Source organism: Desulfomicrobium aestuarii, from assembly GCF_055385525.1.
Genome location: NZ_AP042427.1, coordinates 1,182,626 through 1,240,296 on the forward strand (window position 1 = coordinate 1,182,626; position 57,671 = coordinate 1,240,296).

The following is a 57,671-nucleotide window of genomic DNA, read 5'->3' on the forward strand; positions in this document are numbered from 1 at the left end:
AGTGGTAATGGCCGAGCGCTTCCTGGGCTGCTGGCTGTGGGACGTCATCACGCCAGACACGTTCCGGCGCACCACCACGACATTCTTCTAACCCCCTTCGCGCACCCATGAAGAAACACGACATCTCGCGCAACATCGGCATCATCGCCCACATCGACGCCGGCAAGACGACCCTGACCGAGCGGCTGCTTTTCTATTCGCACAAGATCCACAAGCTCGGCGAGGTCCACGACGGCGCCGCCACCATGGACTACCTCGAAGAGGAGCAGAAGCGCGGCATCACCATCACCTCGGCCTGCACGACCATCCAGTGGCACGGCACGCGCATCAACATCATCGACACGCCGGGCCACGTGGACTTCAACGTCGAGGTGGAGCGGGCCCTGCGCGTCTGCGACGGGGCGGTGGTGGTCTTCTGCGGCGTGAACGGCATCGAGTCCCAGAGCGAGACGGTCTGGCGGCAGGCGCGCAAGTACGGGCTGCCGCGGCTCGTTTTCATCAACAAGACGGACCGGCCCGGCGCGGACTACTGGCGCGTGGTCGGCGACATCGGCGACAGGCTTGCCGTGCGGCCCGTGCCCGTGACGGTGCCGTCCCTGGCAGTGGAGGGCGGGGTGCTGCACCTGCTGCGCGGTGCGGTGCTGACCTTCGACCCGGCTGATCAGGGTTCGACGGTGCACGAGCATGAGCCGCAGGGGGCGGACGCGGAGCAGCTGGAGACCCGGCGGCGAGAGTTCGTCGAGATCCTGGCCGACCTCGACGATGCCGTGATGGAAAAGTACCTCGGCGAGGAGAACCTGACAGACGACGAGCTCCGCGCGGCCCTGCGCCGGGCGACGCTCTCGGGCCAGGCCGTTCCGGTCTACTGCGGCAGCGCGCTGAAGAACATCGGCGTGCAGCCGCTGATGAACGGCGTGACGCATTTCCTGCCCTCTCCCGAGGAGTCGCAGTCCCATGCGCGGGTGCTTTCCCGCATGGAGGAGGCCGGGGTCAAGGGCGACCAGTTCGTGGGCTTCGTCTTCAAGGTCCTGTTCGAGGGCGCGCACAAGAAGATTTTCCTGCGCGTCTACAACGGCCGCGTGGCCGAGAACAGCGCGGTCTGGAACTCGCGTCTGGAGCGCTTCGAGAAGATCCACAAGCTGTACACGGTGCACGCCAACCGCCATGAACCCATCCCCGAGGCGCGCGACGGCGAGATCGTGCTGGCCACGGGCCTCAAGGAATGCGTGACGGGCGACACGCTGTTCACGGGCAAGTCGGACCTGCGGCTGGAGAACATCGACGTCCTGCAGCCGGTGCTGAACGTGGCCCTGGTGCCGGGCAGCGCCAGCGACACGGAAAAACTTCAGGCGCTGCTTGAGAGATATTGCATCGAGGACCCGACCCTGCGTTCCTTCACGGACGAGGACACGGACCAACTCATCGTGGCCGGCCTGGGCGAGCTGCACCTGGAGGTGGTGCTGGAGCGGCTGCGCAAGGAGAGCGGGGTGGCCTTCCGCTACGGCAACCCGCAGGTCATCTTCCGCGAGACCGTCGAGGCCGCGGCCGAGGCCGAAGGCACGTGCCGCAAGCTCATCGCCGACAACCTGCATCGCGCCCTGGTGCGCGTGTCGGTGCAGCCGCGGGAACGCGGCGCGGGCAATGCGGTGGTCTCGGACGTCCCGGCGGGCAACCTGGCGAACATCGCCCTCAAGGCCATGGAGGACGCCCTGCAGGCCGGGGCGGCCCACGGCTGCGTGGTGGCCGACGCCGAGGCCCGGCTCCTGGCCGTGTCGCCCTTCGAGGACGGCCTGACGGAGCTGGGCGTGCGCATGGCCGCCCTGGAGGCCATGAAGACGGCCCTCTCCCAGGCCTCGCCGGTCCTGCTTGAGCCCATCATGAGCGTGGAGCTGCGCATGCCCCCGGAGTACGTCGGCGACTGCGTCAACCTCCTGGGCGCCAAGAACGCGCGCATCCTGGACGTGCGCACGGGCGATTTCGACTCGGGCATCACGGCCATGGCGCCCATGCGCCAGCTCTTCGGCTTCTCGACGGAGCTGCGTTCGCGCACCAAGGGCAAGGCCTTCTATTCGCTGCTTTTCAGCAGGTATGACGTGGTGGGATGACCTTCGGCACCCGCCGGAAATAAAGAGCCCCCGATCCGCGAGGACCGGGGGCTCTTTATTCTCACGTCGACCGGAGTCCGGTCGAACGGGCGTGTACATGGCTACTTCACTTCTTCCGCGGGAAATCCCGCTCCCTTCCAGGCGAAGATGCCGCCGGGGAAGCGGTAGACGTTCTTGTAGCCGAGCTTTTTCGCCCACACGGCGCCGTTGTGGCTGCGCGTGCACTTCACGAAGCCGCAGTAGACGACGATGGGCTTGTCCTTGTCGGGGCCTAGCAGGGCCTCGAAGTCGGCCTGGGTCTTGCCTGAGGTCTCCTTGGCGTCCCACTCCTTCATGTCCGGGATGGGGAAGAGGAACTGCTTGGCTCCGGGCACGTGTTCCTTCTTGTAGCTGTCCTCGTAGGGCATGGTGTCCACGATGATCATGTCCTTGCCTTCGTCGATCATCTTCTTGAGTTCCGCGGCCGTGAGCAGCCCGTAGCCGCCGGCGGCCGAGTCGCGCGCCAACTTCACGGCTTCGGTTTCCTTGGTGGCTTCAGCCTCGAACTTGGAGTCGAAGAGGGCGAAGGACGGATTGGCGAGGAGCACGGCGAGCAGGACAACCACGGGGACGAGAACTTTTTTCATGCGCTTTCTTCCTTCCAGATAAGAGTTTTGAGGGACTGATATTTCGTGGCGAAGGAAGCCGGGCGCATGCCCAGAAACCACCGCCATGCATACAGCGCGGCCGCGCAGGCCAGCATGAGGAGATCGCGGCGCAGGGCGCTGCGGATTCCGGAGAAGGCTTCGGCCTCCGGGTCGCCGGGGCCGTAGCAGCCGCAGTCGATGTCCAGGCCCATGTGCTGGCCCCAGGCGAGCACGGCGATGAACACGAGAAGCATGAGGGTGATGAGGCCCAGGCTCCCGCGGATGTCGAAGAGCAGCGCCGCGGCGCCGAGAATCTCGAGCACAGGCAGGACGAAGGCCGTGGGCAGGACCAGGGGGCCTGGCAGGATGCCGAAGGCGTCGACGGTGGCGGCGAAGGTCATGGGATTCTGGATCTTGATGATGCCGGCCGCCAGAAAGGCCAGGGCCAGGGCCGTGCGGACGGCGGCGTAGACGGAGGAGTTCCATGACAGGGAGATCATGGAACAACTCTCTGGCCTTTGGGCGTCCCGAGGTCAAATCGTTCTTTTGGATAGAAACGGGCCGGAATTATTGCCTGTCGTGATGCGTTTCCGGGCGAGGGTCGGGCGGGGACAGGGGAACGGGTGCGATGCCCGGCGCGAAGGCGCAGGGCGCGTGAAACACGGTCCACTGGCCGCTGAAGGGGTGGAAGAGGCCCAGCTGGCTGGCGTGGAGCAGGAGCCCGGAGGGGTCGGCGTCCGCGTCCGGGCCGTAGAGGTTGTCGCCGACGATGGGGTGGCCGAGGCTGGCCATGTGCACCCGCAGCTGGTGCGAGCGCCCGGTGTGCGGCAAAAGCAGGACCAGGGTGGTGCGCCCGTCGCGTTCGAGCACGCGGTATTCCGTCAGGGCCGGCTTGCCGGTCGCACGGCAGACCATCTGCCGCGGGCGGTTTGGCCAGTCGCAGACCAGCGGCAGGTCCACCACGCCCTCGTCCTGGTCTACGGAGCCCTCGACCCGCGCCAGGTAGACCTTGCGCGTCAGACGCTCCTGGAACTGCCGCCGCAGTTCGGACTCGGCCTTGCGCCGCGTGGCCACGACGAGGACGCCGGAGGTGCCCAGGTCCAGGCGGTGCACGGCCTGGGCACCTGGGTGCGTTTCGCGCACCCGGGTCAGGGCCGAGTCGAGGAGCTCCGGGGTGCGGCCGGGCACGGACAGCAGGCCGCCGGGCTTGTTGAGGACCACCATGTCGCGGTCCTCGTGGATGATGACCAGCCGCGGCTGTGTCGGCGGGTCGTAGCGCAGGGGGGCGAGGGTCATGGTCAGGGCTTGGGGTTGAGCAGGGCGCCCTGGTCGGTCAGGTCGGCGATGGCTGCGTCGATGCGCTCACGGGCGCTTTCAGGCACGGCCTCGCTGAAGATCAGATAGCGCAGGTCGCCGGCCGGGATGTCCTCCATGGCCAGGACAGTGAAACGATTGGCGTCGACCTCGGCCAGCCGCAGCAGGGTCGGGACTTCCTCGGGGGCCACGATCATGTAGCTGGCGCGTCCCTGCAGGATCAGCTTCGGCAGGACTTTCTGGGAGGAAGAGACGGTCAGGCTGCGGACCAGGATCTCCTTCTGCAAGCGGTCGATGGTCTCGCCGTAGGAGAACGAGGCCACCTGGGCCATGACCAGGGAGGGGGCGGCGAAGACTTCCCGCAGGGTCTTGTGGCGGCTGAACAGGTGCGCCTTGTCGGTTGTGGTCAGCAGAACCGGGGGCTGGTCGCGGTAGATGGGCAGGCTGAACCTGGCGAAGGTTTCGCGTTCGGGCGTCTTGAACCAGCCGATGGAGCACGTGGGTTCCCGGTCGCTGCGGATCTCTTCCATGATCCGGTTCGGGGGGTGCTGGCTGAAGGACGCCGGAATCCCGGCCCGGTCGAGGATTTGCCTGGTCAGGCCGAGCAGGAAGCCGCGGGGATGGCCGTTCTCGGTCCAGTAGTAGGGCGGGCGTTCGAGATAGACCACGTGCAGTTCGGTGGAATTGTCGGCCGCGACCGTGGTCGGGAGGAGGCTGCCCAACAGGGCGAAGAGGGCGAGGAGCGCCGTCCGCCGGGTCATTGCAGGCCCTCCGGCGGTTCGTGCACCCCGAACTGGTCCAGCTGCCAGCCCACGTCCTTGCCGATCATGCTCCGCTTGCGCACCGTGATCCACCACAACCCCTTCCACTGCCAGCCCGGGATGGACCGGACGTAACGCGCCTGCCGTTCCAGGGCGGCGCAGATGAGTTCCATGGTCTCCTCGGGCCTGTTCTGGGGTTCGAGGCCCGTGCGGCGTTCCAGCGTCGCGCGCCCCGTGTGGTGGGCCTCCAGGAGCTGCGGCAGCGTCAAACCCGGGAAGGCCTGCACGAAGGCGCCGGGCACCGTGGGCAGGGTGTGGGCGTCGGGGGCGTTGGTCGTGGTCACGCCGGTCTTGTCGTCGTAGATGGTCACCAGTTCGAGGAAATGCTTGCCCAGGCCGTGGTAGAAGACCAGATAGGTCTTTTCGGCGGCGTTTTTCCAGGTCTTGCAGAACAGGGACTGGTCCCTGTCGGCGATGCGGAAGTCGAACATGACGTCCTCGGCGAAGCCATTGTCCGCGGCCCAGTCCGATGCCTCGCGCAGGGGCTGGCGCATGTCCTGATCGGCCGGGACATGGGAGCGGGGAACCATGCGTTCCTTGGGGGAGGCCAGGGCGTCGACGGTGACTTTCATGATTTTTGTGGAAAGATACCACATTCCGGCCAGGATCGCCAGCAGCAGGAAGGGAAACGCCGTCATATCCGCGGCCCTCCGTCATGGGGTGAGGACGGCGTTTTCATGACGCCTTCTCCAGCGCGTCCAGCTCTTCGAGGACCAGCGGCAGGATGCCTTCGACGATGCGCGCCACGCCGGCGGCGTTGGGGTGCAGGCCGTCGTCCAGGACCAGGGACGGGTCGCGGACCACGCCTTCCAGGAAGAACGGGTAGAGGGTCAGGTCGTGTTCGTCGGCCAGTTCGGGGAAAACGTCGTCGAACCGGTTGCGATATTCGAGTCCCCAATTGACCGGAGCGCGCATCCCGGCCAGAATGACCCTGGCCCCGGCCTCCAGGCACTGCCGGATCATGGCGTCGAGGTTGTCGCGCATGCGTACGGGGTCCAGGCCGCGCAATCCGTCGTTGGCCCCGAGTTCAAGCACCACGAGGTGGGGTTTGTCCTCCAGAGACCAGGCCAGCCGCGCCAGGCCGCCGGCCGTGGTGTCGCCGGACACGCCCGCGTTGGTCACGCGCACGTCGCGGCCCATGTCGCGCAGGCGCCGTTCCAGCTGGGCGGCAAAGGATTGGTCGGCGGGCAGGCCGTAGCCCGCCGTGAGGCTGTCGCCGAAGGCGAGAATGTGCATTGTCGTATCTCCGTGAACGAACCCGGCCGGGCAGGCGAGCAGCAGCGCGGCCATGAGGATATGTCGAATGAGTTTGGATGGCATGAATGTTCCCTCGGTTGTGCTTGAGGATGTCCACCTGACGCTAACCGCCGGCTCGGGGCCGGTCAACATCCTGAACGGGGTCAGCCTGACAGTGGGGCAGGGCGAGACCCTGGCCGTGGTCGGGCCGTCGGGTTCGGGCAAGACGACCATGCTCATGCTCATGGCCGGCCTGGAGCGGCCGTCCTCGGGCGCGGTGCGCATGGCCGGGAAGGACCTCACGGCCATGGGCGAGGACGAGCTGGCGCGCTTCCGGCGCGAGAACCTGGGCATCGTCTTTCAGGCCTTCCATCTCATCCCGACCATGACGGCCCTGGAGAACGCGGCCCTGCCCCTGGAGTTCGCCCACCACCCCGAGGCCAGGCGGCTGGCCCTGGAGGCCCTGGAGCAGGTGGGCCTTGGGCACCGCGCCGGGCACTACCCCTCCCAGCTCTCGGGCGGCGAGCAGCAGCGCGTGGCCCTGGCCCGGGCCTTCGCGCCGCGGCCGCGCATCATCCTGGCCGACGAGCCCACGGGCAACCTGGACGAGGGCACGGGCGCGCGGGTCATGGAGCTTCTTTTCAGGATGCAGGCCGAGGAAAAGGCCACCCTGGTGCTGGTGACCCACGACCGGAACCTGGCCGGGCGCTGCGGCCGCACGGCGTCGATGCACTCGGGCCGCATGGAGGAGCGATGAGCGGCCGCGACTGGCTCGTGGCCCTGAACCTCTGCCGCCGCGAACTGCGCGGGGGGCTGCGGGGCTTCGGGGTGTTCCTGGGCTGTCTGTTCCTGGGCGTGCTGGCCATCAGCGCCGTGGGTTCCCTGGGCCGGGCCCTGGAGGCAGGTCTGGCGGGCGACGCCAAGGCCATCCTCGGTGGGGACGTGAGCGTCAGCCTGACCTCCCGCGACCTGAGCCCGGCCGAGGCCGGCTACCTGCGCGGCTTCGGGGACCTGGCCCGCACCCTGTCCACGCGGACCATGGCCCGCGCGGGCGACAAATCCGTGCTGGTGGAGCTCAAGGGCGTCGACGCCCTCTATCCCCTGTACGGGCGCGTGGACATCGAGGGCGGTGCCGAGCTGCAGGACCTCCTGGCCGAGGACGGCGGGCTGCCCGGAGCCGTGGCCGACCGGGACCTCCTGGCGCGGCTGGGGCTGGCCGTGGGCGACGAGGTGTCCGTGGGCGAGGCCCGCTTCCAGGTCCGCGGCGTGATCCTGCGCGAGCCGGACCGGGTCATGGAGTTCTTTTCCCTGGGCCCGCGCCTCATGGTAGGCACCGATGGCTTCGCGGCTACGGGCCTGGCCGGGGCCGGCAGCCTCTTCCGCACCGAGTACCTGCTGCGGCTCCCGGGCCGCGACGCCGTGCAGTCGGCCGAGGCCATCCGCGCCGCGTACCCCGAGTCCGGCTGGCGGGTGCGCGACTTCAACCGCGCCGCGCCGCGCATCAGCACGGTGCTGGAGCGCCTGCGCGTGGACCTGACCCTGGTCGGCCTGGGCGCGCTGCTGGTCGGCGGCCTGGGCATCGCCGGAGGCGTGCGCGGCTATCTGGGTGGGCGCCTGTCGCACATGGCGGCCATGAAGTGCATGGGCGGGCCGGTCCGCGTGCTCTTCGCCTCGTACCTCATGCAGGTCCTTTTCCTGGGGGTCGTGGGAGCCCTGGCCGGCATGGCCGGCGGGAGCCTCGTTCCGTGGCTCGGCGCCCGGTTCTTCGCCGACATCCTGCCCATCCAAGCGCGCGGCGGCCTGTACGCGGCCCCGCTGATCCAGGCCGCGCTCTTCGGCCTGGTCACGACCCTGGCCTTTTCCATGCCGCCGCTCTTTCGCGCCGTCATGGTCAGCCCCTCGGGCATCTTCCGCGGCTATCTCTCGGCCGACATGGAACGCATGCCGAAGGCGGCGATCCTGCCCACGGCCGCGGCCTTCGCGGTGCTTGCGGCCATGGTCTTCCAGTTCGCCGGCGACACCAGGCTCGCGGGCTGGTTCGTGGGCGGCACGGTCGCCGCGTGGCTCCTGTTCAAGGGCCTGGCCCGGGCCATCCGCTGGCTGGCGGGCAAGGCCCCGCGCCTGCCGTGGGCGAGCTGGCGCATCGGCGTGGCCAACATCCACCGGCCCGGGTCGCCTGGCGTGAGCCTGGTCTTCGCCCTGGGCTTCGGCCTCACGGCCCTGGTGGCCGTGGTCATGGTCAACGTCAGCCTGACGCGGGCGCTGACGGCCGAACTGGCCGAGGAAGCCCCGGCCTTCTTCTTCATGGACATCCGCCCCGAGCAGATCGGGGATTTCCGCGCCATGGTCGAGGGCACGCCCGGCGTGACCAGGCTCGACCTGCGGCCCATGATCCGCGGCCGCATCGTGCGCATCGCAGGCACCCCCGTGGAGAACGCCACTGTGTCCGAGGAGGTGGCCTGGGCCGTGCGCGGGGACCGCGGGCTGTCCTGGAGCGAGGAGTTCCCGGCAGGCAGCACGCTCCTGCGCGGGAAGTGGTGGGACAAGGGTTACGACGGCCCGCCGCTCATCTCCCTGACCTCGGACCTGGCCGAGGGCTTCGGCGTGGACCTGGGCGACACCCTGACGGTCAACGTCCTGGGCCGCAACATCACGGGCACCATAGCGAGCATCCGCGAGGTCAACTGGCGGACCCTGGCCATGCAGTTCGCCATCGTCTTCTCGCCCGGCACCCTGGACCGGGCCCCGCAGACGTGGCTCGGCGCGGCCTACGGCCATGGCGGCGAGGACGGGCTGTTCGCCCGCGTCACGTCGGCCTACCCCGAGGTGGCCGTGGTCACCATCCGCGAGGTCCTGGACAACGCGGCCATGCTCATGCGCCGCACGGCGAGCATCTTCCAGGTCATGGCCGCAGTGGCGCTGCTGGTGGGCTTCCTGGTCCTGGCCGGGGCCTTCTCGGCCGACCAGCACCGCCGCATCTACGACAGCGTCATCTACAAGGTCTGCGGCGCCACCCGCCGCGACATCCTGGCCATCCTCGTGGCCGAGTTCTCCCTGGCCGGCTTCTTCACGGGCCTGGGCAGCCTGATCCTGGGCACGGTCACGGCCTGGGGCGTGGTCCAGGGGTTGCTGAAGATGCAGTTCACCCCGGACCTGCCCACGGGCCTTTTGACCGTGCTGGCCGGCGTGGCCATCTCCCTGGCCATGGGCCTCCTGGGCACCTGGCGGGTGCTGGGAAAGAAGGCCGCGCCGTTTTTGCGCAACGAGTGATGGTTTTTCGGCCGGGGTTGCTGGGAGGCTGGCACAGGGAATTAAGCCTTTCAGTGAAACCGAAAAGCTGCGAGCCGGCCGGATGATTGGGCATCCTGCTCGGAAGACGGGTTTATGAAGAAGGCAGTTCGCGTTTCAGAATGGTTTCGCTGAATCGCAGAAAATCGTCGAGATGCTTCGTGATGACCTTGATGGTCATGGGCAGGTGCAAGGTCTGGTAGTCGTGGACGGCGATGTTGCGGAAGCCGACCATGCGCATCAGCGAATCGGCCAGGTCCGCGTCGATCCGGCCTGCCGAGGCCAGAAGTCTGAACACGTCACGGGCGCTTTGCGGTAGCCCGAGTCCGTCACGGCGGATGAGGTGGTGGCCGATGTCCAGAGCGGCTTCGCAGGCACGCTGAATGTTCAGGATGGCCGCGTCCTGGCGGGTGAAGTCTCGGTCGAAGGTGTCGGGATCTCGGTCGTATTCCTCCCTGGCCCTTGCAACGCAACGCTCGATGGTCGTCGCCTTGTTCAGGAGCACGTCATCAACCATAGATTCTCCCCCGAGTAATGATGTCTTGCAGTAGCCCCGCCCTTGCTTCGTCCAGGGCCGTCTTTTCGCTCAACACGTAGCATTCGAAGAGGTCGGCCTCGGGCTGTTTCGCCATGAGCCTTCGGCCTGTCATGAGGATCTGGTGCTGCATGACCGTGGAAGCCGCACGCATGTCGAGCAGGTCCACCTCGCATCCAACGATGGAAACCAGCGCTTCCGACAGATTCCAGAGTTTGGTCGGATCGGCGTAGCCGGGCAGGAGGATGGCCAGATCGAGGTCGCTGCGCTCGTCCGCGTGGCCGGTGACGCGACTTCCAAAAGCATGGATGGCCAGGCATTCCGGGAACTCATCCAAGACTGCCCCAACGATGGGGTCCGCGTCGAGGAGCAGGGAGCGGGAAGCGGTTTCCAACTGGTTGGTCATGATGCGCTGCCATTTCGTGTTACGTTTCGCATTTCGTGAGTTTGCGTCAAAACGCGGAAAAAGGAAACAGGCAGAGGCGGCTAATCGGCGCACCTAGAAACACGTGCTCAAAATATACCAGAAGAAGCGCACGTCATCCCCGACACTGCTTTCCTGTTGTTCGGAACGTCAGCATGGCCCCTCCCGGCCCAGCCCGGCTAGGTTCGGGCAGGACGCCCGGTAGGCCGGGTCGGCGTCGAAACGTTGCCAGGCTTCGGGGGCCACGGCGGTGTTGTCGTGGGCGGGTTCGATGGGGCGGACGTATTCGGGCACGAGCCTGTAGAGGCCCGTGCGGGAATCGACCAGCCTGCCGTTCCAGGCCGGGCGGATGTCGAGGCCCAGGCGGTTCAGGGGAGAGAGGTCGAACTCCAGCCCGCATTCGCCGGCCCGCGCCATCATCCACTCCAGGGCGATGTCCGAGAGGCCCGTGTCGCGGTAGCCGCCGCCGATGTTGGAGTGCACGCCCGCAAACCAGACCTGCTCCAGACGCTGGCAGCAGACCCCGTCCTGCTTCCTCCACACGCAGGGCTCGAAGGCCCGGCGGCGCCCGTCGATGGCCAGGGCCTGGAAAGCGTTGTCCACGCGGCTGCTCAGGTCCACGTCGTGAAACTCGATGTTCAGGAGCTTGTTGACGATGTCGAAATTGCGTGAGGGGATGCCCAGGGCCCCCACCGTGTCCCACACTCCGATGCAGTGCACGCGGACCTCGCGCGACCAGGTCCGGCGGAAGAGCTCGGACTCGATGGCCTGCGGGTGGGACTCCTTGTCGCGGCGGCGGTAGAGCCGGTAGGCGTCGTCCAGGCGCGGCAGGTTCTCCAGGCGCAGCAGCCCCGCGTTGCGCAGCAGCCCGGCCAGGCTGCGCACCGTGTAGGCCCCGCGGCTGAACCCGAAGAGGAAGATGTCGTCGTCTTCCGCGTAGTGTTCCATCAGAAAGCGGTAGGCCTGAAGAATGTTTCTGGAAATCCCCACCCCCGAAATCCCGCCCCTGATCCTGTCGTACCAGCGCGTGCCCACCCCGGAGTCGTAGTAGAGCAGCTGCCGCCTGCCGTCCCCGGCCAGGGGCGTCACGCACATGGCGATCTTGGCCGCGTTGGTCGGCGAAATCACCCCCTGGTCCGTCTGGTCCGGAGTGTTCCAGGTGCCGTCGCAGCAGATGACGATGCGTTTGGACATGTTTGCCTCCTGCAGAAGTGTTCGAAACCGGTCTGGCCGGATAGTGGTCCGATACGGAAATGCTGGCGTCATTTGCCCTCGAAAGCCTGCCGTGTCCGGGGGGTGCGAGCCGGCGCGGTCCGGTCCGGAGCTGCCGGAACTCCTTCGCGGGCCTTGTAATGCTTCCCGGCCTTGTGGTTCGGCGGTTATGCGATGCCAATCCCGCGAGACGGCCGGGAAGCAAACGATGCCAAGCTCAGTCAAACAGCCGACAGCCCCGGACCGGACCGCGCCGGCTCGCTTGAGGCTGGTCGTCTTGCCGTGGAAAATGAACTTAAGGTGGAGCACAAAAAACGCATAACCAGTCAGGGTTCAGATTGATAACGCTCAGGAGCCTTATGACATGCATGGGTGTATGTTGTGAAGTGCGTTGTATATGTGCGTAATATACGTATGACGTCTGGATAGTTGTTGTCTGCGTGCTGCATGTGATGTATGGGATTGATGATTTTGTAATCATTGCTCCGTGTCGGGGAAAATGATGCATCAGCGGCAAGACAGGGAAGAAGAAGGCGGTTCCGGGGGTCGCAAAGAGGGCGGTTTCTCCGTCTGGCGGCTGGACGACAACAACAACGCGTTTCTGGTCCGGGACGGATTGACCGAGGAAGAGGCCCTGGCCCTGATGCGGGAGTACGAGGCGCGGGGGCACAGGCAGGCGTATTGGGTTGAGCGGGAGAGCGGGGCGGGTGGTATTTCGTAAAAGCCCGAGATTTGGATATGTTTGTCGGAAATGGCCGCCGGGCTTGCCGAGCCCGAGATTCGGATCGACGGTGTATTTTTTCGTGCTGGCGATTCGGAGGAAAAATACTGAGCCAGGGGCCCAGTCAGAGGCCAAACTCACGCCGCTAGTCACGCCGCTAGTCACGCCACCAGTCGCGTCACCAGTCACGCCACCAGTTGGCGAATTCGTCATTCGATTCCTTGTGTTGCTGGCACATCACGGACCCCTTTCCAACTCCGAAATTTTTGACGCCTTTCAACTGAAGGATTGTCGACGCCGCCATGACACCCACATAGACCAGATCCTTGCAGATGGCCTGGTGGAGCGCACCATCCCCGACAAACCCACCAGCTGCCTGCAGAAATACCGGCTTACAGAGACTGGGCGCCGATTATTGGAGCAGGCTGGCGAAGAAGGATGACAGTCATGTGCGTGCGCGGTCCCGCCGGACAAGTCGAGGCTGTTGAGAGCCCTCATGCGACAGGTCATAAAACCCTCGAATTCGAGGGAATAAAAAGGGAATCCGGAAGGAGCAGCTTTTGCTTGTACGTATGTAATACGTATTTGTAATGACTGTATGACATCAGGAAATATGTTGCCTACGTGCTGCATGTGATGTATGCGCTTCAAAATTTTGTAGCCATTGATCCGTGTCGGAGGCACTGATGCATCAGCGGCAGGGCAGGGAAGACGAAGGCGGTTCCAAGGGCCGCAAAGAGGGCGTTTTTTCCGTCTGGCGGCTGGATGACAACAACAATGAGTTTCTGGTTCGGGACGGGTTAACTGAGGAAGAGGCCCTGGCGTTGGTACGGGAGTTTGAGGGGCGGGGGCATAGGCAGGCGTATCGGGTGGAACGGGAGAGCGGGGTGGCCGATTCTGTGAAACCAACTGATTCCTGACAGTTCACAAAAATGAGCCAAAGGAAGACCCGACCTCTTTTCTGCATATCCCTGACTTCAGTTAGATCAAAAAATCTGACTTAATAGCCAATCTGGTGATAGCTGCTGTAGAAATATTCAATAAATATAAAATTATTAGCGATGTCTATACGAAGACAAAGATTGCCGCTGTAAATTCAATAATAAACAGACTGCCATTTTAGCGAAGTCCGGATAGTAGCGCTGTTCGGCATTCAGGCAACCACAAAAATAAACATGGAGAGAGCGTCATAGTGGCAACGACAAGCAAAATCACTCCTTCTAGTCCCAGGCTCGCTACGTTGTTGACTGACGTCGAACGTGGAAATATCAAAATACCTGTCTTTCAGAGAGAGTTTATCTGGTCTGACGAGCAAATTCTTAGCCTTCTCGACTCAATATATCGGGGTTACCCTGTCGGGTCGCTATTGCTTTGGTCGACAAAGGAAGTCCTGAAACACGAGCGCAACGTCGGGGGGTTTGTTCTTCCGGAAACCCCTGAGGATTACCCAGTCAATTACATACTGGACGGTCAACAGCGGCTCACAACGCTATACGGGGTTTTTCATTCTGGTGATAGGACAACGGATGCCGAACTCGCAGACAGATTTAATATTTGTTATGTGCCAGAAGACGATGAGTTTGTTCACTACAAGGTGGCTGCAGCAAAGAAGAAGATTTTCCTTCGAGACATTCTTGATACTGCGAAACTTCTATCCCAGCTTCCCGCGTTTTCGCAAGAGGAAGCAAAGAATATTGCTTTAGTAACAGAAAGATTCAAGGACTACGAGTTTCCTGTTGTCACAATCAAAGAGCGCACCAACAAAGAAGTATGTAGTGTCTTTCAAAGAATCAACTCCTCTGGGACGCCGCTGAGCAATATCGAATTGCTTGCGGCTTGGACGTGGTCCGATCAATTTGATTTGCGCAGGGAAATTGAGCTTTTGTTGGATACACTTGCGGATAAAGGCTACGAGCAAATAGATCAGTCGCTTCTGATGAGAATGCTGGCTTCAATCACCATCAATTCCATCGATTCAGATGATCTGGTTGACGTAAAGCCAGGCATATTGATTGATGGCATGAGTGTTCTAAAATCTGCCATTTTTTCCGCAGTCGACTTTCTGGAAGGGCAACTGAAAATACGAAATGTCATTTTTCTCCCATTCCCCATAATGCTCATACCGATAACACGGCTGTATTCGTTGATTCCAAAACCAGACTCCGATCAGTTGCAGCAGCTCAGAAAATGGTTTTGGCACTGTGCACTCACGCAGCGCTATAAGGCAGGGACCAACCGGTTGGTAATGGAAGATTTGCAGTTGATTGAGACCATCAAGGACGGTAATAAGCCATTTGATTTTGCATCTTTCGCTGTCTCCGATGATTTATTCAGCAAATCATGGCGGATCAATTCGACAGCAGCCAAGGCCGCGCTGTGTTTGATGGCGCAAGGCCGCCCACGGTCGCTGTTGACTGGCAACGAAGTAGACCTTGGAACTGTCCTGTCCTCTTACAATGCGAGGGAATTTCACCACATTTACCCGAAGGGTTACTTAGCCACTATTGGCGTTGGGTTTCATGAGGCCAACATAATCGCCAACATTTGCTTCCTATCGTCTTCAGATAACAAGTCTATTAGCGATGAAAATCCAGCAAGCTACTTCGGGCAGATTCCGAGTGCAGACAAACGGCAAATCCTTGAGTCGTCATTCATACCGGTCGCAGCAGCTGATGGTGCAATGCCATTCAAAGATTTTGTTAATATGAGAATTATGCTGCTGGCAGAGAAGGCGAATCAACTTGTTCGCAATGGTTCCCTATGAAAAGCCGAACAAAGGCGTCAACTCGGACAGCAAAAAACGGGGCGACGTTAGGAGCGCCGTTTTTTGCTGCCGGTTACGCCAAGCGTTAGGCATCACATAACACAGGGAGAACGCATGCAAGACCGTGGCTACCTCTTCTCGAATGTCAGTTGGTTCGATGTTGAAGCTCACCAGTTGCAGGAAATGCAGAAGGAGATTCAGGGGCTGGACGGCAATCGCCTTCTGAACACGTCAGTCGACGATCTAGTCAGCTATCTTGAGCATAAGTTCGGCGTAAATGTTCCAGAACTAATCACGAGCGAAATCGTCGTCGATCAGCAGGAGACACAGATCGACGTCAGCCGCGATCACAACAGATACATTCGAGATCGCAGCAGGCCGTTTCACGTGTCGGGTACAGAGGTCCAAGTCGAGATCCCATTTACCGGCGACGCCGAGGCGTTCAAGGTTCAACCTACAGCATATACAAGCAGCCCGCCTCGCGCGGAGGTACGCGGCTCAACGTTGCTGCTTCGAATCGTCGGTACCGATCTGAATGCCGAGAAGGTCAGAGAACAGATTGATCGGACCATTCAGGAGATTCAGAGCCACCTCGCAACGTTGCGTACCAACGCAGCGGGACTAAAGGCTCAGTTGCCCACCAAAGCGCGAGCTACTATTGAGTCACGTCGTCAAAAGCTACTTGCTGACCGCAACCTTGTTGGTAGCCTAGGCTTCAAGATGAAGGAACGACCCAGCAACGCTTCGACCTATCTGGCGCAAGAGGTACGAAGAAAGCTTGCTCCGACACTTCACGCTGCAAGTTCTACCCCCTACAAGCCTGAGCCTGTCCTCTCTGTCGATGACTACGAGCATATCCTGAGCATCCTGCAGAACATGGTCGCGGTAATGGAGCGTAGCCCTTCCGCCTTCGCTGGCATGGACGAGGAATCCATCCGTTCGCACTTCCTAGTGCAACTCAACGGTCACTACGAAGGACAGGCGACAGGGGAGACGTTTAACTATCAAGGCAAGACCGACATCCTTGTGCGCTCCGAGGGTCGCAACATATTTATAGCAGAATGCAAGTTCTGGTCCGGCCCAAAGCTGCTGACGGACACGATCGATCAACTACTCAGCTACACCTCTTGGCGCGACACCAAGACGGCAGTGATCGTGTTCAATCGAAACAAGGACTTCTCGAAGGTCCTTGCGGCTATTCCAATCACGACGAAGGCTCACGCGAACTTCAAGCGCGAACTGCCTGGGTCAGCTGAGACCGTGTTTCGGTACTGCTTTGCGCACAGGGACGACAAGAACCGAGAGTTGCTCCTCACGGTTCTGGCATTTGACGTACCGCAAGCGAGGCCAAGCGGGGTCGCATCTTGAATCTTGAATTTCCACGCCGGGCATGTGGTCACTGCGGGCAGACCGTGAAGGTGGAAGAGGCGTGGATGGACCGTGAACTCTGTCTAGTGCCTAGTCGTCGACGTTTACGTTATGTCTTGGAATGTGTTCAAGAGACGGGTATGGGGTCAAGCCTTCCTTTGACGAATCTGGCCTCGTGCGCCAGTTCACACTACTTGACCCTGTACCACACACCCCGCCCCTGACCATTCCTTTCCAGCATCCCATTCTCCAGTAACCTCTGGAAATGCTCTTTCAGCGTATTTCTGCTGGTTCCGGTCAGGAGAGTCATTTCCTTGATCGTTACGCGACCGTGTTCGCGGGCGTGTTCCACTATGCGTCGGGACAGGTCCGGCAGGGCGTGTTGCAGCAGGCGTTCCCTTTCCATCTTGGCGGCCAGACGTTGCATCTGCGTGTGAAGAACGCGCAGGAAGAAGGTCAGCCATGGCTGCCAATCCGGCGCATCCGAGTTCAGGGTGGCCTGGGTTTGGCGCAGGGCCAGGTAGTAGCCTTCCTTGTTCTGTTCGATCACGCTTTCCAGGGAACTGAAGGGCGTATAGGCATAGCCGCAGCGCAGCAACAAAAGCGTTGTGAGGATGCGCGAAAGCCTGCCGTTGCCGTCCTGAAAAGGATGGATGGCCAGGAAGACCACCGTGAATATGCCGATGACCAGAAGAGGGTGCAGGCTCCGGGTTCCCAGAGTTGCCTGCGTCCAGTCCAGCAGTTCGCGCATACGTCTCGGGGTGTCGAAGCGCGTGGCCGTCTCAAAGACGATGCCGATCAGCTTTCCCTCTGCGTCAAAGGCCGCCACGTTATTGGGTGACGTCTTGTAGTTGCCGCGATGCCTTTCGTCCTTGTCGCTGTGAAGCAGCAGATCCCGGTGCAGCTGGCGGATATGGTTTTCCGTCAGGCTGATATGCTCGAAGGATTCGAAAATCCGTTCCATTGTTTCCGCGTACCCGGCAACTTCCTGCTCATCCCGCGTGACAAAGGAGCCTATGGCGAGATTTGCCAAGAGCTTCTCCACGTCGCGGTCGGACAGGGCGCTGCCCTCGATGCGCGTGGAAGAGCCCACGCTTTCGATGGTCGCTACCCGTCGCAGGGCGGACAGCCGCTGCGGCGCTATCGACCCCAGCGCCTGCCACGCACCTTTGAACTCGTCGATTTGGGCTGTCAGGGTGAGCATTTCAGGTGTGATGAAAAGGCTTTTCGTCGTGATCATGTCCGAAAACACATCCGATTTCATCCATTTTGTCAATCCGTTTTTCCATCCGATTCCATCCGATTTGTGTGAAAAACGGGGGTGGTCCTCCAAAAACGTTTTCGCGCCTCAAAAAACGATTACAAATGGGTGCTTTTCAAAAAAAACAGTTACCGAAGCTCGTCATGGGCAAGAGGGGGCGTCCTTTGACGAACCTGCCCGCGTAGTCTCGGCGCTCGGCTACTCGACCCTGTGGTGCACACTTCGCTCCTGCCCGGTTGTGATTTAGGCGTGCGACCGAATCCACAAATGCAAAGGGGTCGGGTTTTCCTTTGACGCATCTTCTAGCCGGTGGATCGTGGGGTAGCGGGGTCGCATCTTGAATCTTGAATTTCCCAAAATCCAATAACTCATCCAATTCCATCCAAATCCAATACACCCGATCATGCGTCCCGATATCGATGGGAATGATCACCTTGTCGTCGAGCAGAATTTGATAAATCGTCATTAATGGCGAAGAATAAATCAAAATTCATTTTTTATCGTCAAGTTTTACGATTTATGCACCATCCGCCAAAGCGAAACGGTGCCTGAGTTCCTCCATCTCCCGCTTTGTCACGCCGTACGCGGCGAAATGCTTCCGCCAGCCTGCGGCCGTTTCCCGCATTTCTTCCCAGATCCCCCTGGCCTCCCTCTCGTCGATCCCGAAGGGGCGGACATCGCTCAGAATATTGGACCGCTTGGCCGCGCGGCCTTCCAGGCCGCAGCGCAGGGACAGATCCCATTGCCTGAAGCGGATGGAGGAGGGCACCAGATCATAGGCCGGGGTCATGGCGATGGCTTTGCGGGAGACGAAAAAGGCGTGGTTGCGCAGGTGGTCGTCCCGGTTCGAACACAGGGCGTTGAAAGCCATGCGGCGGAATATCTCCGGGCCGGACTGCGCGTCGCCGAGCCTGCGGGCCTGCTCGGCCAGGTTCTGATAGCTGCCCCAGTCGCCGTCTTCCTCCGCCCCCGTCACCGTGAAGCCGGAAATGACGTGCCGCGAGTCGCCTTCCAGGCGGTCGAATCGCTGGACCAGCAGAACGAAATGCCCGTTCAGTTCCATCAGTCGGGTGGATGCGACCGTGATGCCGCAGCGTGCGGCCAGGGTCATGGTCGCGTGCTCGACAACGGGTTCACGCCACGGGTCCCCGCGTTTGGAGAATTTGGCGATCCACGACGCCCCGTCCAGGGTGACCATGGCCTTGGGTCTGGCGCCGCCCAGGGACAGGCTGGAGGCGAGGGCGGCAAGGAAAGCGTCTTCGGGCAAGCCGTCCCGTAATTCGTCGAGGTCCTCGTCGTCTTCGAACTCGTCGACGCGGGCGACGATGGCCGCCACGCGCTCCAGGTCCTCGGGCACCATGCAGAATGCTTCGCCCGTGGCCCACGGAGCCAGGGACGCTGGGCCATCAGGCGTAGGGCCGAAGGCCAGGGCGCCCATGCGCTGCGGGTGATGGGCCGCCGTCAGGACCTCGAACTCGCTCAGCGTCCCTGGAGCACGGCCGGCCATGAGCCCCAGCACTTTACGGCCCCAGCGGTCCGGGGCGGCGTCGCGCAGGGCGCTGAAAAGGGTGCTCACGGAAAACTCGATGTCGGCCAGAGGCATCCTGGCCGGGTCGAGGGGGATGGCGTCCGGCCGTTGCAGGTACCGGCGGCCGTAGCGGAAGGAATATGCCCGGTTCTCATGCCGGAGCAGCCCCGCAGGCACGTAGTCCATGCCGGGCAGCCGGATGAAGACCACGGCCCGCTCAGAAGTCGAGGTCATCATCCCTCCCCGTTGCGACGCGTAGCGGCAGTCTGCGCACGGCCATGGATCTGCCCACGGGATCTGACTCCAGGGCGGCCATGGTGCCAAGCTGGTCGTCAAGCTGCAGGACCCACAGCACATGGGCCAGCACCCCGAGGGACACGCCGGGATGTCCGTTTTCCAGGCGGCGGATGGTCTCGCGAGTGGTCATTGTGCGCTCGGCCAGATCCTGCATGCTCAGGCCGCGCAGTTTGCGGGCGGCGCGAATGTTGTGCCCCAGGCGCTCAAGATTAGCGGCAGGGTTGGCCGGAAGGTCGTGTGCGGACGTTTTTTTGGGGGACATGCATGATATATATGTCTTTATAATTTATTATGCAATATTTATCATACATGTCTTGTCTTCTGATTCTCGGCCATGCCTACTTCATCCGACACCGGTTGCGTCGGATGGATACCCATGTTGATGAATTCCAGGGGCCGGGTGTTTCTACACGAACTGCCCAGCCGCTTCAGTGCAATTCCGCAATACATATTATCTATTCTTCTTTTAAAATAGTCAGTTATCCTGATTGTGATTCGAGAAATTCCTTTGCACTGTCTCGACGCAAGCACGGGACGGAATCGTCTCTCCCGCTTATGACAACCAGCTGAACTGTGCGTATTCGCGCGTAGGGTCGGCGATGAGTTCTGCCATGACCGTCTATGCATTGAAATCCCGATTTCAGAGTATGCTCCGTCCCGCCTGCCGATTTTTGGCGGCCCGCGGGGTGACTGCCAATCAGGTCACTGTCGCGGCCTTGGTTCTGTCCTTGGCGGCGGGCAGTCTTGTCTGGCTTTCCTCAGGAGCAAGGTGGGCCCTTGCGGTCTTTCCGTGCGCCTTGTTCGTGAGGATGGCCCTCAATGCGCTGGACGGGATGCTGGCGCGGGAGCACGGAATGGGGTCCGATGTGGGCGTCATGCTGAACGAACTGGGCGACGTGGTCTCCGACGCGGCGCTGTATCTGCCCCTGGCCGCGGTGCCGGGGTGCTCGGCGCCGTTGGTCGTGATGGCCGTGGTGCTGGCGGCGCTCAGCGAGATGGTCGGGATTCTCGGCGTCCAGTTCGGGGGCGGTCGGCGATATGACGGCCCCATGGGCAAGAGCGATCGCGCCGCGGCCTTTGGCCTTTTGTCCCTGGCCCTTGCGAGCGGGGTGCCGCGAGGTGCCTGGCCTCATGTCGCGATGGCCGGGATTGTGGTGCTGCTGGTCCTCACGATTTTCCGGAGAGCCGGGAGGGCCTTGCAGGGAGGCGCGGCATGATCGCGTTTCACGCGTTGCCGCCTTCCAGACTCTTCATGCTCTCGACTCTTGCTGTTCTGGCCCTGGTCACCCTTGGTGTGGCCCTGAAGGAGGCACATCGCTCCGGCCAAGAGAGGCAACGCAGTGAAGTGCTGGTGCGCACGAGAACATGGTGGCTCATCGTGCTACCGCTGTTCGGAGTCCTGTCCGTTTCACGGGGGGCCGCGATCAGTTTTTTCTGCATTGTGTCCTATCTGGCATTCAAAGAGTATCTCACGTTCATCCCAACCAGAAGGGCCGACCACAGAGTCCTTTTCTGGGCTTACCTCGCCATACCGATCCAGTATTATTTTGCCTATATCTCCTGGTACGGAATGTTTATCATCTTCATTCCGGTCTATTGTTTCCTGCTGCTCCCCGTCAGGATGCTGCTGCGCGGGGATACGCAGGGGTTTCTAAAGGCCGTGGGAACGCTGCATTGGGGCCTCATGACCACCGTATTCAGTCTGAGCCATGCGGCCTTTCTGCTCACCCTTCACGGCGCGGAAGAGGGTGGCGACTACGGAGTCAGTCTGGTTCTGCTCCTCGTCATTCTGACGGAAGCCAATGATATCGCACAGTTCTGCTGGGGCAAGGGGTTTGGTCACGCCAAGGTGGTGCCTTCGGTCAGTCCGAACAAGACATGGGCGGGTCTGATCGGCGGCGTGGCCACCACGGCGCTGTTGGCGGGCCTGGCCGGGCCATACCTCACCCCGATGGCGGTGTCGCAGGCGCTGCTGGCAGGAGTGCTGATCGGCATTTCCGGTTTTTTCGGTGACATCTGCGTCTCGGCCATCAAGCGCGACATCGGCATAAAGGACACGGGAAACATGCTGCCCGGTCACGGCGGCATTCTGGATCGGGTGGACAGCCTGACCTTCACAGCCCCGATCTTCTTTCATTTCATCTACTACACGTATCACTGAGACATGAAAGGCATTCTTCGATTGCTTTGGTTCACCCTGTTCGCCAGGCCCCTGATTTTTTTGATCATGGGGGTGAACACCAGAAACCGCCAGAGCCTCGACGCAACTTCCCCGTCCATCGTGGTCGCCAATCACAACAGCCACCTCGACGCTCTGGTCCTCATGTCCCTGTTCCCCCTGTCCAGTCTGAGAAAAGTGCGTCCGGTGGCCGCGCAGGACTATTTCCTGAAAAACAGGTGGCTGGCCTGGTTCGTCCTGAACGTCATCGGCATTATTCCCTTCAGGCGTCTGCCCGAGGGGTGCAGGGATGATCCCTTTGCCGCCTGCTCGGCGGCGCTAGCCGGTGGGGAGACCCTGATTTTCTTTCCCGAGGGCACCAGGGGGGAGCCGGAGCGCATGGCCGAATTCAGGACCGGGATTGCGCACCTGGCCAGACGGCATCCGGCTACCCCTGTAATTCCGGTTTTTCTGCAGGGGACCGGCAAATCCTTGCCCAAGGGCGAATGGGTTCTGGTTCCTGTCATTTGTGACGTTGTCGTCGGGGCCGCTCTGCATTGGGACGGATGCCGCAAGAGTTTCATGAAACGTCTCGCGGACAGCTTCGAAAAGTTGGCGGCGACGATGGGCCGCCATGGCGTCGACTGAGGCTTGGCCCGTAGCGGGCGCAACAGATTAGGGAGGAACATTATGGATTGGATCGAATCCGAAGGAACATTCTCCAGCTGGGATGGCGCTGAGTTGTTCTATCGCAGCTGGTGCACATCACAGGCGACAGACAGGGCGCTGATCTTTCTGCATCGCGGCCATGAACACTCCGGGCGTCTGTCCCGCGCTGTGCAGGAACTGGGGCTGGGCGATTTCCTCGCCTTTTCCTGGGACATGCGGGGGCATGGCCGATCACCCGGAGACCGAGGACATGCGGATAACTACTACGATCTGGTCAGAGACCTTGATGCGTTTGTCCGCTTCGTTTGTGCCGAACATGGCATTTCGGCCGAAAATATCATCATCGTGGCCAACAGCGTGGGCGCGGTCACGGCCTGTGCCTGGGCGCACGACTTCGCGCCGCGAATTCGGGCCCTAATCCTTCTCGCCCCAGCTTTCCGCATCAGACTTTATGTCCCCATGGCCATGCCGCTGCTGCGCATGCTTCTCAAATTCAAGGAGAAGGCCTTTGTCAGTAGTTACGTGAGCGCGGGCATGCTGACTCACGACTTCGAGCAGCAGCGTCTTTATCGAACAGACCCGCTGATCACGCGGCGCATCTCCGTCAATGTCCTTGTGGAGATGTACGACACGGCCGGCCGGATCATGGGCGACGCCCACGCCATCACCACACCGACGCTGATTCTCGCGGCGGGGTCGGACTGCGTCGTCGAAACCGAGGCCCAGAGAAAATTCTACAGAAATCTCGGGGCGACCCGGAAGGAAATGCACGAGTATCCCGGCTTCCACCATGCCCTGCTTCACGAGGCGGGCCGGGATCGCGTCATGGAGGATATCCGCGAATTCGTCATCCGGTCCTTCACGGAGGAAGTGGACCGCTCGCATCTGCTGAACGCCCACCGGGGAGACGCCATGCGCGTGGAGTATGACCTGCTCCGGCAGTCCACGTCAGTTCTCAGGACCGCGTTCTTTTCCATGCAAAAACTTGCGTTGCGGGCGCTTGGCAGGCTGAGCCGCGGAATCGCGATCGGTCTGGAGACCGGTTTCGATTCGGGGAGAAGTCTTGATTACGTGTATGAAGACAGCGCCCGCGGCCTCGGGCGCATAGGCCGGGCCATCGACCGCGCCTACCTCGACGCCATCGGCTGGAAAGGCATCCGCATGCGCCGCCGGCATCTGGAAAAACAGCTTCACGCCGTGATGGACACTCTTGAAGCCGCTGCGTCCCCGGTCACGCTTCTGGATGTTGCAACAGGCTGCGGCCGCTATGTCCTGAGTGTCCTCAAGGCGCGGGAGGGCAAAGTCGATGCGACGTTGCGGGATTGGGACGAGGGCAATCTGGAGCAGGGCCGGGCGCTAGCTTCAAGCCTCGGTCTCGATCGAACGCGTTTCGAACGGGCCGACGCCTTTGACCCTGAGTCGATCCGGGCGGTCAGGCCGCGTCCCAATGTGGTCATCGTGTCCGGCCTGTACGAATTGTTTCCCGACAATGACCGGGTTCTCGCTTCCCTGAAGGCCATCGGCGAGGTGACCGAGCCGGGAGGGTATCTGGTCTATACGGGGCAGCCCTGGCATCCGCAGCTCGAGGTCATCGCCAGGGTACTGCCCAATCGCGACGGCGCGCCTTGGATCATGCGCCGCCGTTCCCAGGCGGAACTGGACGAGATGATCAGGTCGGCCGGATTCGAGAAAACAGGTATGGAGATCGACCCATGGGGAATATTCACTGTCTCGACGGCGCGTCGCGTCAGGGGCTGACAGAGGCGGCCCTGGTCGCCGCATTCACGTCGGCGCTTTTCATCGTGGTATACGGAGGCTGTTCCTGGCTGACGTCGTTGCGCGGCGATGTCGGCTCCGTGGTTTTTGCGTGGGAGCGGACGATCCCTTTCGTACCCCTCATGATCATTCCATACATGTCCATAGACCTGTTTTTCGTTATGGCGCCCCTTGTCTGCAGGAGATCTGACGAACGCCGGATGTTCGCCATGCGCGTCAGTTTCGCCATTCTGATCGCGGGCCTGTTTTTTTTGTGTTTCCCGCTGCGGTTCGCCTTCGAACGACCGGCCCCTGAAGGATGGCTTGGAGCGATCTTCAGCTTTTTGCACGCGTTCGACCGCCCGTACAACATGTTTCCTTCGCTGCATATCGCGTTGCAAGGCATTCTCGCCGAAGTGTACGCAGCCGCCACCACGGGGTTGCTGCGATTGGCCCTGCTCGCATGGTTCGGCCTGGTCGGATTTTCGACCGTTCTCACTTGGCAGCATCATGTCGTCGATGTCATCGGAGGCTTCGTTCTGGCCGTATTCTGCTGTTACCTTTTTTCGCGGGGTCCGAACGAGCAGGGAACCGCGAATTATCGTGTAGCGCATCTCTACGGTATCGGCGCGGTTTTGTTCGGCCTGACAGCGGCAGCAACGGGGCATCTGTTTCCGGCGTGGCCGGCCGCGGCAATGCTCCTGGTCTGCAGCGCATATTTCGGGCTTTTCCCCAACGTGTATCGCAAGCATGGCGGCCGGTTGGCGCTCTGCTCCCGCATATTGCTGGCCCCCGTCATTCTCGGCCATTTCGTGTCGCTGCTGTATTACTCCCGTCGATCCTATCCATGGAACGAAATACTTCCCGGTCTCTGGATGGGTCGAAGACTGTCTGATGCGAAGGCGCGTCAGGCAATCGGCCTGGGCGTCACCGCAGTTTTGGATCTGACGTCGGAATTCTCCGAGGTCCCTTCCTTTCGAGCCGCGCGCTATCTGAATGTGCCCATCCTCGATCTGACCGCACCGACCAGCGCCCAGTTCTTCGAAGCCGTCTCGTTCATCAAAGGCGAAATGGAGCGCGGAACGGTCTATGTGCACTGCAAGGTCGGATATTCGCGCAGCGCAGCCATCATCGGCGGTTATCTCATCGAAAAGGGAGACTGCGCGGACGCCCGTGATGCGGTTGCTCTGTTGCGCGGGAAGAGGCCCGGTCTGGTGGTGCGCGACGAAGTCGTGTCTTTTCTGCAAACGTGTACGGCTCTGGACTGATGTCCGTCAGGCGGAAATGAAAGGGGTCCTCGTAATCATCGTGTGCATCATGGCTGCCGGTTTCGCGATCCCGGAAAGGATCGTGATCCCGGTGGTCGGAGCGACACCCGGAGACTGGAATCGGAAATCCTTCTGGCACGAGCCGTGGGGCCTGTCCGGGGTCCACAAGGGCATCGACATCTTCGGCCGCCGGGGGGCAGGCGTGACGAGCGCCACGGCGGGCATCGTCCTTTTTGTCGGGAGCATCGACCGAGGCGGCAACGTGGCCGTGGTGCTGGGGCCAAAATGGCGTCTGCATTACTACGCCCACCTGGACTCCGTCACGGCGTCCGCGCTTTGTTTTGTCCCGCCCGGCGGCGAACTTGGAACACTCGGCGATACAGGCAACGCGCGCAGCACGCCGCCCCATCTGCATTACTCCGTGGTGCGCATTTTTTCCGTCCCGTGGGACGTCGAGGGTTCGACGCAAGGGTTCTGGAAGGCGTTCTACCTCGATCCTGATCCGTATCTCCGCGGCACACCGTGATTTTTTCGCTTCAAGGCCCGCAGCCGTCGAGTTTCGAGGTCCTTTCCGACGCAACCGAGAACAAGGATACCGACAATGAAAAGTCTGAGAAAAATGTGCGGATTCACGCCCTACATCCTGGCTGTGCTCCTCAACGCGATCACCGACCTGGGACATAAAATCGTTATTCAAAACACGGTCTTCAAGGTCTTTTCCGGGACAGAACAAATCGCACTGACCGCAATGGTGAACGCGTTCCTGTTGCTGCCGTTCATCCTTCTCTTCACTCCGGCAGCCTGCATCGCCGACAGGTTCGCCAAGAGCCGGGTCATCAGGATCTCCGCGGCCGCCGCGATCCCCCTGGCCGTGCTGATCGTGATCTTTTACCATGCCGGGATGTTCTGGCCCGCCTTTCTCATGACGTTCCTGCTTGCCGTGCAGAGCGCCTTCTATTCTCCAGCCAAGTACGGCTACATCAAGGAGATGACCGGACAGGAGGGCCTCGCACAGGTCAATGCCGTCGTACAGGCGGTAACCATTGTGGCCATTCTTCTCGGCGCCGTGATCTTTTCCGTGTTTTTCGAAGCGTTTTTGCCGGTAATCATGCCGGACAGTCCGCAGGAAATTCTGAAGGCCATCGCACCGTGCGGGTACATTTTGGTGGCCGGGACCGTCCTGGAAACCATCCTCGCCTTCCGGCTGCCGGATATCCGACCCGGAGACCGACAGGTCTCCATCGACAGCGTGAAATACCTCCGGGGAGGGTATCTGCGGGACAACGTGAAGTTGCTGAGGGAAAAGCAGGTCATCTGGCTCTCCATCATCGGGCTGACCATTTTCTGGTCCGTGAACCAGGTCCTTCTCGCGACATTCGGGGCGTATCTCAAGGATGCCGCCGGGGAGACGAACACGGTCGTGACCCAGGGCATGCTGGCCCTGGGCGGCCTGGGCATCATCATCGGTTCCGTGATGGCGGGGAAGGTATCGCGCAATTTCATCGAGACCGGCACCATCCCCCTGGGGGCCATGGGCATGACCGTGTGCCTCTTCCTCTTGCCGAACATCGAGAGTCGGGCACTGCTCAGCGCGCTCCTTTTCGGCTACGGCGTCTGCGGGGGGCTTCTGGTCGTGCCGCTCAATGCCCTCATCCAGTTCTCGGCCCGGGACCGGGAACTGGGGAAGATTCTGGCCGGAAACAATTTTCTCCAGAATATCGGCATGCTGGCCTTTCTGGGGCTGACCCTGGTCATGTCACTTGCAGGCATTGGCAGCGTGCCGCTTTTCTATATTCTCGCGGCAGTCGCCCTGGTCGGCACGATATATACTCTCGGGAAACTGCCCCAGTCCCTGTTGCGGTACCTGCTCTACATTCTGTTCTCGCAGCGCTACAGGCTGTCGGTGTCAGGGCTCAACCATCTGCCGGCAGACGGCGGCGTGCTTTTGCTGGGCAACCATGTCAGCTGGATCGACTGGGCGGTGCTGCATCTGGCCGTCCCGCGCCGCTTGCGTTTCGTCATGGAGCGTTCCATTTATGAACGCTGGTATCTGAAGTGGTTGCTCCGGCGCCTGGGCATGATCCCCATTTCCTCGCGGGGCAGCAGACAGGCCCTGCGGGACGTGGAGACGGCCCTCAAGGCCGGTGAGTGCGTAGTCATATTCCCCGAAGGTGCCATCAGCCGCAACGGACAGCTCGGCGAGTTCAAGCGCGGTTTCGAGATTCCGGCCCGCGAGTCGGGCTGCGCCATTGTTCCCTTTTATCTGCGCGGTCTCTGGGGCAGCCTGTTTTCCTTCGCCGGACCGCGACTGCGGGAGACGTCACGCATCCGCAGCATCCGCGACGTGACGGTCTGCTTCGGGCCGCCGATGGCCACGGCGGCCTCGGCTCCGGAGGTCAAGAAGGCCGTCTCCAGACTGTCCATCGCGGCCTGGAAGGAGTACTCCCAAACCTTCGATCCCCTGCACACGGCCTGGCTCAAAACAGCCAAACGGTATCCGGGGCGCCGCGCCGTGGCCGACTCGACGGGGAGCGACATGTCTCATCGTCGACTCCTATCCGTGTGCATTCTCGCCTCCCGCATGCTGCGGAAAAGGACCGTCGGCCAGAAGAATGTGGGCGTGCTCCTGCCGGCCAGCGTCGGCGGGGTCATTGCCAACATGTCCCTGCTCATGCTCGGCAGGACCGTGGTGAATCTCAACTACACCTCGGGGGCTGACACGCTGCATGGAATTCTCGAGCGGGCGCATATCGGGACCATCGTCACATCCGAGGCGTTTCTCGACAGGCTCCGGGGCAGGGGGATCGATCTGAGCGGAATTTTGCAGGACCGTGAGGTGTTTTTCATGGAAACGCTGCGCTCGGATATCGGCAAGGGCGCTTTCATCGCTGCAATGATCGCGTCGCAGGTGCTGCCCGCCTTTGTCCTGCGGCTTCTCTTTTTCCAGAGGGTCTGCCTGGACGACACCGCGGCCATTCTCTTCAGCAGCGGTTCCGAAGGATCCCCCAAGGGGGTCATGCTCAGTCACAAGAACATCATGGGCAACATCAAGCAGGTGTCCAGCCTGTTCAACGCCCGGGACCACGATGTCTTCCTCGGGACGCTGCCGCTCTTTCACGCCTTCGGCCTCACGGTGACCACATTCATGCCGCTGATCGAGGGCATACCCGTGGTTTGCCATCCCGACCCCACGGACGCCTACAGAATCGGATGCCTTGCAGCCGAATATCAGGCGACGTTCCTCTGCGCCACCCCCACATTCCTCGGTCTCTACACCCGCAATCAGAAACTGCACCGTCTCATGTTCTCCTCGCTGCGACTGGTGGTCGCCGGTGCTGAGAGGCTCAACGACGAGACACGACGGGCCTTCAAGGAAAAGTTCGGGCTTGAGGTTCATGAAGGCTACGGCACCACGGAGACAACGCCGGTTGCCACCGTGAACACCGTGGACGTGCTCAACACCAACGGGTTTTCTGTGCAGGTGGGCTCGAAGACGGGGACGGTGGGCCTGCCGTTGCCCGGAAGCGCCTTGCGCGTAGTCGACCCGGAAACCTTTGAGGATCTGCCCGCCGGGGAAGCCGGCCTGATTCTCATTGGCGGCACCCAGATCATGAAGGGATATCTTGATGACGAGGCCAGGACTAGGGGCGCCATTATCGAGCAGGACGGCATTCGCTGGTACAAGAGTGGCGACAAGGGACGCATCGATGAGGATGGTTTTCTGGTCATTCTGGACCGTTATTCCCGTTTCGCAAAAATCGGCGGGGAGATGGTCAGCCTTGCCGCCGTGGAGGAGGCGTTGCTGCGCAACGCCCCTTCGGGTGCGGATACCGTGGCAGTAGCCGTGCGCGACGTGAAGAAAGGGGAGCGGATCGTGGCCCTGGTCAGTGGCATGAACGAGCCGGCGACCCTCAGGAAAGCCATGCTGGAAAGCGGGACGAATCCCCTTCTTGTCCCCGACAAATTTTTCGCCGTTGAGGAAATTCCGAAACTCGGGACCGGCAAGAAGGATCTCGCGGGTGCAAGAGCGATGGCGCTTGAATTTGCGACAGCGTAAGGACTGGGCATTTTTATGGTACTTGTGCGCCTGGTCTCGGGAGTCCGAAGTGCCGTCCCACCGCCTGTTTGTCAGCGCTTCCTGTATGCCTTGTCGTGCTGGACGTGCAGGCTGATCAGCACGAGGGTTGAGCCGCTGAGCAGGCAGGTTACGGCCCGGGCGCTGGCCGTGACGCGCAGGGAATAAAGTTGGTGGCCCGTGTCCGGTTCGATCATTCCGTGGAGTTTTTCGAAATTGAGGCCGGGGTGTTTCCAGGGGTCCACAAGCTCAAGGGATTGGAGCAGGACCAGCATTTTCGCTGCGGCCTTGCGCACTGCTGGTTCGGCGGCCATGACCGCCTCGTCGAAAGCGGGCCTGATTTCAATCCTCATCAGCCCATCTCTTGGCCACGTCACGGGCGGCTTCGGCGGTTTCGACGACTTCCGAAGGGCGAGTGTCTTCCAGGGAGCGGACGATGGCCTGCTTGCTGTCAGCGGTCCAGGCCCAAAGCTGGTGACGGGGAATGGTCTCCACAGGAATGAGCATGATGCGGCCGTCCTCCAAAACCTCTATTTCAACGGTGTCGCCGGGCTTGATGCCCGTTGTCGGCGGCAGCGTGATGCGACGGCGGGAATCGGTTTGCGTGAGCATGATTTGTTCCTCCATGAGTTTGAGAATAAGACGAAAAGGGGAAGGGGGCAATTCCCATTTTGGGATTTTGTGTCAAAATGGTGGCTGCGTGAGCTGGATTCAGCAGTTCCGATTTCCGTGAAATTGGTAACTGTTGTCGGCAGAGATCGGCAATCGCAGCGGCACAAAACTATCGCTCCCTGCGCAGAAACGGCGTAACGTTTTGCAAGACCATCGATATCGTGATCGCGAAATTCTGTATCGAGAACGGCTTTGACCTACTCCGCAACGACGGGGATTTCGATCCGATGGGAGACCTGATGGGGTCGAGAGTGTCGCGGTACAAGCGGCAGGTGATCCTGCCTTGTGAATGCAAACAGCCTGAATGTTCATTTCCAACAGAGGCGGAACACTATGAAAAGATACCTTGCGCATCTGATTTCAGTCATCGTTGTTCTCGCGAGCAGTGTCATCTGTGTGATGGCCCAACCAATTTTGGTGATTGGACACAAGAATCCTGATGCAGATTCCATTCTGTCGGCCATTGCGCTGGCAAATCTCAAAACACAACAGGGAATTCCCGCTATCCCTCTTGCGCAAGGCACACCGAACCCGGAAACGGAGTTTGTGCTGAACGCATGCAAACTTGATACTCCTTCAATACAAACCAGCGTTTCTGGACAGCGGGTCATTCTGGTAGACCACTCCGACTACCTTCAGGCGCCTGGTGATATCACCAACGCCACAGTCGTTGGTCTCGTTGATCATCACAAGTTGGGTGGTTTGACGACCGATGAGCCTATCGAGGTGTGGGTATTCCCAACCGGATGCACGAGTACGATAATTGCCCGTATGTACGCATCAGCCGACATTAGTCCTCCAAAAGAAATTGCGTGCGGTATGCTTGGAGCTATCATTTCGGATACCCTGCTGTTCAGTTCCCCAACGACGACTCAAGAGGATCGGGATGCCTCGGTAAAATTGGCTCGCATCGCTGGAGTCGAAGATATCGACGCTTTCGGACACAAGCAGCTGCAAGCGAAGTCTTCAATAGAAGGAATATCAGCAACAAAACTTCTCAATCAGGATCTAAAGATTTTCGACATGCATGGACGAAAAGTCGGCGTTGCTCAGTTGGAACTGATGGATATTTCCACCGTTGCGACCCGGAAGGATGAACTTCTCTCAGCGATGGAAACACTCAAAGCCGAAGGGTACCACAGTATATTGCTGATGCTCACAGATATAGGCAAACAAGGCACGGACCTGCTTGTCGTTTCTGATAACGTTCGAATCGTTGAATCCGCCTTCGAGTTGAAAGGGATCGGCAATTCAGTGTGGCTGCCCGGTGTTGTGAGTCGCAAGAAACAGGTTGTTCCTGGTTTGTTGAGGGCTTTCGAGGGGGATGGGGCGCAATAGTGACCTGTCTTCACAATAGCGGACACGTTTGTTTCCCAAAATGGTGACCTGCTTCGTCAGTCCGGGTTATCGAAAGTTTCTGAACAAGAAAATGCGGCAGGTCTCCCTGTGACGCATCTTCTCGCCAGGGCCGGTTAATGGCTCCTTGAGCCTGCACGGGCATGCGGGCTTGCATCTTGAATCTTGAATTTCCAGAAATCCAAAATCTCATCCTATTTCATCCAAATCTCATACACTCGATCATGCATCCCGATATCGATAGAGTGGGGGGCCTTGGGTTTGCCTTGCAGTGCATGGATGTGAATGGAAGGGCAAGAGGGCGGTCGTGGTCAGGCGGGCGTGATTCAGCTCACCCGACTGAGTCGAAGGCGGTCCGGGCTTCAGGAGTAGCGGGTCAGGATGTCGCGGAAGCGCGTTTCGGACTCCAGGAAGGCGTCGACCACGGCGGGGTCGAAATGCACCCCGCGTCCTTGCGTGATGATCTCGACGGCCTCTTCGTGGGTCATGGCTTCCTTGTAGACCCGCTTTGTCACGAGGGCGTCGTACACGTCGGCAAGGGCCATGAGCCTGCCGCCGAGGGGGATCTCCTCGCCGGCAAGGCCGTAGGGATAGCCCGAGCCGTCCCATTTTTCGTGGTGGGACACGGCAATGTCCCTGGCCAGGGCCAGAAAGGACTGCTCGGCGCCATGCGTGGTGTGGCGCGCGGCGTCGGCCAGGGTGTCCGCCCCGAGGATGGTGTGCCGCTGCATCTCGGTGAACTCTTCGTCCGTGAGGCGGTCCGGCTTGAGGAGGATGCTGTCGGCGATGCCGACTTTGCCGATGTCGTGCAGGGGGGCGCACTTGTAGAGCAGTTCGATGGTGACCGGGGTGAGCACGTTCCTGTACTTGGGTTGCCGGGCCAAGCGTTGGGCCAGGGCCCGTACGTACTCCTGCGTGCGTCGGATGTGGCCCCCGGTTTCCGGGTCCCGGGTTTCGGCCAGGGACGTGAGGCCCAGTATGATCGCGTCCTGGGTATGGAGAAGCTGCTGGCTGCGGATGCGCAGTTTGTGCTCCTCGATGCCGTATTTGATCAGGCTCAGGACGGCCAGGTTGAGGACGAGGACGAACACCGCCGGCAGCGGGGAGAGCCAGTAGCCCGGAACGTCGAGGAGCCAGAGGCTCGCGCTCCATAAGCCCAGGCTCCCGGCGACCAGGCCTGCGACGCAGGTCAGCGGCCCGCCGATGATGATGAGCAGCGTCGAAAGGACGCCGAGAACCATGACGGAAACCGCCTCCGCGCCCACGGCCCAGGAGGGGCGGCGAAGAAAATCGTTCTGCAGGATGTTGTCGAGGGCGGTGGCGTGGATCTCTATGCCTGGAAAGGAGCGGTCCAGCGGGGTGACGTGATTGTCGCCGAGGCCCGCGGCCGTCGGCCCGACGATGGCGACGCGCCCGGACAGGTCCGGCAGGGGGCCTTCCAGGATTTCCGCCGCGGAGATGGTCTCGAATGTGCCGCTCGGGCCGCGGAAGCGCAGCAGCATGTTCCCCCGGTCGTCAGTGTGGATGCGGTTTCTGCCGAGCTGAACGAAACCGCCGTCCTGATCGTTGCCCAGCACGGCGTCCTTGCCTTCCGCGAGGCGGACCATGGCCAGGGTGAGGCCGGGCAGAAGGTTCGATTCGTGGAGCGCCATGAGGGGAACGCGGCGGATCGCGCCGTCGAGGTCGTGCGCGGCGTTGATGAAACCGCCCGACACGGCTGTCCGGGCCAGGGCCGGCAGTGCGCAGATCACCGACTGCGCTTCATGCAGACGAAAGGACGGCGGGACTATGGCATCGGTCTGCAGGGGCCGCAGGATGCAGGGGCACTGCTCCGCGGTCGGAGAGAACAGGAGCTTGTAACCCAGCACCGTGGGCACGCTTGCCAGGGATTGGGCCAGGGCGTGGTCGAAATCCACCTCGACCTGGGGCCTGCCGGCCATGGTTCTGGCGAGGTCCGGGGACTTGAGCAGGGATTCCAGGACGACACGGGGAGACGTCTGGTCCCGGTTGGAGAGCACGAGGTCAAGGACGACGTTCCTGACACCCGCCTCGCGCAGGCGCGAGATCACCCCGGCCAGGGTGACCCTCGGCCAGGGCCACTGGCCCAGGAGGTTCAAGGCCTTGTCATCGATGGACACGAGCACCGGGACAGGACCGGGCTCGCGCAACCTCGTCTGCGAGAAAAGCACGTCGAAGGCTTTGTGCTCAACGTGTACGTACAGATCCGGCCGGAAGATGCCTAGGAGCATCACGCAGACCGTGACGATGACGCCGGTTCCCAGCAGGTTGGCCAGGTCTCTTCTGCGGAGATGGTCCCCTTGGGGGCTCCCGCTGTCCTTCAACCACGCCATGTTCAGCGGACCAGGACTTCGACCCGGCGGTTGCGCGGTTCCGGCACTTCGTCCTCTGTCGGCACGAGGGGGTTGCCCTCGCCGTGGTAGGACGTCCGGATGATGTCCTTGGCGACGCCCATGTCCACGAGGATGGCGGACATGGCCTCGGCGCGTTCCATGGACAGCCGCTGGTTGGTCTCGGACGTGCCGACGCGGTCCGAATGGCCGTACACGCGGACGTCCGTCGAGCCGCGGCGGGCTATGGACGCGAGGATCCGAGCGGGCACCGGCCGGGACTCCGGAGTCAGGTCCGAGGTGCCTGTCCTGAAATAGAGGATGAAGGTCTCGACGGGCTCGGGCAGGGCCCTGAGCGCCCGGCCGTACGTGGTGTCGATTTCGTCCTGGTCCGCCACGCGCACAGGCTCAGGGGCCTTTGACGGGGCCGCCGCGGTGGTGCTCTGCCGGACCGCGTCGAGGGTCTGCGCGCCGGCATGGTTTCTGACCGTGACCTGTCCCACGGTCCCGTCCGGGTCCTCGATGAGGACGACGGTGGTGCCCTTGGCCGCGCAGCCCGTCAGGGCAAGACAGAAGAGGATAAGCAGCGCCTTCTTCATCGAGCTTCCTCCACACTGACCAGAAAGCGGGTGCCGTGGACGGCGATGACGGCGTCCGGGGTTTCGATGCGGATTTTTTCCGGGGCCAGGCGTCCGATGATTCCGGACATGTAGGCGAAGGAGCCCTTGATGAGCTTGATGGCTACGGCGAACAACCCGTTTTGGGGCTCAAAGGCGAAATCGTCGAGGTCCAGGCTGCTGGCGGGGCCCAGCGAGATCAGCGTGTCGTCTTCGAGCATGATGCCGGCGCTGCCGGTCGAATCCGTGGTCACGCTGTCGCCGACGTGGAGCGTGTCGCCGATCTTGGCCTCGATCTGAAGGCCGTCCCGCAGGATGGCCGCCTTGCCTTCGAGGGACTTGATGACCCCGACCGTAGACTGCCCCGCCTGGGCCGCGGCGACACCAAGCAGGAGGGTCAAGATGAAAAGGAGTATCGTTCTCATGAAACGCACCTTGTGAATGGATGATTCGTGTCCGACATATTCTGTACGACAAAAAATGAGTACATACAAGATCGAGGCTGACCCTTCCCAAGCATACGCGTATATATTCATGGTCGAGAGTTTTTGTCACCAATATGTTGTAAGATGGAGCACGGCGATTTCATCGGATTTTTGATTTCCTTGGGATCAGGGGAAGCCTGTCCCTACTTGAACTGCGATGGTTCCGGCCCGGCTTCAGTCCGGGCGGCAGGCGCCGAAGATGTCGAGGATCGTCTTGTCCAGATATGATTCCTCCCGGTACGTGAGAAACGCGGAATTGAAGGCCCGCGTGAGTTCGCTGATTTTCCTGTACGCAAGGTTAACGTCCCGGACATAGCCGTTCAAGGCCTCCCGGCCGCTGGTCCAGACTTCATCCTTTTCCTCCGTCCGTGCGGACGTCATGAAGCGCTCGTCCATTTCCGAGAGTTCCTCCTTCATGCCGTCCAGGGCGACCGAGATGTGCATGAGGTGCGAGTTCAGGTAGTGGCACATGCTCGCGGCCGTGTTCCGCAGCACCCGGTTTCGCTGGTCCTCCAGGGCCTGGGTGATGTTCGAGGCGATCCCCTCGTAATAGAGCACCTCGCCGGACTCGCTTCTTTTGGCCCGCGCGGTGATGTCGACCTCGATGTGCGCTCCGGAGGCCGGTTTGAGGGTCACGGATCTGTTGGAGACGTGCCCCTTTTCGTTGAGTTCGCGCAGCATCTCGTCCAGGGCCGCAGGCCGCTCCACGAAATCGTACACGCTGCTGCTCAGTGCCGCCTTTCGACAGGACAGGCCGAGCAGCCCGATGCCCGCGTCGTTGATGTCCAGGAAGAGCCCGGACGGGGAAACGCTGAACGCCATGTCCTTTGTCTTGTGGAAGAAGTCCTTGTAGCGCTGTTCGCTTCTGTGCAGTTCCAGGATGGCCCGCCTTTCCTCGGTAATGTCGCGGATCATGTGGTCGATGCGCTGCCGGTCCCGCGACCTGCACGACACGACATACCCCTCGTCTCGCACCCAACGGACCTTGCCGTCGCTGCGGACGATCCTGTACTCCAGTTCGTCGAATTCCTTTTCCCTGACGGAGCGGTAGAAGTCCCAGACCCGTTCGCTGTCCCCGGGGTGGGCCAGGGCGACGATGTCGCTTTCGGCCGCGCCCGCCAGGTTCCGCAGCGGCACGCCGTAGAGGAGTTCGGCCGCGGGGTTGATGGACAGGATCCGGCCGTCCTCGGCCGAGAGGGAGACAACCACGTCGTGCATGGAATGCAGGATGCTCTCCAGCCTGTCGCTCAGTTCCCTGATCTCGTCCATGCGCCTGCGCTTGGGCGTGACGTCGACGACCGTCAGCAGCACTTCCGCGGCCTTGCCTGAACCCAGCGGCGCCATGGTCATTTCGATGCGCGCCCGGCCCGCGGGCGTCTCGATCCAGAATTCGCGCGGCCGGGAATTATTGCCGCTTCGCAGCACATCCTCGTGGTCCCGCAGGATGGCGGCCTGTTCCGGGCCGGGAAACGGCTCCGGCAGTTCTATGCCCATCAGGGCGTCCGGCCGGCAGCCGGTGATGTCCACGAAGGCGGGATTGGCGAACGCGAAGCGGCCGTTGCGCAGGACTGCAACCCCTTCCTTGAGGCGCTGGAATATTTCCAGGAGATCTATTGCGTCTTCCTGAACGATATCATTTTCGTATGGTTGGTTCGTCATCATTGTTTCACCCTGAATTATAAGCAGAATAATGCTTTTCAGCGCGCGCTGAAAATAAAAAAGGCGTTCCGTGGAACGCCATGCCGTGTACTGTCCGTTGTATTGGCGAGCGTCGTCACGTTTCTGTCGGCGGACAGAAATCGTAATTTTCTGAAATGGTTGCGGCCGTGTTCTGGTGAATCGTGAGTTTTTTCATATAAATGCAGCAGATAAAGACATGATTGATACGCCAAGAACTCTTGGCGGGAGAAATCAGATTTGACATCTAGCCTCGCGCATACGTTTTTGCAAGCGTGAAAAGCCGCAAATGTGCATCACTGAGTTTATCGAGGTCTCTGAGCCCGAAGGCCTGGCCGGCGGTTATCCGGCGCAGCGCTCACGCACCGAGCGGAAGTTCGTGATCACGGCATCCCACATGCGCAGGGCGTCTTCCTGCGCCTCGACCCGGCAGGACAGCTTGAGTTCCACGTGCGGTTTGTGCGGGTCGCCTCCCGCGCCTTCATACTCCCAGCAGGCGGTCAGCCTGGGCACGTCGGAGCAGTCCTTGTCCTTGGGTTGAAGGATGTAGACCTCCTCCAGACCTTTCAATCCGGCCAGGACCCTCTCGCCGGAACGCAAAATCTTCAACTCGATCCGGTACTTGCTGGTCACCGATTTGACGACCTCGGTAATCCGTGGAGGGTCGCAGGGCTGCGCGAAGAGATGTGTGGCAAACCGCAGACGGATTCTCTGCCGCGATCCCGATGGCGGCCGTTCGAGGCTTATGCCGGCCTGCTCGCTCCAGATTTTGAGGCCCTCGATCCTGCCGCTCGATAAAAAAAAGGCGTCCGTCGATACATGCCCGTTGCCGTGGCGATACCGCCTGAACAGGTTCAGGATCGGCCCGTTGATGGTCAGGCACGGCCCGCACGTGTCGAAGGGGCGGTTCTCCGTCAGGCGCAGGATGACGTCCGGCAGGCCGATGTACACTTCAAGGTTGTGGTCGGCCCTGCTGCCGTTGCAGCAGCGGAGCAGGGCCGGAAACCCGCAGAGATCGGTGACGTCCGTTTCGTCCCATTTCTCGCGCACGGCCAGGCCCGTGATTTCGCGCGCCGCTCCCGCTTCGGTTCCGATGGATTTCCTGAGCGCGTTCATGGCGCGCCCATGACCCGGCCCGGTGCTCCACGGCAGCTCGTCGACGGCTATCCCGTTGACCTTGAACCACGCCGCCGACGGTTCCATGCCCGCGGGCACGGGCAGCACGAACCTGCCCACGGGACGCATGACCACCGGGAGCGGCGGAAGCTTCGGATCGGTGCCGGCTGTGTCGATGTGCATGAAACGGGACCTCCCGAAAAATTGATTCTGCGCGACAACGCGTAAGGCGGATGCAGCGCGTGCGTATCGGAAACGTCTGCATCGTACGGCAGCCGGACCCGGGGTGGCAAGTTTCTCAACGCGGCATGTGACGGGACGGTACGTACTGATATCAGGCCACCTCTAGGGTCGCGCCGAAGCGTAGCTGGCCCTGTTCATGAGGGGCTCGTTCATGGGGCGGACGCGTGGCGGCGGGTCGCACATGCGGTCGCGGACGGCCGCATGGCCGGTGCGGGGATGGAGGTCTTGCGGCGGTCGGCATTCAAAGTTTGCCTTGAGCTTCAATTAGTTGTATCAATCATAAAACTTCATTCTCACCGTACGTATTACCTCAACACAAGTCAGGAGGAGGCATGTTCCGTTCCCTAGCTTCTGTGCGCACGATGCTCTGCATGAGCGTTCTTCTGGGGTTGACGGTCTTCGGTGGCCTGAGCCGCGCCGAATTGGCCGATCTCGAAGGAACCCAGGGGCATGCCGCCCCCGAAGGGCTCTCGGCCCTGGAAGGGACGGCGGGACACGCCCCGGCCGGGGGGCAGCCCGTCGACGACGGCATCGTCTGCCAGCCCGGCGCGCCCTGCACGGAAGCGGCCACGCAGCAGCCCCTGCGCGTCCTGCCCCGGCCCTTCTCCAACATCTACCGCGAGGCGGCCGCGGACCAGGGGGCGGTGGTCACGGCCAACGTCCCGGCCTTCAAGCCCCTCTTTGTCTTCGACCGCAAGGACCTGGACCTCTCCCGGCCCGCGGAGCCCCAGGGCTGGTACCAGGTAGGGCGCACGCGCACGACGCCCGACGGCTGGATGCAGGCCAAGGACGCGCTCGAATGGCGGCAGGCCCTGCTCGTCTCCTACACCCATCCCGGCAACGAGCTCGAAGGCCGCAGCCCCGTGCTCATGTTCCGCGACCGCACCTCCCTGGAGGCCATCGTCGACGACATGGACATGGCCGGCAAGGCCAAGGCCCTGTACGAGGGCGTCGGCGCCGGCAACATTCCCGAGAGCGTGGTCAGCATGGAGCCCAAGCGCTTCGTCGACATCACCAAGCAGTTCTACGTCCTGCCCATCCTGCAGTGGTCCCAGACCCAGATCGGCGGCGACGACGTGCGCCTCCTGCAGGTGGCTGCGGCCGTGCCCGGCGCCCGCGGGGCCGACACGGTCGGCAACGCCGACTACCTGGAGCAGGCCCAGGTGGGCCGAGACGCCGGCGGCGCGGTCATGCGCGACGTCAAGACCGACATCGTCTTCGTCATCGACACCAGCCGCAGCATGCAGCCCTTCATCGACATGACCCGCGAGGCCGTGTCGCAGATGAGTAAGCAGTTCAGCGCCGAGACGGCCGACCGCTTCCGTTTCGGCCTGGTGGTCTACCGCGACTCCCTGGAGGTCGCCCCGCAGCTGGAGTACGTGACCCGCAACCTGACGCCCGAGCTCGTCAGCGCCGACCAGCTGGTCGGGCTGCTGGAGAAGGACGGAGGCGCCACGGCCGTGGGCAGCGTGGACTACGCCGAGGAGGCCTTCGCCGGCGTGGACGCGGCCCTGCACTCCAAATGGCGCGAAGGGGCTCTGCGCTTCGTCATCCTGCTGGGCGACGCCAGCTCCCACCCCAAGGGGCACAAGCAGAACACCACGGGCAAGGACGAGACGGACCTGCGCCGCGAGTACGACGACGCCCAGGTCCACCTCTTCGCCATCCATCTGCAGGACCCCCGGGCCAAGGAGGACCACCCGCGCGCCCTGGCCCAGTTCAGCCACCTGGCGCGGGTGCGCGGCGACGAGTCCAGTTCGGCCATCAGGGAGGTCAACGCCTTCGACGAGAACGAGTACCGCGCCCTGGCCGAGCACCTTACGGGCCGCATCAACACCCTGCTGAGCCAGACCATGGGCGGGCCGGCGCAGAACGCCGCGGCGCCCCTGGCCGAGTTCGACAAGCTCTGGGAGGCCGCCCTCATCGAGTACGTCGGCAAGGACGCCAACCCGCCCAAGGACATCGTGGCCTGGACCCTGGACCGCGACCTCATCAACCCGGCCGACAAGGCCCTCGACGTGCGCGTACTGGTCACGCGCGAGCAGCTCTCGTCCCTGTCCCAGACCCTGGACCAGGTGGTGCAGGCCGTCATGCGCGCCGAAGTCACCCAGGGCCAGTTCTTCGAGGCCCTGCAGGGCGTGGCCGGACAGGCCATGAAGCGGCCCGAGGACCTCGGCGGGGCGGTGCGCCTGGCCGACACGGGACTGTTGCCGGCCTTCATCCAGAGCCTGCCCTACAAGAGCGACATCCTGGCCCTGACGGACGACATGTTCGCCAGCATGACGGCCGAGCAGCGCTCGCAGCTGGAGTGGAGCATCCTGGCCAAGCTCGACCAGTACCGGACCATCAACGAGCAGGTCGACGCCTGGTTCCGCGTCAACGAAGCCGACCCCGACCAGGACATGGTGTACCCGCTGCACCTCGACTACCTGCCGTAGGGTTGCCAGTGAGTGCCACCACGGCGCCCATGGTCCGCCTGGAGGGACTGGTCAAGACGCGCAGCCAGGGCGGGAGCGTCTTCGAGCTGCGCGTGCCGTCCTTCGAGGTCGGGCCGGGGCGCATGGTGGCCGTCATCGGCGAGAGCGGCTGCGGCAAGAGCACGCTCCTGGACATCGTGGCCCTGGTCATGGAGCCCACCGGCGTGGATCGCTTCGAGATCGCGGCCGGGCCTGCGGGCCTTCCGGCCGACGCAGCGGCCCTGTGGGCCCGGGGCGACGAGGACGCCCTGGCCGCCCTGCGGCGGGAGCATTTCGGCTACGTTCTGCAGACCGGGGGGCTCCTGCCCTTTCTCAGCGTGCGCCGCAACATCCTCCTTCCCGCGGAGCTGGGCGGCGGGAGCGTCCCCGACGGGCGCCTCGAAGCCCTGGCCGAGGGGATGGGCCTGGCCGGGTGCCTGGACCGCATGCCGTCCTCCCTGTCCATCGGCCAGCGCCAGCGCGCGGCCATCCTGCGCGCCCTGATCCACCGGCCGCGCCTGGTCCTGGCCGACGAGCCCACGGCGGCCGTGGACAAGGGCAGGGCGCGGGCCATCATGGACGACATGCACCGCCTGGCCCGCGAGGAGTCCGTGGCCGTGGTCGTGGTCACCCACGACACGGACCTGGTCCTGGGCAGGGCCGACGCCGCCTACTCCTTTGATCTCGAACACGTCTCCCCGCACATGACCCGCTCCGTCTGCCGGCCCTGCCCGGGAGGCGCCCCGTGACGCCCGCCGGCCCCCTGCGGCGCATCCCCTTCCTGGCGGCGGCCCACCTGCGCCACGAATGGGTGCTGACCCTGTGCCTGGTCACGGCCCTGGCGGCCGTCATCTCGCCGCTGCTGGTCCTGCTGGGCCTCAAGCACGGCACCATCCAGACCCTGCGCGAACGCCTGGTGGAGGACCCGGTCTTCCGCGAGATCCGGCCCACCCAGACCCGGGAGTTCGCGCCCGCCTGGTTCGACGACGTGGCCTCCTGGCCCGGGACAAGCTTCCTGACCCCGACCATCCTGCCGCTGTCCTCGGTCATTTCCGTGGCGCTGCCCGACGGCTCCGCGCTCTTCGACCTCATCCCCACGGCCCCCGGCGACCCGCTGCTGCTGGAGAACGGCGGGGCCGTGCCCGGCGAGGGCGAGGTCGTGCTGACGGCCGAGGCCGCGCGGCGGGCCGGTGTCGCGGCAGGTGGCGAGATCGCGGCCCGCGTGACCCGGTCCCGCGGCGGACGGGGCGAGGCCGTGGAGGCGAGGCTGCGCGTGGCCGCCGTGCTGGACCAGCGGGCCGGCTCCCTGCCGCGGGTCTACGCGCCCCTGCCCTTCGTGCTGGACGTGGAGGCCTACAAGGAGGGCTACGCGGCCCCGGCCCGGGGCTGGGCCGGCGAGACCCCGCAACCCTACCCGAGCTACGACGGCGCCGTGCTCCTGCTGCCCGCGCCGCTGCAGCCCATCGTCCGTTCGGGGCTGGTCATCAACACGGGTTTCGGCCGCATCGCCGAGATCGGGGCCGGCCGCGTGCGCGAACTGACCGGCCTCGCGCCGCCCGAGGGCTTCGCCTGCTACGACCTGCCCGCGCCCGGCGCGCCCGTGACCGCCTCCAGCCTGCGGGCCGTGGACCAGAAGCTGCGCGGCCATTCGCGCGTGCTGCTGCCGTACGTGCGGGACATGGTCCTGCGCGCCGGCGCCCGCGAGCTGCGCCCAGTGGGCCTGTCCCTGGACGCGTCCCAGGCGGCCCTGCTGGGCCTGGAGCCGACGCCCTGGCCGGGGTTCGGCGGCCGCCTGCCCGAGGGCGGGGCCCTGGTGGGATGCCTGTGGCCGGCCGCCGACGGCCTCGCCCCGGGGGCCACCGTCGACGTGCGCGCCCCGGGCCAGGCCGAGGTTTCCTTTTTCCTGCGCGTGGCCGGTTCCATCGACCTGGACCGGCCCGTGGTGCCGGCGGAGCTCATGGGCGTGCTGCGCACGGCCGCCCAGCGCGCCGTGGCCTTCGACCGGCAGGCGGCGTCCTTCCGCATGGCCCGCGGCGGGTACCGGGGCTTCCGCCTCTACGCCGCAAGCATCGACGACGTGCCCGGCCTGTACCGCAGGCTGAAGGAGCAGGGCGTTGAGGTCGCGGCCGAGGTCGAGGCCATCGAGCGCATCCGCGTCCTGGACCACGGGCTCTCGCGCCTCTTCTGGCTCATCGCCACCCTAGGCCTCTTCGGCGGCACGGGGGTGCTGGTGGCCAGCCTCTACGCGGCCGTGGAGCGACGCCGCCGTGACCTGGGGGTGCTCCGGCTCCTGGGCTTCGCGCGGCGGCACGTCTTCTTTTTCCCCATGGCGCAGGGCCTCATCATCTCGGTCCTGGGGCTTGCGGCCGGCTTCGGCGGCTACGCCGTGCTGGCCGGGGCCATCGACCGCGCCTTCGCCATGGACCTCGCCCCGGGGGAGGCCTTCTGCACCCTGCCGGGCGCCTACGTCCCCCTGTTCTGTCTCTCAACCCTCGCCCTGGCGTCCCTGGCCTCCCTGGTGGCCGCCTGGCGGGCAACGTGCATCGATCCTGCGGAGGTCATTCGTGAACAGTGACGGTTTGTGGAGGCGGCGGCTGGCCGCGATGTTTCTTTTCCTGACGGCGACCCTGGCCGCGGCGATGCCTGCGGCGTCCGAAGGGCCCGCCCCGACGCCGTACAACCCCAAGCCCGCCGAAGGGGACCTGGTCCTGCCCATGCCGGGCGACGCGGAGATGGTTTTCCGGCGGGTGCAGGTCCCGGGCAAGGGCTTCTGGGGCGACCAGAGCCGCATCATCCAGATCGGCGACGCCTCGGGCGGCATCTTCGAGGGCCTGCAACGGACCCAGATCAGCGGTTCCTTCCCGGCGGGGAAGTCCGAGGCCTGGGAGATCGTGCTGGCCAAGTACGAGCTGACCCGCGGGCAGTTCGCGGCGGTCATGGGCATGGACGCGCTGCTGGCGGCCAGCGCCGACCCCGAGGACCAGAAGCTGCCGACCCTGCAGGGCCGCGCCCAGCGCGACGCCCTGATGAAACCCCTGGCCTACGTGGGGCACGGCGACGTGGTGGAGTTCATCCGCCGCTACAACCTGTGGCTCTTCGACCCGGCCCACCCCGAGCGCGTGGCCAACATGCCCAAGGTCGAGACGGTGCCGGGCTTCGTGCGCCTGCCCACGGAGGACGAGTGGGAGTACTGCGCGCGCGGCGGCCTTGAAGCCATGCAGGCCGGCACCTTCGACGACAGGCTGCCCTTCGCGGCCGCCAAGGCCGACGAGTTTGCCTGGCACCTGGGCAACGCCAAGCACCAGCTGCGTCCCGTGGGCCTGCGCCAGCCCGACGCCCACGGCTTCCACGACCTGTTCGGCAACGCCCAGGAGATGACCTCGGGGCTGTTCCGGCCCGAGGTCTGGCAGGGCAAGCCCGGAGGCGTGGCCGTGCGCGGCGGCAGCGTGTCCACGCCGGCCGCGGACCTGCGCAGTTCCCTGCGGGCCGAGCTCGACGTGTACGGCTGGAACGCCGACGCCAAGCGGGTGGAGGAGCGCAAGTCCTTCAACACCGGCGCGCGGCTGGCCATCGGGGCCAACGTCGTCGTCGGCACGGCCCAGCGCGGCGCCATCGAGAAGGAATACGAGGCCTACAAGGCCGACCTGCGCAAGACCATGCCCGTGGGCCGCACCCTGGACAACCTGGTCAGCCAGGCCTCGGTCCAGATCGGCGCGGCCGACCCCATCATCGAGCGCCTCATCAAGGACAACCCGGCCCTGAAGGAGTCTCTGGGCGCGGTGCAGTCCACCCTGGACAAGGCCAGGGAGCGCCTGGAGCTGGCCCAGCGCGAGAGCGCGCGCAGCCTGGCCCAGGACGCGGCCCGCAACGGGGTCAACCTGTCGGTCTACCTGTCGCGGCTCACGCGGCTGACGGAAACCCTGAAGCTGGCCAAGGAGCTTGCTGAGACCTCGACGCGCTACCAGGAGCAGGTCGCGGCCGTGGAGAAGTCCATGGGCGAGCTGGAAACAGCGCTGCGGGAACAGCTGGACGGCTACAAGGGCAAGATCGGGACGCTGGGCGACTACGAGAAGGGCTACATCGATTTCGCCTTCACGGAGCTCGAAGCCAAAGAGATGACCAAGCGCGAGCGCCTGGTCATGAAGCTCCTCAAGGGGCATGTCCAAAGCTTCGCGGAGCAGCGCCGGGCCGACTCCGAACTCTGGCTGGAGGATTTCCGCAAGGGCTTTGCCGAATTTTCAGATTCATGAAACCAACTATTTCAGGAGGCTGTATGAAGAAGATCGTGAATGTGCTTGTCGTTGCGCTTTTGGTCTGCGCTCTGCTGCCCGGCTGCGCGACCATGTCCGACCAGACGCGGACCAAGGCCGAAGGCGCTGGAGTCGGGGCCGTTCTGGGCGGACTGCTCGGCTATGCCGTGGGCGGGGAAAAGGGGGCGGCCATCGGAGCGGCGGTAGGCGCCGGTGCGGGCTTCCTCGTGGGCAACGAAATCGCCAAGCGCAAGCAGGCCTACGCAAGCACCGAGGACTTTCTCGACGCCGAGATCGCCAACACGCAGGAGTACAACAAGACCGCCATCGCCTACAACGCGCAGCTCTCCAAAGACGTCGCCCAGCTGGAGACGGAGTCCACGGCCCTGCGCGCCAAGTACGACAAGGGCCAGGTCGACAAGAAGGCCCTGGCCGCAAAGAGCGACAGCCTGCAGAAGAAGATCGACGACAGCAAGAAGCTCGAAGACACGCTGGCCAAGGAGCTCGAGGTGCAGACGGCCATTCTTGAGGATGAGAAGAAGACTCGGCCTGCCGACGACCAGTACATCGTCCGTCTGGAGAAGGAAGTCGCCGCGCTGCAGAAGAATCTGGACACGCTCCGCGACGGCAGTACCCAGCTGGCCAAGATCGATCAGAGGCTGTCCGTATGAGGGCGCGCACAGTTCTTCTTTCCCTTGTGGCGGCCGGTCTGCTCTGGGGCTGCGGAGGCCAGCACGACCCTCGTTCGGGCGGCTTTTTCGGCGGCGTGGCCGGTCTGGGCGGCGGGAGCTACGACAACCGGGTCAAGGAGCGTGAGGCCAGGCTTGAGCAGCTCAGGGCCACCCAGGCCCAGCTTGACGCCGAAAAGGGCCAGCTGGAGACGCAGAAGAGCGCGGCCCAGGCCCGGGTCGGCCAGGACCAGGCCAAGGTGGACGCCATGCAGGCCGACATCGCGGCCCTGGAGAAGAAGACCAGGACGCTGTCCTCGCAGCAGGGCGCGGACCAGAAGCGCGTGGCCGAGCTGCAGAAGCGCCTGGACGGCCTCAAGACGGGCATGCAGAAGCAGGAGTCGTCCCTCGACGCCCTTGAAGGCAGCGGCCTCGGCGACGCCGAGGTCGACCTGAAGCGCCAGCAGCTCGAAAAGCAGCGCGATGCCCTGCGCAAGGAGTACGACCTGCTCATGAAGATGCAGATGGAGCTGGCCCAGTGAGGATTGCTCCGGCGCTGGCCGTCTTTGTGGTCGTGCTGGCGTCTGCGCAGTGTCTGCACGCCGCGCCTCTGGAGGCCATCCGGGACATCCTGCGGCGTCACCTGCTGGACCCGCCCGACGAGGCGACCCTGGCCGGGCTGTCCGAGGACGATCTGCAGGGCCGGTTGCGGGACATCGACCCGTATGCCCGCATCATTTCGGGCGGCGAGTACCGCACCCCCCTGGGTGCAGCGGATTCCTGGATCGGCATCGGCGCCGGTCTGGCCATGCGCGCAGGGGGCCCGGTGCTCCACGTGTACAGGGGCGGCGGGGCGGAGCGGGCCGGAGTTCCGGACCGCGTCCGCCTGCTGGAAATCGACGGCGCATCGGTTCGGGGTCAGGACGCGGAGACCATCGCCTCCGGGCTCAGGGGCGAGGCCGGGTCCACGGTACGGTTGCGCGTGGCGCTGCCGGGCGGGGGGGAGAAGTCCTTCACGGTCCGCCGGGAGGCCTTCTCGCCGCTGGACGTGGAGCTGGTCCCGCCGGGCAACCAACGCGTGGTGCGCGTCCGGGATTTCGCCGGCGGGCTGACCCGTCCGGCCATGCGGGCCACGCTGGATTTTCTGGCCCGTACAACAGCCTCGGACCCGTCGGCCCCGCTGATCATCGACCTGCGCGACGCGCCCGGCGGCGATCTCTACGAAGCCTTCGATCTGGCCGGGCTTTTCCTTCCGGCCGGGACGCTCCTGGGCACCATCAGGGGACGGGACGGGTATGCCCTTGAGATACGCGCGCCGGGCGGGGACAAGTACTCCATGCCCCTCACGCTGCTGATCGGGCCGGAAACGGCCAGTTCCGCGGAAATCTTCGCCGGCATCCTGCGTCAGCACGAGCGGGCCAGGCTCGTGGGGCAGACCACCTACGGAAAATGTTCGTCCCAGACGGACGCCCGGCTTTCGGACGGCTCCGTGCTGCGCTACACGAACAGGGAGGTGCTGTTCCCCAGCGGCGATACCTGCACCGGCACGGGCCTCACCCCGGATCTGGCCGTGGGCGACGACGAACTGGACATGCTGCAGCGGCTGGTGGAACGGGCGCGAGCATTGTCTCCGTAGACGCGGCGGGCCCGTTCCGGGCTGGCCGGGGCGATGAAACGTATGCCGCCGCGATGCCGTGAGCGGCGCCACGAATTCATGAATCCTCTTTCGGACTGGTGAAGTCGGCGTTCAAACGCATGGGGGTATGGACATGAGGCGCGTGATGATTGGGGCGGGATTGCGGTTTTTCGTGCTTTTCGGCCTTCTCGTGCTCGCATCGGCGACGTCGGCCCAGACCTTTGTCGACCCCGAAGTGATCGAAGCCGCGTACGCCGTGGCCAACTTCAAGTCCACACCCCGGCAGGAAGCCCTTGTTTTCATGCACAACAAGGACCTCAATCTGCTGGCCCTTCAGGGCAAGATCCCCCCGGAAGTCTATCAGCGAAACCAGAGTTTTTTCGAGATGGTCAACAAGGGTTTCGTCAAGGACGCGGCTGCCAAGTCCGGCCTCGTGGCCAAAACCCAGACGCCGAAACCGGGATCGGGAGACACGTTCAACCCCGGCACGGACACGGACATCATCGTCGAGAAAAAGCCCGGAGCGCCGGACATCACGGAAAAACAGATTCTGGATACCGAGAAAGCCTATCAGGACAAGGTGCGCGAATATCTGCAAAACAGCGGGGTCGATCCGCCGGACGGCAAAATCAACACCGACACGGACTTCATGCCGCATCCGGACCACACATCGGCGGAGGAATTCACCAAAATCAACGAAGGGATCAATAAGCGCGGCGGAACGGCCTATGAGAACCCCGACGCGGCAAGGGTCGAGGCCAAGACGCGTTCGAAGAGCGAGCTCAGCATTGAACAGACTGGGGCCTATGTGACCGAGATGCAGAATCTGGCCAATCACAAGATCGCGGATGCCGCCCGCATCGAGGCCGAGGCCGCCGCCATTCGGAACACCAACCCGGCCAGGGCGCAGAAGCTCGACGCCGAGGCCCAGCTGTTGCGTTCCCAGGCGAGCAAATACATCGATCGCATCGACAATGTCACGGGTCTCATCACGAAGCAGAACGGGCTGCCGCAGGGCATGCCCAAGCCCAACGACAGCCTGACCGAGGCCGGCGCCATGATCGGCAAGGGCCGCGGGACCGCGTCCAAGGCGGGTGCGGACGTCATCGGCGATGTCGGCACCCTGGCCGTCAACCGCGGCGTCAAGGACTACGCCGAAACGCTCTCCAGACTGGCCGCCAAGGAACCCGGGATGGCCGCCGCGGCGCAGAAGCAGATCGCCGAGCAGATCAAGCACATGAGCCCGGAGATGCGCGAACAGTTCGTCAACAAGGCCAAGGATGCGTACACCAAGTCCGGCGGGCTCGATCCCGAGGGGTTCGACAAGGGGCTGAAGCGCACGGTTGCAACGACCGCCAAGGACTATCAGGCCAAGCATCCGACGGGCAGTCACGACGGCCCCGCCAAGCCGGGCACGCCTGACACGCCGACCAAACCGGGCACTCCTGACACGCCGACCAAACCGGGCACCCCGGATACGCCGACCAAGCCTGGCACTCCGGATACGCCGAGCAAGCCTGGGACTTCGGATGCACCGACCAAGCCTGGTATTCCGGATGCACCGACCAAGCCGGGCACCCCGGATAAGCCGACCAAGCCTGGCACTCCGGATGCACCGACCAAGCCTGGGACTCCGGATGCACCGACCAAGCCAGGTATTCCGGATGCACCGACCAAACCGGGCACTCTGGACGCGCCGACCAAGCCGGGCACGCCGGACACGCCGACCAGGCCAGGCACTCCTGACGCGCCGAACAAGCCGGTCAAACCGGGCGCCCCGGACGTGCCCGGCACCGGGGCCAAGGTCGTCAACACCGTGGGCACGATCATGACCATCGCCGACATCGGCAACGCCTGCGACACCATCGAGAAATACATCGCCGGGGAGATCAGCGGCAAGGAGGCGGCCGAGACTCTGGTCGACTCAACCCTGACCCTGGGCCTCATCGGCGCCGCCAAGAAGACCGCGGCGAGCGCCCAGACCTACTGGGAGATGAACAAGACCATCCATCAGGCCAACAAGATGAATGTCGTCAGCTACTTCACCCAGTGGGAAATCCAGCTGCGCAAGGCCGGCATGTCGGCCGAGGAGGCCAGGCGCCTGGTGGGGCAGGCCATGCTCAGCGGAGACACCGGCCGGCTCAAGGCCGAGGCCGACCGTCTGCGTGGGGAAGGCAAGGAATTCACCGTGCCCACCCTGGTCGTCGACAGGATCGAGTACGGCCTGACGGATTACGGCAAGGAGGTCCTCGAACAGTCGTGGGAAACCGGCAAAGGCATCGTCGTGGGGGCCTATACCGGCATCAAGTACATCGTTCTGGCGCCGTCCCACATCGTCGAGTCCTGGGCCCAGGGTGAGCTGGCCGAGGCGGAGCTGGAGCTCAAGAGCGCCGAGCAGGAGGCCTGGATGAAGAGCAAGCTGTTTCAGCGCCTGCTCAAGGCCGGGGTGCCGCCGCGCGAGGCCCTGAGAAAGATCAACGACTTCTTCAGCGGCGCCGACATGCAGTCCCTGCGCGACCTGATGAAAAAACTCCGGCCCGGCAACAAGGGCTACCTGACCTCGCGCCACCAGCAGAGCGACTGGTACTGCACCAACCGGCCCGTCATCGACGCGCCGGTAGCCCTGCCACCGATCATTTCCGCCGAGGAGAAGAAGCCATGAACGCGTCCGGACTCGCCACGACTCGTCCCCTGCACCCCTGGAGTCTCCCGGCGGCATTGGGTTCTCTGGCGTTGCTGGTTCTCGTTGCGGTCATGGCCGTGCCGTCTGCGGCGGCCGGTCCGCAGGCCGTTCAGGTCACGAGGAAGGGGGGCGAGGCCCTGCCGGGCGTGACCGTCACCCTCGGCGGCCGCCACGCGGTCACCGGCCCCGAGGGCGTGGCCGTCTTCGACGGGCTGGCGGCGGGGCGGCACGATCTTGTCGTGGCGCATCCGGGCTTCGACCGGCTGTCCCGAAAGGTGGACATCCCGGCCGGGGCCCGTCAGCCCCTGCCTCTGACGCTCGTCCCTGCGCAAGCGACGGTCTGGGTCGCCCGTGTCGTGGTCGACGGGCTGGACCAGCCCGTGGCCGGGGCCAGGGCTCGCCTGGTCCCGGTGTCCGTCAACGCGTCCCTGGTCGGCCCGGTGGACATGGTCAGCGACTGGGACGGGTGGCTGCGCGCCACGGACCTGCCCCCGGGCCGCTATGTCCTGGAGGCCGGCGCAACGGGCTTCGACCCTGTGCGTCGGGAAATCCAGGTCGCGGGAGGGCAGGCCGTGGCCGACCCGAAGGTCGACGGCGTGGCCCTGGACCTCTGTCGCGACTGGGCCAGCGACTGCGGCAAGCCCGCAGCTGACGCCTGGTGCCAGGCCAACGGGTTCCTGGCCTCGTCCGCCCATGAGGTCGCCCACGACTCGCCGCCGACGAAGGTCATCGGCTCCGGCCAGATCTGCGAGGACCCGGGGTGCGACCGCATCGTGTCCGTGACCTGCGTGGGCCGGGCCGGGGACAACCGCATCGCCCTGCGTCGGCAGTCGACGCCGGTCAGGGTCGCCGTCCAAGTCCAGGACGCTTCCGGCCGCCCCCTGGCCAAGGCCAGGGTGACCCTGGCTGAAGTCTGGCCCGACGGCGTGGTGGCAGAGGGCGCGACAGACGCCCGGGGCATGGCGGTCTTCGACAAGGTCTCAACGGGCGCGGTCAACAGGCCCGACGACACGGGGCGCCTGGCCGTCTGCCGCCGGGCCCTGACGGTGCGGGCCGAGGCCGAAGGCTTCGTCCCGGCGTCGGCCCGGGCCCTGCTCGAGACGGACCAGACCGAGGTCAGGCTCAGCCTCGCCCCGGCAGTCGGCGTGCGCCAGGGAGAGCCCAACCCCGCCCAGCCCGGGGTTCTGACCCCGGGCGTGCCCGTGACCCTGGCCATCGCCACGGTCGGGCAGCGTCACATTTTCAGCCTTCGCCTGACGGAACCGGCCTTGCTGCGCCTGGCCGTGGCCGAAGGCGCCCCCATCGAAACCCACCTGCGCCTGCTGGACCAGCAGGGCAAGCTCATCCAGGAGCGCGGCGTCCACGCCGGCCTGGCCAACGGGTTCGACGCGGCGTTGCCTGCCGGGAGCTACAGCGTCGAAATCCTGGAATGGGGGGAGAACGCCGCCTCGCCGGACCCCCTGACCCTGACGGCCACCCTCGACGCGGGCGTGGACCCCCTGGAGCCCAATGACAGCGACGAGGCGGCCTCCGTCCTGCGGCCGGGCGAGATGCCCGCCGGCCGCATCTGGCCCCGGGGGGACCGCGACGTGTACCGCCTCGACGTCGAGCGTCCCGGCTTCCTGCGGGTCCGCGACCAGGGGCACCCCATGGAGCGGCATGTCATCGTCCGCGACGCCGCAGGGACGCAGCTCGTCGAGGTCGGCGCGCACAGCGGCACGCCCCTGGATCTGACAGTGCAGGTCCAGCCCGGCCGGTACGCCATCGAGGTCCGGGAGTGGGGGATGAACGGCGAGTCACTGGCCCCTTACAGGATGCTGGTGGACACGCTGCCCGACGACGGCTTGGACGACCCTGCGCCCGCCCAGGGCATGAAGGCCGTACGCGAACTCAAGCCCGGATCCCTGGCCGGTTCCACGCTGCTGCCCGTCGGGGACGTCGACGTGTACCGCATGGCCGTGCCCGGGGCCGGACGCCTGCACCTGCGAAGCGTCGGCAGCATGGAGCGGCACGTGCAGCTTTTCGGGCCCGACGGGGCCATGCTCGCCGAGGTCGGCAGCCACTCGGGGAACGCGGGCGAACTGGAGTGGTTCGTCCCGGGCCCCGGCACGTTCTTCGTCGCCCTGCGCGAATGGGGCGACAACGCCTGGTCCGCCGACGCCTACACCCTGTCCGCCTGGCTCGAACCGGCGGACATGCTCGATTTCGCGTCCCGCAACGACGACCTGGCCGGGGCCCTGCCCTTGACGCCGGGCGAAACCGTCCACGGCAGCTACCTGCCCATGGGCGATCACGACGTCTTCGCCGTGGACGTCGATTTTCCCGGCAACCTGCGCGTGGATGTGCAGTCGGCCATGGAAACCCATGTGCGAGTCCTCGACGCGGCCGGGACGCTGATCGTCGAACAGGGGGTGCACGGCGGACAGGCGGCCGCCCTGTCCCCGCCCGTCCAGGCCGGGAAATACCACGTCATGGTCGGGGAGTGGGGCGACAACGCCGCCTCGTCCATGCCGTACGCCCTCACGGTCAACCTGGACCGCGCCGAGCCGGCCGAGACGTCCCCCCTGGCCGAGGACCCGCCGCGTCCCCTCAAGGACGGGGAGGCCCAGTCCTTCAGCATCGATCAGGTCGGCGACCGGGACCGCTTCCTGTTCGAGACGCCCCAGGCCGGGGAGGTCACCGTCAGCGTCGCCTCGCCCCTGGAGACGCTGCTGCGGGTTTACGACCACGGCAGCGGCCAGCTTCTCAAGGAGGTCGGGCTGCACGCCCCGGCGAGGTTCAGGGAGGTTTTGCCCGTGACCGCGGCGACCACGCTGCGCCTTGAGCTGAGCGAATGGGGCGACAACGCCGCAAGCCTCGAGCCGGGGTTCGTCATGGTCGATTCCAAAGGGCGGGGCATCGCGGCGGACAAGGTCACGGCCGAGACCGACCCTGCCCAGCCCAGGCGGGTCGGCTTGCGTCGGGATCGTCTTGATTACGCCGACCAGCCCGGGGAGTGCATGGTGGACCTCGCCGGCGACGGCAAGAACGTCGTGCGCCTGCCCGGCGGCACCCCTGCCCGGGGTGAATTCCCTGCCCAGGGCGTCTTCAGGGTCCAGGCCGTGTGCACCGGCCCGGACGGTCAGAAATCCCGCCAGTCCTTCTGGGTCCAGGCCGTGGGCCAGCAGGACCGGGCCGGCATCCTCGTGACCATGAACAACCTGTCCGAGGATCAGGTTGTGGAAGGGCCCTTCACGCCCCAGGCCCAGGTCGTCAGCTTCGACGGCACGGGCATCCGCAAGGTGGATTTCTTCCTCGACGGCAAGCCACTCGGCACCGACTTCCAGGCGCCCTTCGAGGCGGCGCTGAACTGGCCGGACATGGCCGCGGGCAGGCACGTGCTGGCCGTGTCGGCCGTGGACGACGCCGGGACCAAGGCCGGTCTGGAGCGGGCCTTCAGCGTCTCCGAATACTTCGGGCTCAACCCGCCCGACGGCACGACCTTCACGGGAGAGCACGTCGCGGTCAGCTGGCAGGCGCCGCAGTTCGGCCCGTCCGTGGTCCGCTTCCGCCCCCGGGGCGGGGGCGACTGGAAGGAGGTCACGGGCGAATCCGCCAAACGCAGGGTGGTCCGGCTGCCGGGTCTCGAGACCGGGGTGACCTACGAATTCCAGCCCATGGGCGCAAAGCTGCCCGGCCCCGTGCGCACCGTGACCCGGGTCAAGGGCCTGGCCTTCGGCCGGCCGAGCTACGCCGCCAACATCCAGCGCGACTACGACCAGCGTGTCGGGGTCAGCGTGCGCAACAACGGCGAGGGCCCCCTCATGGTCCGACTGGAGAGCGGCCAACCGGCCGACCCGGCCATGCTGGCCAGCTTCGTGGGCACGGGGTCCGAGGACAAGCCCTTCGCCCTGGCCCCGGGCGAGGAGCGGGAGTTCCAGTTCGCCATCAGCGCCCAGAACGTGAACACGGCCGAACACCGCATCCCCATCCGCATCGTCTCGGACACGGGCCTGTCCGACGAGAGCGAGATCCTCGTCAACGTCCGTCTGCCCCACGTGGAGATGCAGTGGGCCGACATGGGCCCGTCGGCCGGGAACATGGGGCGCGTCCTGCGCCTGACCAACGTCGGCGACGCCATCACCGACCTGTCCGTGATCCCGGCCGACGCCCACGCCGTGGTTCTCTCGCCCACCGTGCGCCACGGCCTGTTCCCGCGCGGCGCGACCATGGATTTCATCGTCACGCCCCGCTACCACGAAGGGTTCCGCGGGGTGAAGACCACGCTCCGGGCCTTCGGCCTGGAGAAGCGCTTCGACCATCCCTTCGAGGTGCAGCTCGCCCCGGGCGAGTCCATGCACCGCGTGCTGCTGATGCCGGGCGTGGACCCGCACAGCGCCGAGGCCGCGGACATGGAAAAGACCGTCCTGGCCGGCGCGGACAAGGCCCGGGCCGTGGACCTGGACAGCCTGGACTGGTCCGCGGCCCAGGCGTCGGACATGACGGGCAAGGGCCGCCCCGACCGCTGGGTCCTGCTGGCCGACGGCATCGAGTGGGTCGGCACGGACGGCGACGGGGATGGGGTCGTCGACCACGTCTACGCCGACGCGGGGCCCGACGGGGTCAGCGAGTTCGCGGCCCTGCGCGTCGACAAGGGCTGGCGCGAGACCAACGTGGTCGAGGCCTGGCTGGAGATGAGCTTCGCCCTGCGCGGCAGTCGGGACAGCTACAAGACCCACGACGTGGAGGTCCTGCTGAACGGCGTGGTCCTGGGCATCCTCAAGGACATGCTGCCCGAGGGCAACTTCAGCTTCCGCATCCCGCCGGGGGCCTTGCGCTTCGACAGTTCGGGGCTGCCGGGAGACAATCGTGTGGGCCTGCGCACCACCCATCTGCGCGGCGGCCACTACGCCGTCAACAGCGACTTCCGCTTCAAGTTCCGCCTGACGGCCACCCCGGTCTGGACCGCGGCCGCGTCGGCCGACGAGGCCCTGGACAAGGCCGTGGCCGTCAGCGGCGTGTCCCTGACCGCCCCGGACCTGAGCCTGTCCTCGTCCCAGCTGGCCATCGGCGGGCCCGAGGCGCCGAGCGCCGGCGACGAGATGCGCGTCGACTTCCCCATCCGCAACTTCGGCGCGGCCGCTGCCTCGAACGTGGTCGTGGCCCTGCAGCGCATCCTGCCCGGCGGCAACCGCGAGGAGGTCGGGCGCACGGTGATCGGGGTCGTGGACGTGGACCAGCCCGCCACGGGCTCCGTGACCTGGAAGATCCGCGGCGGGCTGAACAACCTGGCCCTGGTCGCGGACCCGGACAAGGCCCTTGAAGACCCCGACACGGCCAACAACGAGGCCCTCTTCATGCTCACGGCCGCGGGCGACGACACTCCTCCGACCCTGCGCATCGCGCAGCCGGCCCCGGGGGCGGTGCTGAAGACGACAGTGGTCACTCTCGAGTTGAGCGTCGTCGACGATGCCGGCCCCGTGGCCCCCCTGGTCTCCATCGACCGCGGCCTGTGGCGCGAATTGCCCGCCACGCGGGGTGCGGCAAGCGTGCCCCTGCTCCTGCAGCCGGGACGGCACACCCTCGACGTGCGGGTTGTCGACGCCTCCGGAAACGAAGCGGCCCAGTCCCTGGAGGTCACCGTGGAGCGGGCTCTCCCCGAGGCCAGACTGATCGCCCCGGCCGACGGGGCCTCGGTTTCCAATGGCACTGTGACCGTGGACGTGGCCGTGCCCCAGGACGTGGGACTGGTGGCGGCCCGCGCAGCCGGCGGCCCGTGGCACAAGGGCAGCCTGCTGGGCGAAACCGCCCGCATCGAGCTGCCGCTGCGCTTCGGTCCCCAGACCCTGGAGGTCATGGTCGCGGACCGGCACGGTGCGGTGCGAATGCTGGGCGTCCAGATCACGCGCACGACCCAGCCCCAGGCCGGGGAACCGCTGGCCGGTCCGGCCGCCTCGGATCAGGGCCTGCTCTGGCCCGAGGGACACGCATCCCTGGAAATCGATCTCTTCGGGTCCCAAAGCGGCGTGCTGCGGCAGCTTGCCCTGGACCCGGAAGGAGAAGCCAAACGTCTGTGGGACGAGGCCCGCCGCAAGCAGGCGCGCGGCGACTATGCCGGCGCCCTGACTCTGTATCGGGACAGCCTCATGCTCAAGCCTGACCCCCAGACCGATGAGCGCATCCGCAAACTGGAAGTCTATCTGGGTATCAAACGCTTGGGGAAGGGGCCGAAGTAGCGGCGGTTCAGCTGCTGCCGGCCGCAAACCGGAGGGAAATGCGGGGATGGACGGTGACGCGCTCGAAGGCCGTATTTGCGCTGTCGCAGACGCGCAGGAGGGACACATGATGATCGCGTTGGTGCTTTGGGTACTGCTTGCCTGGTTGCCGTCGCCGCAGCCGGCCGCGGCGTCGAGGCCCGTCCACGCCGTCATCACGGGCTGCGTGCGGGGCGGGGTGTTCGTTTCCGAGTACACGGAGTTCGGGACGCATGTCAGTCCGGGTTGCTACCGGATCAGCCTCCTGGTTGAACCGGGCAGCCCCGTGGATCTGCAGCCTTTCGAGGGGCGGCGTGTGTCCGTGACGGGCGAACTCCTGCCCGGCGACGCCTTTCTGGTCGAGGAGGAGAGCCTCGTGGACCGCGGCCCCTGCATCGGCGCTGCAGGTGATTCCGGTGAGTCCGGGTGGATGCCCGGCGACGCTTCGGGTGAGGGCGTGAGTTTCCCGGACCCGCTGGTGGACGGGGTACCCCTGGACTACTGCCTGCAGTGGGGCCGGGATTGCGGCCGCCCGGCCGCCGACGCATGGTGCAGGGCACGGGGTTTCGCGGCGGCCTCGGCCTTCGAGGTTCGCCTGCAGTCCCCGCCCACCCGCGTCCTGGCCACCGGCCAGGTCTGCGACGAGGCGCACTGCGACCGCATGGTTTCCGTGACCTGCATCGGGGGAAATCACCCATGAGAGCCTTCCTTGCCCTGGCCCTGCTGGCCCCGGCCTGCCTCGGGGCCTGCCTCACGGACGCCCTGTACGGGCACCTGCCCAACGCCGTGCGCATGGAACCGGGCGTGCACGCCCTGCAGGGGATGAACGGGCCCTACGACGATTTCAACGCCGTGGCCGGCCCGCCGCCCCTGGCCATGGACGCATTCATCGCCTTCGCCAGCAACGACGCCAGTCGGGGAGGGCATTTTTCCGTAGATGCGGGGCGCATAAGCGTGATCCAGAACCCGTTTCGCGAAGGGCGCCAGGAGCGTCCTCCCGCCCCGGTGATCACTGCCCGGCGTACGGGGCCTTTCGCCTTCGTCCCTGCCCTGCCCGGGAACGTTCGCGGACCGTCGCCCCTGGCGGCCCCGCCGGCCGAGGCCCGGCCTTACGGCACGGACCACGACGGGAAGCCGACCCGCACCCTGACCCTGCTCCGGGAACCCCTGGCATGGAGCGGCGGAGGGACGCTTCCGGCCGGTGGGGCGTGGATGTTCGATTCGGATCACGAGGGGCGCCGCAACCTGTATTTCACGGACGCCTCGGGGCGCATGCGGTCCTTTTTCGGCAACGAGCCCGAGGCCGACGACGCCTATGCGACCTACGATTACGAGCGGCACGAACTCTATTTCTGTTCCAACAGGTCGGGCCGCTACCGGATCTACCGGTACCGCAACACGGGGCGCAGCCTCGATTTCGCGGCCTGGCTCGGCGACGCGGGCCTGGCGCCGCGCATCGAGCCCGTGCCGGAACTGGACGGGCCGGGGCAGACCATGGCCCCCTTCGTCTGTGAGGGTGTCATGTTCTTCGCCTCGGACCGCCCCGGCGGACGCGGCGGCTTCGACCTCTACGCTTCACGGCGGATTGGGTCGGGTTGGGGCGCGCCGCGCAACCTCCAGGATGTCCTGCCCGTCGGCGTGGAAGTGAACACGGCCGGGAACGAGTTCAGGCCGTCGGTCCTGCTGCTGGGGTTCAGGGAGAAACCCGAACTGCGGCTGCTCCTGTTCTCCTCGGACCGGCCGGGGGGACAGGGCGGGTACGATCTCTACCTGACCGCCCTGCCGGCCTCTGCAGGGGCGGACCAG

The 57,671-nt window shown here is 64.2% G+C and carries 47 protein-coding genes (2 of these 47 running past the window's edge); 28 read left to right on the forward strand and 19 right to left on the reverse strand.

Annotated elements, in window-relative coordinates; all coding sequences use genetic code 11:
* Both ACZ5AC_RS05485 and ACZ5AC_RS05490 read left to right on the forward strand, forming a co-directional pair.
* Positions 1-91, forward strand: partial view of a hypothetical protein gene (locus ACZ5AC_RS05485; protein ID WP_464249946.1) — the end only. It extends 623 nt beyond the left edge of the window; only the last 91 of its 714 coding nucleotides appear in the window; the start codon falls outside the window, past its left edge; the stop codon is at positions 89-91.
* Between the two features lie 16 nt (positions 92-107).
* Positions 108-2,105 (forward strand): elongation factor G, encoded by a 1,998-nt coding sequence (locus ACZ5AC_RS05490; protein WP_464249947.1) that lies wholly within the window; start codon positions 108-110, stop codon positions 2,103-2,105.
* A 101-nt stretch (positions 2,106-2,206) separates the two neighbouring features.
* On the opposite strand, the gene ACZ5AC_RS05495 is transcribed toward ACZ5AC_RS05490, so the two are convergent.
* The 6 genes from ACZ5AC_RS05495 to ACZ5AC_RS05520 form a co-directional block, all read right to left on the reverse strand.
* Entirely contained in the window at positions 2,207-2,731 is a 525-nt protein-coding gene (locus ACZ5AC_RS05495; protein WP_464249948.1) for a rhodanese-like domain-containing protein, read from the reverse strand.
* Positions 2,728-3,231, reverse strand: coding sequence for a MauE/DoxX family redox-associated membrane protein (locus tag ACZ5AC_RS05500; protein ID WP_464249949.1), 504 nt, complete (start codon positions 3,229-3,231; stop codon positions 2,728-2,730). The genes ACZ5AC_RS05495 and ACZ5AC_RS05500 overlap by 4 nt, the downstream gene beginning before the upstream one ends.
* 67 nt (positions 3,232-3,298) lie before the next feature.
* On the reverse strand, positions 3,299-4,027 hold the full coding sequence (locus tag ACZ5AC_RS05505) for an RluA family pseudouridine synthase (RefSeq protein WP_464249950.1): 729 nt from the start codon (positions 4,025-4,027) through the stop codon (positions 3,299-3,301).
* 2 nt (positions 4,028-4,029) lie between these two features.
* Positions 4,030-4,806 (reverse strand): substrate-binding periplasmic protein, encoded by a 777-nt coding sequence (locus ACZ5AC_RS05510; protein ID WP_464249951.1) that lies wholly within the window; start codon positions 4,804-4,806, stop codon positions 4,030-4,032.
* A complete protein-coding gene (locus ACZ5AC_RS05515; protein ID WP_464249952.1) occupies positions 4,803-5,504 on the reverse strand; it encodes a hypothetical protein in 702 nt (233 codons plus the stop codon). Before ACZ5AC_RS05515 ends, ACZ5AC_RS05510 begins: the two co-directional genes overlap by 4 nt.
* Positions 5,505-5,541: 37 nt before the next feature.
* The gene (locus ACZ5AC_RS05520) at positions 5,542-6,186 is read right to left on the reverse strand and encodes an arylesterase (protein ID WP_464249953.1); all 645 of its coding nucleotides are present in this window, start codon (positions 6,184-6,186) and stop codon (positions 5,542-5,544) included.
* On the opposite strand from ACZ5AC_RS05520, the gene ACZ5AC_RS05525 reads away from it, so the two are divergent.
* Together ACZ5AC_RS05525 and ACZ5AC_RS05530 are read left to right on the forward strand one after the other, a co-directional pair.
* Positions 6,185-6,859: an ABC transporter ATP-binding protein gene (locus ACZ5AC_RS05525; protein ID WP_464249954.1), complete on the forward strand. Its 675-nt coding sequence runs from the start codon at positions 6,185-6,187 to the stop codon at positions 6,857-6,859. The genes ACZ5AC_RS05520 and ACZ5AC_RS05525 overlap by 2 nt on opposite strands.
* Entirely contained in the window at positions 6,856-9,372 is a 2,517-nt protein-coding gene (locus ACZ5AC_RS05530; RefSeq protein WP_464249955.1) for an ABC transporter permease, read from the forward strand. The genes ACZ5AC_RS05525 and ACZ5AC_RS05530 overlap by 4 nt, the downstream gene beginning before the upstream one ends.
* Positions 9,373-9,484: 112 nt before the next feature.
* Here the strand turns inward: ACZ5AC_RS05530 and hepT are convergent, their stop codons facing one another.
* The 3 genes from hepT to ACZ5AC_RS05545 form a co-directional block, all read right to left on the reverse strand.
* Positions 9,485-9,907 (reverse strand): type VII toxin-antitoxin system HepT family RNase toxin, encoded by a 423-nt coding sequence (gene hepT, locus ACZ5AC_RS05535; RefSeq protein ID WP_464249956.1) that lies wholly within the window; start codon positions 9,905-9,907, stop codon positions 9,485-9,487.
* Positions 9,900-10,331, reverse strand: a complete 432-nt coding sequence (gene mntA, locus ACZ5AC_RS05540; RefSeq protein ID WP_464249957.1) for a type VII toxin-antitoxin system MntA family adenylyltransferase antitoxin — start codon at positions 10,329-10,331, stop codon at positions 9,900-9,902. Before mntA ends, hepT begins: the two co-directional genes overlap by 8 nt.
* 168 nt (positions 10,332-10,499) lie before the next feature.
* Complete coding sequence (locus ACZ5AC_RS05545) at positions 10,500-11,543, reverse strand: DUF2235 domain-containing protein (protein WP_464249958.1); 1,044 nt, start codon at positions 11,541-11,543, stop codon at positions 10,500-10,502.
* 520 nt (positions 11,544-12,063) lie between these two features.
* Here ACZ5AC_RS05545 and ACZ5AC_RS05550 point away from each other — a divergent pair.
* The 5 genes from ACZ5AC_RS05550 (at position 12,064) to ACZ5AC_RS05570 (ending at position 16,414) form a co-directional block, all read left to right on the forward strand.
* Positions 12,064-12,282: a hypothetical protein gene (locus ACZ5AC_RS05550; RefSeq protein ID WP_464249959.1), complete on the forward strand. Its 219-nt coding sequence runs from the start codon at positions 12,064-12,066 to the stop codon at positions 12,280-12,282.
* A gap of 70 nt (positions 12,283-12,352) precedes the next feature.
* A complete protein-coding gene (locus ACZ5AC_RS05555) occupies positions 12,353-12,724 on the forward strand; it encodes a Fic family protein (protein WP_464249960.1) in 372 nt (123 codons plus the stop codon).
* A 244-nt stretch (positions 12,725-12,968) separates the two neighbouring features.
* Positions 12,969-13,202 carry a hypothetical protein gene (locus ACZ5AC_RS05560; protein ID WP_464249961.1) on the forward strand — a complete coding sequence of 78 codons (234 nt, stop codon included), beginning with the start codon at positions 12,969-12,971 and terminating at the stop codon, positions 13,200-13,202.
* A 272-nt stretch (positions 13,203-13,474) separates the two neighbouring features.
* A complete protein-coding gene (locus ACZ5AC_RS05565) occupies positions 13,475-15,046 on the forward strand; it encodes a GmrSD restriction endonuclease domain-containing protein (protein ID WP_464249962.1) in 1,572 nt (523 codons plus the stop codon).
* A gap of 114 nt (positions 15,047-15,160) precedes the next feature.
* Entirely contained in the window at positions 15,161-16,414 is a 1,254-nt protein-coding gene (locus ACZ5AC_RS05570; RefSeq protein WP_464249963.1) for a hypothetical protein, read from the forward strand.
* A gap of 190 nt (positions 16,415-16,604) precedes the next feature.
* On the opposite strand, the gene ACZ5AC_RS05575 is transcribed toward ACZ5AC_RS05570, so the two are convergent.
* The 3 genes from ACZ5AC_RS05575 to ACZ5AC_RS05585 all read right to left on the reverse strand — a co-directional run bounded on the left by ACZ5AC_RS05575 (position 16,605) and on the right by ACZ5AC_RS05585 (position 19,762).
* Positions 16,605-17,654, reverse strand: a complete 1,050-nt coding sequence (locus tag ACZ5AC_RS05575; RefSeq protein ID WP_464249964.1) for a Fic family protein — start codon at positions 17,652-17,654, stop codon at positions 16,605-16,607.
* Positions 17,655-18,192: 538 nt separating this feature from the next.
* Positions 18,193-19,437, reverse strand: coding sequence for a type II toxin-antitoxin system HipA family toxin (locus tag ACZ5AC_RS05580; protein ID WP_464249965.1), 1,245 nt, complete (start codon positions 19,435-19,437; stop codon positions 18,193-18,195).
* On the reverse strand, positions 19,421-19,762 hold the full coding sequence (locus ACZ5AC_RS05585) for a helix-turn-helix domain-containing protein (protein WP_464249966.1): 342 nt from the start codon (positions 19,760-19,762) through the stop codon (positions 19,421-19,423). The genes ACZ5AC_RS05580 and ACZ5AC_RS05585 overlap by 17 nt, the downstream gene beginning before the upstream one ends.
* Before the next feature lie 349 nt (positions 19,763-20,111).
* On the opposite strand from ACZ5AC_RS05585, the gene ACZ5AC_RS05590 reads away from it, so the two are divergent.
* From ACZ5AC_RS05590 to ACZ5AC_RS05620, 7 genes are all read left to right on the forward strand, one after another.
* The gene (locus tag ACZ5AC_RS05590; protein ID WP_464249967.1) at positions 20,112-20,717 is read left to right on the forward strand and encodes a CDP-alcohol phosphatidyltransferase family protein; all 606 of its coding nucleotides are present in this window, start codon (positions 20,112-20,114) and stop codon (positions 20,715-20,717) included.
* Positions 20,714-21,661, forward strand: a complete 948-nt coding sequence (locus tag ACZ5AC_RS05595; RefSeq protein WP_464249968.1) for a phosphatidate cytidylyltransferase — start codon at positions 20,714-20,716, stop codon at positions 21,659-21,661. Before ACZ5AC_RS05590 ends, ACZ5AC_RS05595 begins: the two co-directional genes overlap by 4 nt.
* Before the next feature lie 3 nt (positions 21,662-21,664).
* Positions 21,665-22,306: a lysophospholipid acyltransferase family protein gene (locus ACZ5AC_RS05600; protein WP_464249969.1), complete on the forward strand. Its 642-nt coding sequence runs from the start codon at positions 21,665-21,667 to the stop codon at positions 22,304-22,306.
* A gap of 42 nt (positions 22,307-22,348) precedes the next feature.
* A complete protein-coding gene (locus ACZ5AC_RS05605; RefSeq protein ID WP_464249970.1) occupies positions 22,349-24,085 on the forward strand; it encodes a bifunctional alpha/beta hydrolase/class I SAM-dependent methyltransferase in 1,737 nt (578 codons plus the stop codon).
* Positions 24,040-25,350 carry a phosphatase PAP2/dual specificity phosphatase family protein gene (locus ACZ5AC_RS05610; protein WP_464249971.1) on the forward strand — a complete coding sequence of 437 codons (1,311 nt, stop codon included), beginning with the start codon at positions 24,040-24,042 and terminating at the stop codon, positions 25,348-25,350. The genes ACZ5AC_RS05605 and ACZ5AC_RS05610 overlap by 46 nt, the downstream gene beginning before the upstream one ends.
* Before the next feature lie 16 nt (positions 25,351-25,366).
* The gene (locus tag ACZ5AC_RS05615; RefSeq protein ID WP_464249972.1) at positions 25,367-25,876 is read left to right on the forward strand and encodes a M23 family metallopeptidase; all 510 of its coding nucleotides are present in this window, start codon (positions 25,367-25,369) and stop codon (positions 25,874-25,876) included.
* Between the two features lie 75 nt (positions 25,877-25,951).
* Positions 25,952-29,407 (forward strand): acyl-[ACP]--phospholipid O-acyltransferase, encoded by a 3,456-nt coding sequence (locus ACZ5AC_RS05620; protein WP_464249973.1) that lies wholly within the window; start codon positions 25,952-25,954, stop codon positions 29,405-29,407.
* Between the two features lie 71 nt (positions 29,408-29,478).
* Here the strand turns inward: ACZ5AC_RS05620 and ACZ5AC_RS05625 are convergent, their stop codons facing one another.
* Together ACZ5AC_RS05625 and ACZ5AC_RS05630 are read right to left on the reverse strand one after the other, a co-directional pair.
* A complete protein-coding gene (locus ACZ5AC_RS05625) occupies positions 29,479-29,778 on the reverse strand; it encodes a hypothetical protein (protein ID WP_464249974.1) in 300 nt (99 codons plus the stop codon).
* Positions 29,768-30,037: an AbrB/MazE/SpoVT family DNA-binding domain-containing protein gene (locus ACZ5AC_RS05630; RefSeq protein WP_464249975.1), complete on the reverse strand. Its 270-nt coding sequence runs from the start codon at positions 30,035-30,037 to the stop codon at positions 29,768-29,770. The genes ACZ5AC_RS05625 and ACZ5AC_RS05630 overlap by 11 nt, the downstream gene beginning before the upstream one ends.
* Before the next feature lie 393 nt (positions 30,038-30,430).
* Between ACZ5AC_RS05630 and ACZ5AC_RS05635 the strand changes: the two genes are divergently transcribed.
* The gene (locus tag ACZ5AC_RS05635; RefSeq protein WP_464249976.1) at positions 30,431-31,435 is read left to right on the forward strand and encodes a manganese-dependent inorganic pyrophosphatase; all 1,005 of its coding nucleotides are present in this window, start codon (positions 30,431-30,433) and stop codon (positions 31,433-31,435) included.
* 380 nt (positions 31,436-31,815) lie between these two features.
* On the opposite strand, the gene ACZ5AC_RS05640 is transcribed toward ACZ5AC_RS05635, so the two are convergent.
* The 5 genes from ACZ5AC_RS05640 to ACZ5AC_RS05660 form a co-directional block, all read right to left on the reverse strand.
* Positions 31,816-33,804, reverse strand: a complete 1,989-nt coding sequence (locus ACZ5AC_RS05640; protein WP_464249977.1) for a CHASE2 domain-containing protein — start codon at positions 33,802-33,804, stop codon at positions 31,816-31,818.
* A 2-nt stretch (positions 33,805-33,806) separates the two neighbouring features.
* Entirely contained in the window at positions 33,807-34,400 is a 594-nt protein-coding gene (locus ACZ5AC_RS05645; protein WP_464249978.1) for an OmpA family protein, read from the reverse strand.
* Positions 34,397-34,843: a FecR family protein gene (locus ACZ5AC_RS05650; RefSeq protein WP_464249979.1), complete on the reverse strand. Its 447-nt coding sequence runs from the start codon at positions 34,841-34,843 to the stop codon at positions 34,397-34,399. Before ACZ5AC_RS05650 ends, ACZ5AC_RS05645 begins: the two co-directional genes overlap by 4 nt.
* A 234-nt stretch (positions 34,844-35,077) precedes the next feature.
* Complete coding sequence (locus ACZ5AC_RS05655) at positions 35,078-36,562, reverse strand: PAS domain-containing protein (RefSeq protein WP_464249980.1); 1,485 nt, start codon at positions 36,560-36,562, stop codon at positions 35,078-35,080.
* A 360-nt stretch (positions 36,563-36,922) separates the two neighbouring features.
* Complete coding sequence (locus tag ACZ5AC_RS05660; protein ID WP_464249981.1) at positions 36,923-37,879, reverse strand: hypothetical protein; 957 nt, start codon at positions 37,877-37,879, stop codon at positions 36,923-36,925.
* A gap of 392 nt (positions 37,880-38,271) precedes the next feature.
* On the opposite strand from ACZ5AC_RS05660, the gene ACZ5AC_RS05665 reads away from it, so the two are divergent.
* The 11 genes from ACZ5AC_RS05665 to ACZ5AC_RS05715 all read left to right on the forward strand — a co-directional run.
* A complete protein-coding gene (locus tag ACZ5AC_RS05665) occupies positions 38,272-40,377 on the forward strand; it encodes a vWA domain-containing protein (protein ID WP_464249982.1) in 2,106 nt (701 codons plus the stop codon).
* An 8-nt stretch (positions 40,378-40,385) separates the two neighbouring features.
* Entirely contained in the window at positions 40,386-41,144 is a 759-nt protein-coding gene (locus ACZ5AC_RS05670; protein ID WP_464249983.1) for an ABC transporter ATP-binding protein, read from the forward strand.
* Entirely contained in the window at positions 41,141-42,970 is a 1,830-nt protein-coding gene (locus ACZ5AC_RS05675; protein ID WP_464249984.1) for an ABC transporter permease, read from the forward strand. The genes ACZ5AC_RS05670 and ACZ5AC_RS05675 overlap by 4 nt, the downstream gene beginning before the upstream one ends.
* Positions 42,960-44,645, forward strand: a complete 1,686-nt coding sequence (locus ACZ5AC_RS05680) for a formylglycine-generating enzyme family protein (protein WP_464249985.1) — start codon at positions 42,960-42,962, stop codon at positions 44,643-44,645. The genes ACZ5AC_RS05675 and ACZ5AC_RS05680 overlap by 11 nt, the downstream gene beginning before the upstream one ends.
* Positions 44,646-44,668: 23 nt before the next feature.
* Complete coding sequence (locus tag ACZ5AC_RS05685) at positions 44,669-45,316, forward strand: glycine zipper domain-containing protein (protein WP_464249986.1); 648 nt, start codon at positions 44,669-44,671, stop codon at positions 45,314-45,316.
* Positions 45,313-45,855: a hypothetical protein gene (locus tag ACZ5AC_RS05690; RefSeq protein ID WP_464249987.1), complete on the forward strand. Its 543-nt coding sequence runs from the start codon at positions 45,313-45,315 to the stop codon at positions 45,853-45,855. The genes ACZ5AC_RS05685 and ACZ5AC_RS05690 overlap by 4 nt, the downstream gene beginning before the upstream one ends.
* Entirely contained in the window at positions 45,852-46,949 is a 1,098-nt protein-coding gene (locus ACZ5AC_RS05695; RefSeq protein ID WP_464249988.1) for a S41 family peptidase, read from the forward strand. Before ACZ5AC_RS05690 ends, ACZ5AC_RS05695 begins: the two co-directional genes overlap by 4 nt.
* 145 nt (positions 46,950-47,094) lie before the next feature.
* On the forward strand, positions 47,095-49,611 hold the full coding sequence (locus tag ACZ5AC_RS05700; RefSeq protein WP_464249989.1) for a hypothetical protein: 2,517 nt from the start codon (positions 47,095-47,097) through the stop codon (positions 49,609-49,611).
* A complete protein-coding gene (locus ACZ5AC_RS05705) occupies positions 49,608-55,847 on the forward strand; it encodes a carboxypeptidase regulatory-like domain-containing protein (protein ID WP_464249990.1) in 6,240 nt (2,079 codons plus the stop codon). Before ACZ5AC_RS05700 ends, ACZ5AC_RS05705 begins: the two co-directional genes overlap by 4 nt.
* Positions 55,848-55,953: 106 nt before the next feature.
* Entirely contained in the window at positions 55,954-56,565 is a 612-nt protein-coding gene (locus ACZ5AC_RS05710) for a hypothetical protein (protein ID WP_464249991.1), read from the forward strand.
* A protein-coding gene (locus ACZ5AC_RS05715) for a hypothetical protein (RefSeq protein WP_464249992.1) crosses the window boundary here: on the forward strand, positions 56,562-57,671 show its 5' portion. Its footprint extends 3 nt past the window's final position; 1,110 of the gene's 1,113 nt are visible here — the first part of the coding sequence; the start codon lies at positions 56,562-56,564; its stop codon lies beyond the right edge, outside the window. Before ACZ5AC_RS05710 ends, ACZ5AC_RS05715 begins: the two co-directional genes overlap by 4 nt.

Excerpts from the sequence above, each read along its gene's own strand:
- ACZ5AC_RS05490 (WP_464249947.1), top strand. The coding sequence starts at position 108 with ATGAAGAAACACGACATCTCGCGCAACATCGGCATCATCGCCCACATC.
- ACZ5AC_RS05495 (WP_464249948.1), bottom strand. The coding sequence starts at position 2,731 with ATGAAAAAAGTTCTCGTCCCCGTGGTTGTCCTGCTCGCCGTGCTCCTC.
- ACZ5AC_RS05500 (WP_464249949.1), bottom strand. The coding sequence starts at position 3,231 with ATGATCTCCCTGTCATGGAACTCCTCCGTCTACGCCGCCGTCCGCACG.
- ACZ5AC_RS05505 (WP_464249950.1), bottom strand. The coding sequence starts at position 4,027 with ATGACCCTCGCCCCCCTGCGCTACGACCCGCCGACACAGCCGCGGCTG.
- ACZ5AC_RS05510 (WP_464249951.1), bottom strand. The coding sequence starts at position 4,806 with ATGACCCGGCGGACGGCGCTCCTCGCCCTCTTCGCCCTGTTGGGCAGC.
- ACZ5AC_RS05515 (WP_464249952.1), bottom strand. The coding sequence starts at position 5,504 with ATGACGGCGTTTCCCTTCCTGCTGCTGGCGATCCTGGCCGGAATGTGG.
- ACZ5AC_RS05525 (WP_464249954.1), top strand. The coding sequence starts at position 6,185 with ATGAATGTTCCCTCGGTTGTGCTTGAGGATGTCCACCTGACGCTAACC.
- ACZ5AC_RS05520 (WP_464249953.1), bottom strand. The coding sequence starts at position 6,186 with ATGCCATCCAAACTCATTCGACATATCCTCATGGCCGCGCTGCTGCTC.
- ACZ5AC_RS05530 (WP_464249955.1), top strand. The coding sequence starts at position 6,856 with ATGAGCGGCCGCGACTGGCTCGTGGCCCTGAACCTCTGCCGCCGCGAA.
- hepT (WP_464249956.1), bottom strand. The coding sequence starts at position 9,907 with ATGGTTGATGACGTGCTCCTGAACAAGGCGACGACCATCGAGCGTTGC.
- mntA (WP_464249957.1), bottom strand. The coding sequence starts at position 10,331 with ATGACCAACCAGTTGGAAACCGCTTCCCGCTCCCTGCTCCTCGACGCG.
- ACZ5AC_RS05545 (WP_464249958.1), bottom strand. The coding sequence starts at position 11,543 with ATGTCCAAACGCATCGTCATCTGCTGCGACGGCACCTGGAACACTCCG.
- ACZ5AC_RS05550 (WP_464249959.1), top strand. The coding sequence starts at position 12,064 with ATGCATCAGCGGCAAGACAGGGAAGAAGAAGGCGGTTCCGGGGGTCGC.
- ACZ5AC_RS05560 (WP_464249961.1), top strand. The coding sequence starts at position 12,969 with ATGCATCAGCGGCAGGGCAGGGAAGACGAAGGCGGTTCCAAGGGCCGC.
- ACZ5AC_RS05570 (WP_464249963.1), top strand. The coding sequence starts at position 15,161 with ATGCAAGACCGTGGCTACCTCTTCTCGAATGTCAGTTGGTTCGATGTT.
- ACZ5AC_RS05575 (WP_464249964.1), bottom strand. The coding sequence starts at position 17,654 with ATGATCACGACGAAAAGCCTTTTCATCACACCTGAAATGCTCACCCTG.
- ACZ5AC_RS05580 (WP_464249965.1), bottom strand. The coding sequence starts at position 19,437 with ATGACCTCGACTTCTGAGCGGGCCGTGGTCTTCATCCGGCTGCCCGGC.
- ACZ5AC_RS05585 (WP_464249966.1), bottom strand. The coding sequence starts at position 19,762 with ATGTCCCCCAAAAAAACGTCCGCACACGACCTTCCGGCCAACCCTGCC.
- ACZ5AC_RS05590 (WP_464249967.1), top strand. The coding sequence starts at position 20,112 with ATGACCGTCTATGCATTGAAATCCCGATTTCAGAGTATGCTCCGTCCC.
- ACZ5AC_RS05595 (WP_464249968.1), top strand. The coding sequence starts at position 20,714 with ATGATCGCGTTTCACGCGTTGCCGCCTTCCAGACTCTTCATGCTCTCG.
- ACZ5AC_RS05600 (WP_464249969.1), top strand. The coding sequence starts at position 21,665 with ATGAAAGGCATTCTTCGATTGCTTTGGTTCACCCTGTTCGCCAGGCCC.
- ACZ5AC_RS05605 (WP_464249970.1), top strand. The coding sequence starts at position 22,349 with ATGGATTGGATCGAATCCGAAGGAACATTCTCCAGCTGGGATGGCGCT.
- ACZ5AC_RS05610 (WP_464249971.1), top strand. The coding sequence starts at position 24,040 with ATGGGGAATATTCACTGTCTCGACGGCGCGTCGCGTCAGGGGCTGACA.
- ACZ5AC_RS05615 (WP_464249972.1), top strand. The coding sequence starts at position 25,367 with ATGAAAGGGGTCCTCGTAATCATCGTGTGCATCATGGCTGCCGGTTTC.
- ACZ5AC_RS05620 (WP_464249973.1), top strand. The coding sequence starts at position 25,952 with ATGAAAAGTCTGAGAAAAATGTGCGGATTCACGCCCTACATCCTGGCT.
- ACZ5AC_RS05625 (WP_464249974.1), bottom strand. The coding sequence starts at position 29,778 with ATGAGGATTGAAATCAGGCCCGCTTTCGACGAGGCGGTCATGGCCGCC.
- ACZ5AC_RS05630 (WP_464249975.1), bottom strand. The coding sequence starts at position 30,037 with ATGCTCACGCAAACCGATTCCCGCCGTCGCATCACGCTGCCGCCGACA.
- ACZ5AC_RS05635 (WP_464249976.1), top strand. The coding sequence starts at position 30,431 with ATGAAAAGATACCTTGCGCATCTGATTTCAGTCATCGTTGTTCTCGCG.
- ACZ5AC_RS05640 (WP_464249977.1), bottom strand. The coding sequence starts at position 33,804 with ATGGCGTGGTTGAAGGACAGCGGGAGCCCCCAAGGGGACCATCTCCGC.
- ACZ5AC_RS05645 (WP_464249978.1), bottom strand. The coding sequence starts at position 34,400 with ATGAAGAAGGCGCTGCTTATCCTCTTCTGTCTTGCCCTGACGGGCTGC.
- ACZ5AC_RS05650 (WP_464249979.1), bottom strand. The coding sequence starts at position 34,843 with ATGAGAACGATACTCCTTTTCATCTTGACCCTCCTGCTTGGTGTCGCC.
- ACZ5AC_RS05655 (WP_464249980.1), bottom strand. The coding sequence starts at position 36,562 with ATGACGAACCAACCATACGAAAATGATATCGTTCAGGAAGACGCAATA.
- ACZ5AC_RS05660 (WP_464249981.1), bottom strand. The coding sequence starts at position 37,879 with ATGCACATCGACACAGCCGGCACCGATCCGAAGCTTCCGCCGCTCCCG.
- ACZ5AC_RS05665 (WP_464249982.1), top strand. The coding sequence starts at position 38,272 with ATGTTCCGTTCCCTAGCTTCTGTGCGCACGATGCTCTGCATGAGCGTT.
- ACZ5AC_RS05685 (WP_464249986.1), top strand. The coding sequence starts at position 44,669 with ATGAAGAAGATCGTGAATGTGCTTGTCGTTGCGCTTTTGGTCTGCGCT.
- ACZ5AC_RS05690 (WP_464249987.1), top strand. The coding sequence starts at position 45,313 with ATGAGGGCGCGCACAGTTCTTCTTTCCCTTGTGGCGGCCGGTCTGCTC.
- ACZ5AC_RS05700 (WP_464249989.1), top strand. The coding sequence starts at position 47,095 with ATGATTGGGGCGGGATTGCGGTTTTTCGTGCTTTTCGGCCTTCTCGTG.
- ACZ5AC_RS05705 (WP_464249990.1), top strand. The coding sequence starts at position 49,608 with ATGAACGCGTCCGGACTCGCCACGACTCGTCCCCTGCACCCCTGGAGT.
- ACZ5AC_RS05710 (WP_464249991.1), top strand. The coding sequence starts at position 55,954 with ATGATGATCGCGTTGGTGCTTTGGGTACTGCTTGCCTGGTTGCCGTCG.